The sequence below is a fragment of the Geobacter sp. genome (genome assembly GCF_030834625.1).
Taxonomy (GTDB): domain Bacteria; phylum Desulfobacterota; class Desulfuromonadia; order Geobacterales; family Geobacteraceae; genus Geobacter.
Map to the genome: position 1 here is coordinate 115,344 of NZ_JAUQXO010000072.1, position 52,828 is coordinate 168,171.

Consider the following 52,828-nt stretch of genomic DNA (forward strand, 5'->3'; position numbering starts at 1 on the left):
TGGCCAGGGTCCGCCTCCGGGTGAGCGGCACTGAACTGGTGCCGGCGGGGGGGCCGGTAATCTTCATGGGAAACCACCAGGGGAACTTCGACATCCTTGTCCTTTCTCGGGCCATCCCGCGCCGGTTTTCCTGGCTGGCCAAGGAGGAGCTCTTCCGCATTCCCCTCTTCGGAGCCGCCATGCGGCGGGCCGGCTACATACCCGTGGACCGGAGCGACGGCCGCAAGGCCCTGCGGAGTCTCAACGCCGCGGCGCAGCGGATCATGTCCGGGACCAGCGTCGTCATTTTCCCCGAGGGAACCAGGACCGCCGACGGCTCCCTCCTCCCCTTCAAGAAGGGGGGCTTCATCCTGGCGGAGCGTGCCGGAGTGCCGATCGTTCCCTTCACCATCAACGGCAGCATGGGGGTCAATCCGCGCAACACCGTGAGGCTTGTTCGCGGCGCGGAGATTTCCGTCCGGTTCGGCGCGCTGATTCCCACCTCCGGCGACGGGGCACTGAAAGGGCAGCCCCTCATGGATCAGGTGCGGGACGCCATCCAGGCGGGGCTGGAGGCCTAGGATGCCGATTCTTTCCATGGGGCTCATTGCCGCGGGACTTGCCGCCGTTGTCTGGGGACTGACTGCGGCCCACCGGCTGGCAAGGCCGTGGGACATCCTGGCCGCCCTTGCCGTTCTCGGAGGTCTGGTTTCAGCCCTGATGGGAACCTTGCTTGCCGTTGTGCCGGGATTTTTCCAGTGATCGAACGGACCAAGAACATTATTGCCAACGTGACGGTGATCGCCATAATTGCCCTTGTCCTCATCGGGGGAAACACCTGGTGGCGGCAGCGGACCCAGTTCCACCGGGGAGAGGCGGCCCTGGCGGCGCGGGATTCCATGGCGGCCATCGCCGGGTACGAGGCGGCCATCCACATGTACACCCCGGGGAGTTCTCTGGTGGATGCTTCGGCCCGACGCCTCTGGGAGATGGGGGGTGAGTTCGAGCGCCTCGGCGACCTGGATCGTGCCCTTATTGCCTACCGGGCGCTGCGGAGCTCCTTCTATGCGGCCCGGTGGCTCGTGCAGCCGGGCCAGGAGTGGATCGAGGGGTGCGATCGGAAGATTGCGGATATTCTCAGGCGGCAGGGATACGCCCCGCCCGCGCCGAGGTAAGGGACCATGGATACAGACCAGAACCAGCCACGCGGCCTGCGCGTCATTCCTCTCGGGGGACTGGGGGAGATCGGGCTCAACATGATGGTCTACGAACACGGCGATGACATCATCGTGGTCGACTGTGGCCTCATGTTCCCCGAGCCCCACATGCTCGGCATCGACATCGTCATCCCCGATATCTCCTACCTGCGGGAGAGGGCCGACCGGGTGCGGGGGATTTTTCTCACCCACGGCCACGAGGACCACATCGGCGCCCTTCCCTTCGTACTCCCGGAACTCCCGGTCCCCCTCTTCGGCACGGCCCTGACCCTCGGCTTCGTCCGGGAGAAGCTGAAGGAGTTCGATCTCGACGGCTCCGTGGAGCTGAACGTGGTGAAGCCTCGGGAGTCGGTGACGGTCGGCCCCTTCAAGGTGGAGTTCATCCGCGTCTCCCACTCCATCGTCGACGGCTGCGCCCTGGCGATCCGTACCCCCGAGGGGGTGGTGATCCACACGGGGGATTTCAAGATCGACCAGACTCCCGTGGACGGTGAGCTGACAGACTTGGCGACCTTTGCCCGCTATGGCTCCGAGGGGGTTCTGGCGCTTCTCTCCGACTCCACCAACGTGGAGCGGGAGGGGTACACCCTGTCGGAACGGCTGGTTGGGGAGGCCTTTGACGAGATCTTTCCCCGCTGTCCGGGGCGGATCATCGTGGCCGCCTTCTCCAGCAACGTCCACCGGGTGCAGCAGGCGGTGGACGCCGCGGCCCGTTGCGGCCGGAAGGTGCTCCTGAACGGCCGCTCCATGGTGGCCAACGTGGCCATCGCCCGGCAGCTGGGGTACCTGCAGATTCCCGACGGGGTCCTTACCGATCTTCGGGAGATGCCGCGCCTTCCCAAGGAGGAGGTCTGCATGATCACGACCGGCTCCCAGGGGGAGCCCATGAGCGCCCTGACCCGAATCGCCATGGACGACCACAAGCAGATCAAGCTTGAGGCGGGGGACACGGTGATCCTTTCCTCCCGCTTCATCCCCGGGAACGAAAAAACCATCTCGGACCTCATCAACCACCTCTACCGCCGGGGGGCCGAGGTCATCCACGAAAAGGTGTCGGAGGTCCACGTGTCGGGCCACGCCTCCCAGGAGGAGCTGAAGTTGATGCTCAACCTGGTGCGGCCGAAATTCTTCGTGCCGGTCCACGGTGAGTACCGGCACCTGGTGAAGCATGCGCGGCTGGCCCAGCGGGTGGGGGTCCCGGAGGAACACTGCATGGTCGTGGAAAACGGCACAGTGATCCGTTTTGCCGACGGCCGGGGCGAGGTGGCGGGCAGCGTCGAGAGCGGCCGGGTCTTCATCGACGGCAAGGGGGTCGGCGACGTGGGGGAGGTGGTCCTCAAGGACCGCAAGCATCTCTCCGAGGACGGGATGGTGGTGGTCATCATCGTCATCAACCAGCAGACGGGGGAGCTTCTCTACGGCCCCGACATCGTTTCCCGCGGCTTCGTCTTCGAGGACGAGAGCCAGGAGTACCTGGACGAGACCAGAAAGATCGTCCAGGACCTTCTGGCCGGGATGAACGCCGAAACCCTGGGGGACTGGGGCGAGGTGAAGCAGGAAGTGCGGCGCATTCTGAGGCGGTTCTTCAATAAAACGATCGAGCGGCGGCCGGTGATCCTGCCGCTGATTCTGGAAATGTAGGAATGGACGAACAGATCGACAAAAAAGAAAAGCTGAAAAAGGAAATCCAGGGAATGGCCCTGGGGGCGCTGGGGGTATTCATCCTCGTGGCGATGCTGTCGTTCAATGCCGGCGACCAGTCCTTCAACACCTACTCGTCGGAGGGGAAGCTCCATAACTTCGGTGGGAGGCTCGGCGCCGACCTGTCGGATCTCCTCCTCCAGATCTTCGGCCTTGCCTCCTACGCCATCCCCATCGGGCTCCTCTATCTCTCCTACAAGCTCCTCCGGTTCAAGGAGCTTCGCTGGAAATCCTACAAGGGGATAGCCTTCGCGACGCTCCTCATCTCCCTCTCGGCCCTCTTTGCCTTCAACCTGGAGAAGACCGTCTTTCTGGGACAGCCGGTCCTGACCGGCGGCGCCGTCGGCTACAAGACGGCATCCTTCCTCAAGACCTACTTCGGCATCACCGGTGCCATCCTTATCATCTTCCCGCTCCTGGCAGCCTCGGCCATGATTCTGTCGCGCTTCTCCTTCGTCCTGTTCGCCGACTGGTGGTTTGCAAACCTGAAGGAGCGTTGGGCACGGCAACGGGAGCGGCGGGAACTGAACCGCCAGCTCCTGGATGCGGGCGAGAAGCCCGAGAAGAAGAAGGCGCCGGAGATCAAGCCGGTCCACGTGGCGATTCCCCCGTCGCCGCCGGTCCAGAAGAGGGAGGATAAGAAGGAGAAGGCCAAGACCGCTCCGCTCCAGGAGGCCTTCGACTTCATCAAGAGCGAGGGTGATTACCGCACTCCCCCCTTGTCGCTCCTTGATACGCCGCCCGCCACGGAGAAGCGGCTCGACCGGGACATCCTCACCATGAACGCGCGGCTCCTGGAGAAGAAATTCAAGGATTTCGGCATCGACGGCGAGGTGGTGGAGATCTGCCCCGGCCCGGTCATCACCATGTACGAGTTCGCCCCGGGCCCCGGCATCAAGGTGAGCCGGATCGCCTCCCTTTCCGACGACCTCTCCATGGCGCTCCAGTCCATGTCGATCCGGATCGTGGCACCCATCCCCGGCAAGGGGGTGGTGGGGATCGAGATACCGAACCGGGAGCGGGAGACGGTCTACCTCAAGGAGATCTTCAACGGCGAGGAGTTCCACGGCAGCAAGATGAAACTCCCCCTGGCCCTGGGGAAGGACATCGCCGGCGCGCCGTCGGTAACCGACCTGGCCAGGATGCCCCATTTGCTCGTGGCCGGCGCCACCGGCTCGGGCAAGTCGGTCTCCATCAACACCATGATCCTGTCGCTTCTCTACACCGCTACCCCCAAGGACGTGCGGCTGATCATGGTGGACCCGAAGATGCTGGAGCTCTCCATCTACGAGGGGATTCCCCACCTCCTCCTTCCCGTGGTGACGAACCCCAAAAAGGCCTCCCTGGCCCTCAAGTGGGCCGTGGAGGAGATGGGACGCCGCTATCGCCTCATGGCCGACAAGGGGGTGCGGAACATCGGCTCCTACAACCAACTCCTCGAAAAGGAGGAGAAGGAGATCGAAGAGCTCAAGTCCCAGGGGACGGTGGTGCTGGACGAGGTGGTTGAGGAGTCTGCGGACGACGAGGAGGCGATCCAGCAGTTCCTGGCCAAGCAGGAGGATCTGGAGCACGGTCATCTGCCGTACATCGTCGTCATCGTGGACGAACTGGCCGACCTGATGATGGTGGCCGGCCGGGAGATCGAGGAGTCCATCGCGCGCCTTGCCCAGATGGCCCGGGCTGCCGGCATCCACCTGATCCTCGCCACCCAAAGGCCGTCGGTGGACGTCATCACCGGCCTCATCAAGGCCAACTTCCCGGCCCGGATATCCTTCCAGGTCTCCTCCAAGATCGACTCCCGGACCATCCTCGACACCAACGGCGCCGAGTCGCTCCTGGGGGCCGGCGACATGCTCTTCCTTCCGCCCGGCACCGCCAAGATGCAGCGGGTCCACGGGGCCTTCGTCTCCGACGCAGAGGTGCAGCGGGTGGTGGACTTCCTCAAGAAGCAGGGGAAACCGGTCTACGACAAGTCGATCCTGGAGATGAAGGAGGAGAGCAGTTCCGGTGGCGACGATGAGGAGATGGTCGACGAACGGTACGACGACGCAGTGGCCCTGGTGGCCGAGACGCGCCAGGCGTCCATCTCCATGGTTCAGCGCCGTCTGCGGATCGGCTACAACCGCGCCGCCAGAATCATCGAGCGGATGGAGCAGGAGGGGATCGTCGGGCCTTCCGACGGGACCAGCAAGCCGCGGGAAGTCTTCATCAACAAGCTATAGCCGCCATGGACCACTACCTTCTTCCCCTCTTCATCGTCAACATCGTCATTATCCTCGCTGATGCCGCCATCGGCTACCACGTGGCGCCGGCGCTCATGCGCCGTTTCACCCCCGATCCGGAGACTGCGGATCTGTCGGTGCGTGGGATGCGGACCATGCTCGGCGGGGTGGTGGCCCTCTACATGTTCTTCAACTGCCTTGGCTATTTTCGGCACAATGGCATCATGCTTATGGCGGTGACTGCCATCGTGGTGGTGGATATGGGCGCGCAGCTTGTGGTGAAGAGAAAGGTGGGGAAAGGGCGGGAGGAGTAGGGCGAAACAAGCTGGAAAAGAAGCGAAAATTGAACGCGGCGGGATTACCCGTCGCGTTTTTTTGTGCCGGAGGTGTAGGGGCTTACTCTTTCAGCTTCCAGAAGAGCTGCAGTAAGCCCTCGAGGATGGTGAGGGGGTGGGGCGGGCAGCCGGGGATGATCCGGTGCCCCTGGCGGCGCCTAACGAAGAGTGCCTTGACCATAGAGCGTCTCCCAGGGGGAAAACTACTCGGCCGTGGCCCCGGCGTAGCCAAGTTTCACCGAGATGGCTTCCGCGGCCTTCTGGGCCATGGGGACCAGCTCCGTGGCGATCCTTTCGTCGGTGAACCGCATGGTCGGCCCGGAGATGATGACCGCGCCGACCACCACAGCCCGGTAGTCGTGGATGGGGGCAGCCACCCCCCGGACGCCAATCTCCAGTTCCTCGTTGTCAATGGCGTAGCCGGCGGCTGCGATCTCCGCCAGATGTTCCCGGAGCCGGCTGCGGTCGATGATGGTGTTGGGGGTGTAGGGGGCGAGCTCCATGCGCCCCAGGTAGCGCTCAAGCTCCGGCTCGGTGAGGGAGGCGAGCATTACCTTTCCGGCTGCGGTGCAGTAGGCGGGGAGCCGGGAGCCGAGCCGGGAGATGACGCGGACCGTGGCGCGGCTCTCGACGCCATAAAGATAGACGCTCAGGTTTTCCTTGAGGATCGACACGTAAGCGGTCTCGTCACACTCCCTGACCAGCTCTTCCAGAACCGGTTTGGCGTAGGGGAGGAGCGCCATCTGGCGGATCATGGTCTGGCGGATCTCAAGGGTCTTGAGCCCGAGCCGGTAGTTGCCGGTTACCCGGTTCTGTTCCACGTAGCCCCGGGCCTCAAGGGTGGCCAGGAGCCGGAAGACATTGTTTTTGTGAAGTTTGAGCCGCTTGGCGAGTTCCGTTACGCCGAGTTCGGTTACCCCTTCTCCGTGGAACTGCTCAAGAAGGTCCAGGGCGTGGGAGACTGCGAGGATCATGTAGTCTGATTTGTCTTTTTTCTGCACGTTTAGCCTCTGTCGGGTGGAGTGAAAAAACAAACCCTTTCTTTATATCACAAATCGAAGTCGCAGGAGGAAAGATTAAAGCTCTTTTTGTCTATTTTAGTATCAGGAGAAACGAAAACGACGCCAGGATGCAGGCTCCCGCGGAATCTTGAGAGCCAACGGCCGGCATCTGCATGGCGATTACGGAGAGTCCCTAGTAGGTCCACGCCAGCAGCACCGCCAGCGTCACGAAAATATAGAGGATATAGAGGTGAAGCTGGCCGTGCTGGAGCTTGCGGGCCAGGGAGAACCGCCGGTCCGTGGCGGCAAGGAGCGGTGTCACGGCCAGGTCCAGCACCACTTCGGGGACGTGGCTCGAGAAGGTGCTTTTGTCGGGGAAGGTGTCCCGCACCTCCGGCGGGTGGACTCGGGGACGGAGCACGGCAGCGAAGAGCTTCACGAACATCTCCGCAAAGGAGGAAGCGGTGTACTGCATCCGGGTCGTGGGGCGGGCAAAGCCGCAGTCCCAGGTGCCGGCCGTTCCCCGCGGGGAGGCCAGGACCCGTTTCCAGAGCCAGGCGCTGAGTCCGAGGATGGCCAGGAGCAGAACGAATCCAGCCAGTGTGACCCAGCCGAGGGGGGCCGCCTCAGCGAGCCGAACCCCGGCGAAGGGAAGCTGCGGGCTCCAGGCGAAGAGGGCAGGCTCCAGGAGGCGCGGGAGCACCACGGGGGCAAGGCCGATGGCGGAACAGAGTACGGCCAGAAGCACCATGGGGCCCCGCATGGTCCAGCCCGGTTCGTGGCACCCGCCCGCCTCGGCCGACCGGGGGAGCCCCAGAAATACCGTACCGAAGACCTTCACGAAACAGAGGACCGCCATTCCCCCCACCATGGCCAGGGCCGGCGCCGCCAGCCCCAGCAGGGGAACTGCCGCGCCGCTCCCCTGCACAAGGCCGGAGAAGAAGCCCAGATAGACGAGGAGTTCGCTCACGAAGCCGTTCAAGGGGGGAAGCCCGCAGATGGCCACGGCTCCGGTGAGAAAGAGGGCCGCGGTCCAGGGCATCCGCCGGCCGAGCCCCCCGAGGCGGTCGATCTCCCGGGTCCCGGCACCGTGAATAACCGCGCCGGCCCCGAGGAAGAGGAGAGATTTGAAGAGGGCATGGTTCAGCACATGGAGGAGCGCCCCCCCAAGCCCGAGGACGACCAGCGCCGGCAGCCCCGTTGCCTTGCCGATGAGTGCCACCCCGAGGCCCATGACGATGATGCCGATGTTCTCGATGCTGTGGTAGGCAAGAAGCCGCTTCAGGTCGTGCTGGCCCACGGCGAAGGCGACCCCGAGGACCCCCGACACGATTCCAACCGCAAGAAGCACCATCCCCCACCAGACCGGGACCGCCCCGAAGAAGGAAAGGATGCGGACAAGACCGTAGATTCCCATCTTGATGAGGACTCCTGACATGAGGGCCGACACGTGGCTCGGCGCGCTGGCGTGGGCCCCCGGGAGCCAGATGTGGAGCGGCATGATTCCCGCCTTGAGGCCGAAGCCGATGAGGGCAGTCCCGAAAATCGCCGCCCCCAAAAGGCCCGGTCCGTCCAGCGACGCGGCGGCGGGGAAGGCGAAGGAACCGGAGGTCCCCAGCAGCGAGAAGCAGGCGAAGAGCGCAAGGGTGCCGGCATGGGTCGCCACGAGATAGATCAGCGAGGCGTCACGCACCTCCTGGTCAAAGTCCTCGGTGGCAAGGGCGAAGAAGGCGGAGAGGGCCATCAACTCCCAGCATATGAGAAAAAGTACGCCATTCCTTGCCAGGGGGACGAGGGTCAGAGAGGCGGCAAGGATGCCGAAGAAAAAGGTTAGCCGCGGTGCCGTGCGGGGGTGCTTGCCGGCTGGCCAGTAGCCCATACCGTACACAGCGCAGCAGGAGGTAACGATGAAGACAGGGAGGAGGAAGAAGGCGGAGAGAGGGTCGATGCCGGCCTCAAGGTGTCCGAAGGGGAGGGTGCTGGCGAGGGTGTAGATGACGGTCCGTTCGGCGAGGAGCGTCGCCAGGGCACCGGTGAGCCCCAGGAGTGAGCCGAGGACGACGGCGAGGGTGGCGCATTTTTGTCCCCAGTCCGTCCCTTTCGGCAGGAAAAGGCCCGGAATTCCCGAAGCGCCGATGAGGAGTGCGCCGACTATGACAAAACTGACAGGATTGTCGAGCCCTGCCGATGATGCATCCATAGGGTGGTCTCCGGGAGCGCGGCAGCGTAATGGCGCCCCAGGTCGCCCCGGTGGCGACAGACACGAATGGCACCTGTGCGGACTATAAGGTCTTGCGTGTGGCGCGTCAATAGTCAATTGGTGGCAAGACTTGGCTTCGTCCGCAAGTATTCCCCAGGTCAAGCGGTTCAATAAATCCTGTTGACAAAGGGGGGTAAATCGGTTTAGTTATTAATCCATACGACCTCGTTCAGTCCAACGGAAGATTTCCCCGACGTTTCTTTCATCCCTAAACACGAGCAGGCACCCCAGCCCAACGTCATAAACCAAACGCACTTCTCAACAACATAAACACGAGAGCTCATATAAACGTATCCAATGGGTGCGCCTTCCCCTTTCAGTCACTTCAGTCACCCAATTGATAATTCCGACAATCAGACCAACGTCGTCTTGCGACAGTACCGTTGCGCACGTTCACAGGAGAACCGATGAACCTTCAGGAGCTTAAAGGAAAGAAAATCAATGAGCTTGCGGCAATCGCCAAAGGCCTCAATATCGAGGGGGCCTCAAGCCTGCGCAAGCAGGACCTGATCTTCGCCATCCTCAACGCCCAGACCGAGAAGAATGGCATGATCTTCGGCGAGGGTGTCCTCGAATGCCTTCCTGACGGTTTCGGTTTCCTTCGGGCGCCCGACTACAATTATCTGCCGGGGCCCGACGACATCTACGTCTCCCCCTCCCAGATCCGCCGCTTCAACCTCCATACGGGCGACACCGTCTCCGGCCAGATCCGCCCCCCCAAGGAGGGGGAGCGCTACTTCGCGCTTCTCAAGGTGGAGACGGTCAACTTCGAACCCCCCGAGGTGGCCCGTGACAAGATCCTCTTCGACAACCTGACTCCCCTTTACCCCGACGAGAAACTGAAGCTGGAAACCGCGCCGGACAACATGCCGATGCGGGTTCTGGAGCTCATCTCCCCCATCGGCAAGGGGCAGCGGGGGCTCATCGTGGCGCCGCCGCGCACTGGCAAGACGATGCTCATCCAGAACATCGCCAACTCCATCGCCGAGAACCACCCCGAGGTCTACCTGATCGTCCTCCTCATCGACGAGCGCCCCGAAGAGGTCACCGACATGCAGCGTTCGGTTCGGGGCGAGGTGGTTTCCTCCACCTTCGACGAGCCCGCCACCCGCCACGTGCAGGTGGCCGAGATGGTCATCGAGAAGGCGAAGCGCCTCGTGGAGCACAAGCGGGACGTGGTGATCCTCCTTGACTCCATCACCCGCCTTGCCCGGGCCTACAACACGGTGCTCCCGCCGTCGGGCAAGATCCTTACCGGTGGTGTTGACGCTAACGCCCTCCAGAAGCCGAAGCGCTTTTTCGGCGCCGCCCGCAACATCGAGGAGGGTGGGTCCCTCACCATCATCGCATCGGCTCTGGTGGATACCGGGAGCAAGATGGATGAGGTCATCTTCGAGGAATTCAAGGGGACCGGCAACATGGAAGTTCACCTGGACCGCAAGCTTGTGGAGAAACGGACCTTTCCGGCCATTGACATTAACAAGTCGGGGACCCGCAAGGAGGAGCTTCTTGTGGAAAAGAGCGCCCTCAACCGGATCTGGATCCTCCGCAAGGTGCTCCACCCCATGAACGTGGTCGACAGTATGGAGTTTCTCAAGGACAAGCTTTCCGAGACCAAGAGCAACCAGGAGTTTCTTGATTCCATGAGCAAGTAGGCGTGGTGGCCTCCGCGGAAAGATGGTGGAAAAAAGTCTTGAAAAAAAAGAGACCGTTTGTTAACGTTTTAACTTTCCGACAAATCTACATGGCACCGGGGCAAAGGCCCCCAAGGAGGACGATATGAAAGAAGGGATTCATCCCAAGTACGACGAGGTTACGGTGAAGTGCGCCTGCGGCAACAGCTTCCAGACCCGTTCCACCAGAACCGAAATCTCCACCGAAATCTGCTCTGCCTGCCATCCGTTCTTCACCGGCAAGCAGAAGCTTGTGGACACTGCAGGCCGTGTCGAGCGTTTCAGGAAGAAGTACGGCATTCAGTAACAGGCCCCGGCCTTGCGGATTTGAGTGGAAGGGGATTTTGTCCATGGCGAAATCCCCTTATCTGTTTCTTGAAGCGTTGCCCCCATCGCCTCGTGAAGGACTTCATGAAGGTTACCCTGCTCCAGCACACCCCCGATCCGGAAATGGCCGTGGCCCTCGCCGCACGGCTCTGTTACTCCCCCATCGGCATCGATGAACTGAGGGAGAGAATTTCCCGCTCCGACGTCTCCGCGTTTCTCGACAAGATCATGTCGCTGGGACACCAGTCGGTGCTGGAGCACGCCTCCTTCACCTTCGGCATCGAGGGGATCTCCCGGGCCACGAGCCACCAGCTCGTCCGGCACCGTATCGCCTCCTACTCCCAGCAGTCCCAGCGCTATGTGACCCATAGGTCGCAGTTCTCCGCCGTGATTCCGCCGTCCATTGCGGAGAGGCCCGAGCTTGCGGCCCGCTTTAAGTCGCAGCTGAAGGCGCTCCACGAGACCTACGCGGCCCTCGTTGAAGCCGGCATACCGGCTGAGGACGCCCGTTACATCCTCCCCAACGCCGCAGAAACGAAAATCATCATGACCATGAACGCCCGGGAGCTTCTCCACTTTTTCGGCCTTCGCTGCTGCGAGCGGGCCCAGTGGGAGATCCGGGCCATGGCCGTGGAGATGCTGCGGCTGGTACAGAACGCTGCCCCCACCATCTTCCGGGATGCCGGTCCCGGCTGCGTTGCCGGCCCCTGCCCCGAAGGTACCATGACCTGCGGAAAAATCGTCGAGGTCAGGAAGAGATTCAAGGAGATGTACGTATGACGAAGCGGTTCCGGTCGATGCTGGTGCAGGTGTTTCTTTTTGCGGAGCGGATCAACGTGGGGGGCCAGGCGGTCCTCGAAGGGGTCATGATGCGCGCCCCCCGGGCCATGGCCATTGCGGTTCGGCGCCCCTCGGGGGAGATAGCCATCAAGCGGGAGGAGGTTCCCCCCCTCTCGGAGCGCTTTCCCATCGTCAAGCTGCCGATCCTCCGGGGTGCGGTCGCCCTCTTCACCTCTCTCATAATGGGGCTCAGGGCCCTCAACTTCTCCGCCAACGAGGCCCTGGCTGAAGAGGAGGAGAAGGAGGAACTCTCCTCCTGGGCCATGGGGGGGACCATGGCGGTTGCCCTCGGCTTCGGCATCCTCCTCTTCTTCGTGTTTCCCCTCTACCTCACCAAGCTCCTCGTGCCGGTCATCGGTCAGTCCAACATCGTCTTCAACCTGGTGGACGGTGTCATCCGCGTGGCGGTCTTTCTCCTCTATATCGTCTCCATCTCCCGCATGAGCGACATCCAGCGGGTCTTCCAGTACCACGGCGCCGAGCACAAGACCATCTTCGCCTTCGAGGCGGGGGAGGAACTGACGGCAGCTGCGGTGCAGAAGTACAGCCGCCTCCATCCCCGCTGTGGCACGAGCTTTCTCCTCATCGTCATGCTCGTGAGCATCGTCATCTTCTCGCTCATCCCCAAACTCTGGCCCTTCTGGATGAAGGCCGGGGCCCGGGTGGTGCTCCTGCCGGTCATTGCCGGAGTCTCCTACGAGTTCCTCAAGTGGAGCGCGAAAAACGGCCAGCACCCCCTGGTGCGGCTGATCATAACCCCGGGGCTGGCGCTCCAGCGGCTCACCACCCGCGAGCCCGACGACAGCCAGGTGGAGGTGGCGATTCGTTCCATGGAGGAAGCCCTGGAGGAGAATGGCGGGTACAAGGATGACCGGCTGGTGGTCTGATCCCTTTCCGGTTTTTGATTTTCGTATCTGAAGGATTACAGTGATGTTCGACAAGATAGAAGAGCTTGAGATCCGGTACCAGGAGCTGGAGTCGCTGTTGGCCGACCCGGCGGTAATCGCTAATCAGCCCGAGTTCCGCCGGCTCTCCCGGGAGCATAGCGACCTGACCGGCCTGATCGAGGCCTATCGCCGCTACCGGAAGGTCATGTCCGAAATCGAGGGGAACCGGGAGCTTCTGGCTGATCCGGAGATGAAGGAGATGGCCCAGGCGGAGTTGGAGGAACTGGAGCGGCAGAAGGAAGAACTGGAGGCGGAAATCAAGCTGCTCCTCCTGCCGAAGGACCCCAACGACGACCGCAACGTCATCCTGGAAATCCGCGCCGGAACCGGCGGCGACGAGTCGGCGCTCTTCGCCGGCGACCTCTTCCGGATGTATTCCCGCTTTGCCGAGCGCAACCGCTGGAAGGTAGAGGTCATGTCCGCCTCCGAGTCGGAACGGGGGGGCTTCAAGGAAATTGTTGCCCTTATCGAGGGGCAGGGGGTCTTTGCCAAGCTTAAATTCGAGTCGGGGACCCACCGGGTCCAGCGGGTGCCGGAGACCGAGGCCCAGGGGCGGATCCACACCAGCGCCTGCACCGTGGCGGTCCTTCCCGAGGCCGAGGACATCGAGGTGGACATCAACCCGGTGGATCTCAAGATCGACGTCTACCGGGCCTCGGGAGCCGGCGGCCAGCACGTGAACAAGACTGAGTCGGCGGTCCGGATCACCCACCTTCCCACCGGCATCGTGGTGGAGTGCCAGGACGAGCGGAGCCAGATCAAGAACCGGTCGAAGGCCATGAAGGTCCTCAAGTCCAGGATACTGGACGGCCTCCACCAGGAGCAGAACGCCCGCATTGCCGCCGACAGGAAACAGCAGGTGGGCAGCGGTGACCGGAGCGAGCGGATCCGTACCTACAACTTCCCCCAGGGGCGGATGACCGACCACCGGATCGGCCTCACCCTCTACCGGCTCGATGCCCTCATGGAGGGGGATATCGCCGAGGTGGTGGACTCGCTTCGTGCCCATTACCAGATGGAGGCCCTCAAGGCCCAGGCCGAAGCGGCCTGATCCGCACTGACCGCAGGGGCGTCACATGACGGAAAAGGCTGAAACCTGGACAATCCGCAGGGTTCTTGACTGGACCAAGGGATACCTGGCGGAGAAGGGAGTCGAGAACGCCCGCCTGGAGACGGAGTGGCTTCTTTCCGCTGCCCTGGGCCTCGACCGGGTGGGGCTCTACGTCAATTTCGACAAGCCTCTGAACCAGGAGGAACTGTCCCTCTGCCGGGGGCTCGTGGCGCGGCGGGCCAAGCGTGAGCCGCTCCAGTACATCCTCGGCACCCAGGAGTTCTGTGGCCTCGACTTCGCCGTGACCCCGGCAGTCCTCATCCCCCGACACGACACCGAGGTGCTCGTGGAGGAGGCGCTCCGCCGGGCACCGAACGCCACAACCGTCCTCGACATCGGCGTCGGGAGCGGCTGCATCGCCGTTGCCCTGGCAAAGCAGCTTCCCGATGCCCAGGTGTGGGGGGTGGAGCAGTTCCCGGAGGCCATTGCCCTGGCCCAGCAGAACGTGGAGCGGCACGGCGTGCGGGTGACCCTCTTCGAGGGGTCGCTCTTTGAGCCCTTCGCAGACCAGCGGTTCGACCTGATCGTCTCCAATCCCCCCTACATCCCCACCGCCGATCTGGAAACGCTCCAGCCGGAGGTGCGGGAGTACGAGCCCCGCGCCGCCCTTGACGGCGGTGCCGACGGCCTCGATTTCTACCGGATCATTGTTCCGGCCGCTCCGGAACACCTGAATCCCGGCGGCTCGCTCATGGTCGAACTGGGGATCGGTCAGGCTGAGACGGTGCTCGGGATGTTCGGACAGGCCGGTTTCGGCGACTGTTTTACGGCCAAGGATCCCAACGGCATCGACCGGGTGGTCGGTGGAAGGATTTTGTAGGGCGATCCTTGTGATCGCCACGCATGGAGCAAACACAGGGCGATCACAAGGATCGCCCCTACACCTACTTTCAGAGGCATTCCATTGGACAAGCTGATCATCAAAGGGGGAAAGAAACTGACCGGTGACGTATCGGTCAGCGGCTCCAAGAACGCGGCTCTCCCCATCTTCATCTCCACCATCCTCGCCACGGGGCTCAACGAGATCCGGAACGTCCCGTTCCTGCGCGACATCAACACCACCATCAAGGTTCTGGAATCCCTCGGCGCCGTCGTCGAGGGGAACGGCAACATCGTCCGGATCGACACGACCAACGTGAACAACGTGGAGGCCACCTACGACCTGGTGAAGACCATGCGGGCGTCGGTCCTCGTCCTGGGGCCCCTCCTGGCGCGGCATGGACGGGCCCGGGTCTCGCTCCCCGGCGGCTGCGCCATCGGCGCCCGTCCCATAAACCTCCACCTCAAGGGGCTCGCGGCCCTGGGGGCCGACATCCGGCTGGAGCACGGCTACGTGGAGGCCAAGGCGAAGAAGCTCAAAGGGGCGCGGATCAACTTCGACATCGCTACCGTGGGGGGGACCGAGCAACTCATGATGGCGGCGGCCCTGGCCAAGGGTGAGACGATCCTGGAGAACGCCGCCCGGGAGCCGGAGATCATCGACCTGGGTGACATCCTCAACAAGATGGGAGCGAAGATCGAAGGGGCCGGCACCGACACCATCCGCATCACCGGGGTGAAGGAGCTGGCGCCGGTGGTCCACGACGTCATGCCCGACCGGATCGAGGCCGGCACCTTCATGGTGGCCGCGGCCATCACCGGCGGTGACGTCAGGATCCACAACATGAAGCTGGAGCACCTGGACGCCCTCGTCTTCAAGCTCCAGGACGCCGGCGTGGAGATCATCAACCGCGACAACGTGGTTCGGGTGAAGGGACCCCGGCGCCCCAAAGCCATCAACATCAAGACCCGCCCCTATCCCGGTTTCCCCACCGACATGCAGGCCCAGTTCATGGCGCTCATGTGCGTGGCCGACGGGGCGAGCGTCATCAGCGAGAACATCTTCGAGAACCGCTTCATGCACGTCTCGGAGTTGCTGCGCTTCGGCGCCGACATCACCGTCGAGGGGAACACCGCCACGGTGAAGGGGGTGAAAAAGCTCTCCGGTGCGCCGGTCATGGCCACGGACCTCCGGGCTTCGGCATCGCTGATCCTCGCCGGGCTCGCCGCCGACAACACCACTGAGATCTCCCGCATCTACCACCTGGACCGGGGGTACGATTCCATTGAGAAGAAGCTGGCCGGCCTCGGCGCCGACATCCAGAGAGTAAAAGAGTCATGAGCGACTTCCTCACCATCGCTATCCCGAAAGGGCGGATACTCGAGGAGTCCGTCGCCCTCTTCGGCAAGATCGGGATCAACTGCGACGAGCTCCTCTCCAACACCCGGAAGCTCATCTTCGAGAACCCAGAGCAGCGGATGCGGTACATGATCGTCCGCGCCACCGACGTCCCCACCTATGTGGAGTACGGCTGCGCCGATCTCGGCATCGTCGGCAAAGACACCCTCATGGAGCAGGAGAAGGACCTCTACGAGCCCCTGGATCTCAAGTTCGGCTACTGCCGGATGATGGTGGCCGAGCCGGTGGGGCTTGCCCGGGACGACGACCCCTCCAGCTGGAGCAATATCAGGATCGCCACCAAGTACCCCAATGTGACCGAGAAGTACTTCGCCAAGAAGGGGGTGCAGGTGGAGATCATCAAGCTCTACGGCTCCATCGAACTGGCCCCCCTGGTGGGGCTTTCCGAGCGGATCGTGGACCTCGTCTCCACCGGCGAGACCCTGCGCCAGAACGGCCTCGTGGAGGTGGAGACCATCGCCGAGATCACCACGCGCCTCATCGTCAACCGGGCGAGCCTGAAGACCAGGCACCCCCGGATCACCGAGATCATCGAAGGGCTGGAGAAGCACGTATGAAATTCCTCGACATCAGGGACGCGAACTTCGATACGGAATTCGCCGCCATCCTCGCCCGGGGTGAAGAGACCGGCCGCGAGGTGGAGCAGGTGGTCCTCGACATCATCGCCGATGTGCGCGCACGGGGGGACGAGGCGCTCCTGGAGTATACCCGCCGCTTCGACCGGCTTGAGGCCGATTCCGGCGCCGCCCTCCAGGTGACCGAGGATGAGATCGAGTATGCCTTTGCCCGGGTGAAGGACGAGGAGATCGCGGCGCTCAAACTGGCGGTGGAGAGGGTGGCCCGCTTCCACGAGAAGCAGAAACAGGAGACCTGGCTCTCCACCGATGAGCCCGACATTCTCCTGGGCCAGATGGTGACGCCGCTGGAGCGGGTCGGGATCTACGTCCCCGGCGGCAAGGCAAGCTATCCGTCCAGCGTCATCATGAATGCGGTCCCGGCCCGGGTTGCGGGCGTCGGCGAGATCGTCATGGTGGCACCGACCCCCGGCGGCGAGATCAACCCCCACGTCCTCGTGGCGGCGCGGCTCTCCGGGGTCGACAGGATTTTTCGGATGGGGGGCGCCCAGGCGGTGGCGGCCCTGGCCTATGGGACGGCTACGGTGCCCAAGGTCGACAAGATCACCGGCCCGGGGAACATCTACGTGGCCACGGCCAAGAAGCTCGTCTTTGGACAGGTGGGGATCGACATGATCGCCGGCCCCAGCGAGATCCTCGTCATCAACGACGGGAGCGGCACCCCGGCCCACATCGCCGCGGACCTTCTCTCCCAGGCGGAGCACGACGAGCTCGCTTCCTCCATCCTCATTACCACCGACCGCGGCTTCGGCGAGCGGGTGGCGGCGGAGGTGGAGCGGCAGCTGGCGGAGCTTTCCCGGGAGACCATCGCCCGCACATCGTGGGAGACCTACGGCGCGGTCATCGTGGCCGGAAGCCTTGACGAGGCCATCGCCTTCTCGAATCGGATCGCCCCCGAGCACCTGGAACTGGCCGTGGCGAACCCCTTCGACATCCTGCCGCGGATCAAAAACGCCGGTGCCATCTTCCTCGGCCACTTCACCCCTGAGGCGGCCGGCGACTATCTGGCCGGTCCGAACCACACCCTTCCCACCGGGGGCACGGCCCGTTTCTTCTCCCCCCTGTCGGTGGACGATTTCGTGAAGAAGTCCTCCATCGTCTACTTCAGCGAGGGGGGGCTGAACCGCCTCGGCAACGACATTGTCCGGATCGCCGAGCTGGAGGGGCTGGAGGCCCACGGCAAGTCGGTGAGCATCCGTCTGAAATAACGAGCAACGACAGGAATTCCCATGCTTCCCTTTCGTCCCACCATCGCCGCCATGGCAGGCTACGTCCCCGGCTACCAGCCCCCCGACGTGGCGTCGTGGATCAAGCTGAACACCAACGAGAACCCCTATCCGCCGTCGCCGAAGGTGGTGCAGGCGATCCTGGCCGAACTGGGTGGCGACGGCGCGCTCCTGCGCACCTACCCGAGCGCGTCGAGCCAGGTCCTGCGCGAGACCGTGGGGGAGCTCTACGGCTTCGACCCGACGTGGGTCATCATGGCCAACGGCTCCGATGAGGTCCTCAATAACCTGATCCGGGCCTTTGCCGGTGAGGGGGAGGAGATCGGGTACGTCCACCCCTCCTACTCCTACTACGCGACCCTGGCCGAGATCCAGGGGGCCCGGGTGCGGACCTTCGGCCTCACGGACGATTTCCGGATCGCCGGTTTCCCCGACCGCTACGAGGGGAAACTCTTCTTCCTCACCACCCCCAACTCCCCCCTCGGCTTCGCCTTCCCGCTCGCCTACATCGAGGAGCTGACGGCCCGCTGCGCCGGGGTCCTCGTGGTGGACGAGGCCTATGCCGACTTTGCCGACGGCAACGCCCTGGAGCTGGTGAAAAAGCACGAAAATGTGGTGGTGACCCGGACCCTCTCCAAGAGCTACTCCCTGGCCGGGATGCGGCTCGGTTTCGCCGTTGCCCGCCCGGAGGTGATCGCGGCCCTGGACAAGATCCGCGACCACTACAACCTGGACCGCCTCGCCCAGGCGGCCTGCGTGGCCTCCCTGCGGGACCAGGCGTATTTCAGCGAATGTACCTGGAAGATCTGCGAGACCCGGGAGTGGTTTTCCGCCGAAATCCAGAAGCTCGGCTACGAAGTGATCCCCTCCCAGGGGAACTTCGTCTTCGCCGCCCCGCCGGACCGCAACGGCAAGCGGGTTTACGACGGGCTCTACGCCCGCAGGATCCTGGTCCGCCACTTCTCCGACCCGCTCCTGGCCCATGGGATGAGGATCTCCATCGGCACGCGGGAGGAGATGGAGAAGACCCTCGCCGCACTGAAAGAGATTGGCTAACTTCGATCCCCACGAGGAGGGTTCCATGTCCCGGAAAGCCACCATCGAACGCGTCACCAAAGAAACCCAGATCAAGCTCTCCCTGGAGATCGACGGCACGGGTGAGGCGAAGATCTGCACTTCGGTGCCGTTTCTCGACCACATGCTCGACCTCTTCGCCCGCCACGGCCTCTTCAACCTCCAGGTGGACGCCAGGGGGGACATCGACATCGACTTCCACCACACGGTGGAGGATATCGGCATTGTCCTCGGCCAGGCGTTCAAGGAGGCCCTCGGCGACAAGAAGGGGATCCGGCGCTACGGCCAGGCCACGGTCCCCATGGACGAGACCCTTGCCAGCGTGGCGGTGGACATCTCGGGGCGCCCCTACCTCGTCTACCACGTTGCCCTCCCCAAGGTGAAGATCGGCGAGTTCGACGTGGAACTGGTGCGGGAGTTCTTCCAGGCGGTGGTCAACAACCTGGGCGCCAACATCCACGTGAACGTCATGTACGGCGACAACGTCCACCACATGGTCGAGGCCTGCTTCAAGGCCTTCGCCCGGGCCATGGACCAGGCGACCCAGGTGGACCCCCGGATCGAAGGGGTCATGTCGACAAAGGGCAAGCTCTGATATGACAAAGATAGCAATCATCGACTACGGCATGGGGAACCTCCGCTCGGTCCAGAAGGGATTCGAGAAGGTCGGTTTCGAGGCGGTGGTAACCGCAGACCCGAAGGTGGTCCTGGAGGCGGAGAAAGTCGTTCTCCCCGGCGTGGGGGCCTTCCGTGACTGCATGCGCAACCTGGAGCAGGGGGGGTTCGTGGAGCCGATCCTGAAGGTGATCCAGGACGGGCGCCCCTTCCTCGGCATCTGCGTCGGGATGCAACTCCTCTTCACCGACAGCGTGGAGTTCGGCCTCTACCAGGGGCTGAACGTCATCCCGGGCCACGTCCTCCGCTTCCCCGAGGGGATGAGCGAAGGGGGCGAAGAGCTCAAGGTCCCCCACATGGGGTGGAACCAGCTTTCCATCAGGCGCCGTCCGCCTGCCTTCGCCGAGGTGGAGGACGGGGCCAACGTCTATTTCGTCCACTCGTACTATGAAATGCCCGACGACGAGAGCGTGATCGCCGCTACCTGCACCTACGGCGTCGAGTTCTGCGCCGCCGTCTGGAAGGACAATATCGTCGCTACCCAGTTCCACCCCGAGAAGTCCCAGGCGGTGGGGCTGTCCATACTCAAGAACTTCGGAGAGATGAAGTGATCGTCATACCAGCCATCGACCTCAAGGAAGGAAAGTGCGTCCGCCTCGAACAGGGGCTCATGGACAAGGATACCGTCTTCTGCGACACCCCGGCTGACCAGGCCCGGGAGTGGGAGCGCCAGGGGGCGGAACTCCTCCACATCGTGGACCTGGACGGCGCCTTTGCCGGCGAGCCGAAGAACCGCGCCTCCATCGAGGCCATCGTCAAGGCCATCGCCATCCCGACCCAGCTCGGCGGCGGCATCCGCGACATCCCAACCATCGAGGCGTACCTCTCTCTCGGCATCGGCCGGGTGATCCTCGGCACCGCGGCCCAGCGGAACCCGGAGCTGGTGGAGGAGGCCTGCCGTCTCTTCCCGGGGCGGATCGTGGTCGGCATCGACGCCAAGAACGGCATGGTGGCGGTCCAGGGGTGGGCCGAGGTGACCGGTGTCACGGCCGTGGATCTGGCAAAGCGGTTCGAGGGATACGGCGTCGCCGCCATCATCTACACCGACATCGCCCGGGACGGGATGATGCAGGGGCCCAACATCGAGGCGACCAGGGCCCTGGCCGAGGCGATCTCGATCCCGGTCATCGCCTCTGGCGGCGTTTCGTCCCTGAAGGACATCGAGAACCTCATGGCCATCGAAGCCAGCGGCATCGCCGGCGCCATCACCGGCAAGGCGGTCTACACCGGCGCCATCAACCTGGCCGAGGCCGTTGTGCTCACGAAGCGGGGAGGGTTCTGAGATGCTGACCAAGCGGATCATCCCCTGCCTCGACGTGAAGGGGGGGCGGGTCGTCAAGGGGGTCCAGTTCCTGGAGCTGCGGGACGCCGGCGACCCGGTGGAGATCGCGGAAGCCTACGACCGTCAGGGAGCCGACGAGCTCACCTTTCTCGACATCACCGCTTCCTCCGACGAGCGGAGCATCATCATCGACGTGGTGCGCCGCACCGCCGAGCGGGTCTTCATGCCCCTCACCGTTGGCGGCGGGGTCCGGACCGTGGACGATATCCGCAACCTCCTGAACGCCGGGGCCGACAAGGTCTCCATCAACACGGCGGCGGTCCACCGCCCCGAGTTCGTGCGGGAGGCGGCGGAGCGCTTCGGCTCCCAGTGTACGGTGGTGGCCATCGACGCCCGTCAGGTGGCCGGCGAGGACCGCTGGGAGGTGTACACCCACGGCGGCCGCAACCCCACCGGCATCGACGCTGTGGAGTGGGCCCGGCGGATGGAGGAATACGGCGCCGGCGAGATCCTTCTCACCAGTATGGACCGGGACGGCACCAAGGACGGCTACGACATTCCGCTGACCCGCGCCATCGTCGATGCGGTATCCATTCCGGTCATCGCCTCCGGCGGGGTGGGGAACCTGGAACACCTCCATGATGGCTTCGTGAAGGCGGGGGCTTCGGCCTGCCTCGCCGCCTCCATCTTTCACTACAAGGAGTACACCATCGGCGAGGCCAAGGAGTATCTCCGCGGGCGGGGGGTCCCGGTCCGGCTATGAGCGAACGCGACGATATATTGCAGGCCGTCTATCAGGTGATCCAGGAACGCAAGAACGCCTCCGCCGATTCCTCCTACACCGCATCGCTTCTCCAGAAGGGGATCGACAAGATCCTCAAGAAGCTCGGCGAGGAGGCGACCGAGGTGGTCATCGCCGGCAAGGGGGGGAAGCGGGAAGAGATCGTTTACGAGACCGCCGACCTCTTCTTCCATGCGCTGGTGCTCCTTGGCTACTATGATATCCCTCCCGAGGAGATCTATACCGAACTTCGGCGCCGCTTCGGCACCTCCGGGATTGCCGAGAAGGCGTCCAGGCCTACGGAATGAAAAATGCCTGAAAAATCGGAAAAAATGGTTGACACTGGTGCGACTGGTGTTATTATGCGTGTTCTGTAAAAAATATCCGGCCCACGTATAGTTCTTCTATAAGCCCTAGCGGCCATTTTACATAGAGGAAGGAGGGGAATATGAATGCCGGGTGTCAAGGTAAAAGAAGCTGAGCCTTTTGAGCTTGCACTGAAGAAGTTTAAAAAGCAGTGCGAGAAGGCGGGGATCCTCTCCGAGGTCCGCAAGCGTGAGCATTACGAGAAGCCGAGCATCAAGAAGAAGAAGAAGGCCATCGCCGCGCGCAAGCGTGCCATGAAAAAGCAGCGCAAGATGATGGATTAAGCAGGGAACTATGATGTTGCGTGATAGACTGAGCGAGGAAATGAAGGGGGCCATGAAAGCCCGTGATGAGATAAGGCTGTCCGCTATCCGTCTCATTCGTTCCTCGGTCAAGAATCGGGAAATCGAGTCGCGGCACGAACTCGCTGATGATGAGGTGATAGAAGTTGTCTCTACTCTTGTCAAGCAGCGCCGGGAGTCAATCCGAATGTTCGGCGAGGCCGGCAGGACTGACCTCGTTGAGAAGGAAGAGAAGGAGCTTGCGGTGCTCCTCACCTTTCTGCCGCAGCAGCTTAGTCGTGAAGAAGTAGAGGCACTGGTCGCCCAGGCAATCGCTGACAGTGGCGCCCAAGGTCCGAAGGATATGGGGAAGGTGATGAAAGCCATTATGCCCCACGTAACCGGCAGGGCCGACGGTTCCCTGGTCAGTTCCGTGGTTAAGGAAAAGCTTGTATAGCATTAAGCCTTTCTCCTGCCCGTACAATACAATTGATGAGTTATGGGGGCGATTCTCTGAATTGCCCCTTCTTCTTTTGCCCCTAGACAGGGTTACGAGTTCGGCATGAGCCTTCTCGATATACTGCTCTGGGCCGTTTTGCTGGGGTTTGCGGCAAAAGGGTTCATGAAGGGTTTTGTCCGCGAGGTTTGCTCGCTCCTTGGGCTGGTGATCGGGGGGTGGGCAGCCTTTACCTATTACCAGCCCGCAGGCGCGGTCCTGGGGAAACTGATCCACCTTCCCCCCATGGCGACGTCCGTGGCAGCGTTCCTCTGCATTCTCCTGGCGATAGGCCTCCTCTTCTTCCTCGTCGGCCACCTTCTCACCGTAATCCTGAAAATTGCCCTCCTTGGGGGCATCAACCGTGTCGGTGGAGTTATTTTCGGGCTCATGCAGGGAGCGCTTCTCCTCAGCATTGTTCTCTATCTGGCAGGCTTTCCTCCCGTTCCTGCAGGGGTGCGGAAGAAGATTGCCGCATCCGGAACCGCCCAGGTCCTCGGTGGCTGTGGCAAGGAGATTGTGACCGGTTGGCGGAAAAAAGCCGCAGAGAAACGACCAGTGGGGGAAAAACGGACTAAAGATGTCAATGATCCCCGACGATAAGATCAGGGAGGTCCGTGAGCGGGCGTCGATTCTGGAGGTGGTTTCCGACTACGTGAGCCTCCGCAAGTCAGGGGCCAACTACCAGGGACTCTGTCCTTTCCACGGCGAAAAGACCCCCTCGTTCAACGTGAATCCGGCCCGGGGAATCTTCCACTGCTTCGGCTGCGGCGTGGGGGGGAACGCCATCACGTTCGTCGCCAAGATGGAGGGGCTTTCGTTCCCCGAAGCGGTGAAGTTTCTCGCCAAGCGGGTGGGTGTAGAAATTGAGGACCGCCCTGTTTCCGTGGCGGAAAAACGGCGCCAGGACGAACGGGAAGAGCTTTACGGGATCGTGGAACTGGCTGTGGGGCTCTATCGCGATGCCCTTGAGCGGAGCGAGGAGGGGGGGACTGCGCGGCGCTATCTGGAAGGGCGCGGCGTGGACCGGGCCACGGCAGAGGCGTATCGCCTGGGCTTTGCGCCGGATCGCTGGGACTACCTCACCCGGCATCTCCAGCATCGCTCGGTGTCACTGGATGTGGCGGAGAAGCTGGGGCTGGTGAGGCGTCGGGAGGGGGGCGGTTACTATGATACATTCCGGAACCGGCTCCTGTTTACGATTACCGACATTCACGGCCGGGCCATCGGGTTCGGCGGCAGGGTTCTCGACGACTCGCTGCCGAAATACATCAATTCTCCCGAATCGCCCATCTACCACAAGAGCGATGTCCTCTTCGGCGTCTCCCTTGCCAAGGGAACCATGCGGGAAACGGGGAACGCCATCGTGGTGGAAGGTTATTTCGACCACCTGGCCCTCTACCAGGCGGGGGTCAGGAACGTTGTTGCCACCTGCGGCACGGCGTTGACCGAGGGACATATCAAGCTTCTGAGACGGTATGCGGGGCAAGTCTATACTCTTTTCGACGCCGACAGCGCCGGAAGAAAAGCCACGCTGCGGGCCATGGACCTCTGTCTCGATGCCGGATTTCCTGCCCACGTGGTAGAGTTGACCGCCGGGGAGGACCCGGACAGCTTCATCCGGAAGGAGGGGGCCGATGCTTTTCCCCCCCGCCTTGCCAAGTCTCGGCCGGTTCTGGATTATTTCTTCCGTCAGCTGGTGCGCGACGAGGATACCGGTACCGTCGAGGGGAAGGTGAAGGTCATCGACGAGCTTACCCCGCGACTGGCAAAGATTGCCAATACCATTGAGCGGGAGCTCTACGTGCGGGAAATAGCCCGGGTCCTCGGCATCGATGTCCGCTCGCTCGCCCGGAAGATCGGCGGTTCCGCGGCCCCTGTATCTTCACGGGATTTCGGGGCCTCCGCGCCGGCTCGCAGGCAGCGCGGCGCCAGCCCCGAAGAGATGCTCCTTTCGCTCATGGGACGTTATCCCGAGGTGGCAGAACGGGTCAGAACCCATGGTCCCGGGCTCATTTTCGGCCCGTTGCTGCTCCCCGTCGCGGAGGCGATCCTTGAGAGGGCAGCCGATGGCAGGACTATCGACTGGGGAGAGATCCTCGATCTGGTCGAGGGGCCGGAGGAGCGGGGACGGCTCGCGGCGTTTCTTGTCAACGACGAGCACCTGGCTGACGTTGATTCTCATAAGGCCTTCGATCAGTGCCGTACGGCTCTTGAACGGATATCCCTCGGACGTATGAAGGAGTTGGCCCGCGAGCTGTCGGCGACTGATCCCGATGTTCCCCGCTATCGGGAGCTTCTATCGGAGATTGATGCCTTGCGAAACCGGAAATCGAAGTTATCTTAATAGAACAGCATGCAATGAGGTGAATTTGATGGCCAAGAAAAGTTCGGACGAAGTTAAGCAGCAGCTGGTGGACATCGGCAAGGAAAAGGGATTCCTTACCTATGACGAGGTCAACGACATGCTGCCCCCCGACTTCTCAACGGAGCAGATTGACGATGTTATGAGCATGTTTGGCGAGATGGACATCGATCTCGTCGACTCGTCCCAGAAGGTCAAGATCCCCAAGATGAAGCTCGACCTCGAAGAGGAAGAAGAGATTGAAGGGGAGCAGGAGGAGATGGAGTACGAGCCGGGCGTCCTGGGGCGCACCAGCGATCCGGTCCGGATGTACCTGCGGGAGATGGGCTCCGTGTCTCTCCTTACCCGTGAGGGGGAAGTGGAAATCGCCAAACGGATCGAGGAGGGGGAGCGCGACATCGCCCGGGTTATCCTAACGACCCCCATCACAGTCAAAGAGATAATCGCTCTTGGCGATAAGCTTCGCAAGTTCCAGATCAGTGCCGCCGAGATCAGCAAGGAGGTCGAGGAGGAGGAACTGGAGGAGGACGAGGAGGACGTCCAGACAAACCGCGTCCTCTCCCTCATCGACGAGATCCACGATCTCGATGTCAGGATGGAGGCTATCGCCGAGGAGCTTGATGCCGAAAAGCTCGCCGCGAAGCGGCGGGACGAACTCCGCTCCGAGCAGCAGGAGATCAGGGATAAACTCGCCGAGCTTGTCAAATCCCTACGGCTCAAGGATCGTCACATCGCCAAGATCGCCCAGCGTCTCAAGGAGCTTTCGGGCAGAGTGGAAGCCATTCTGGCTGAAATCTCCGGGGTCGAGGCCGAGGCCGGGGGGAGCGCAGACCGCCTCAAGGAGGTCGTCGCTTCGGGTGATGAAAAGGCCAAGGGGCTCAAGGTAAACCTCGAGGAGGCCCAGAAGCTCGAAAAGAAAATCCGGTCCGCCGAGAAGAAGCTCAAGAAGGTGGAGCACGAATCGGGCTTCAAGGCCCAGGAGCTTGCCGACGCCCTCCATGCCATCGACCGCGGCGAGATCAAGTCGAAGCTGGCCAAGTCAGAGCTGGTGGAAGCTAACCTGCGGCTCGTGGTTTCCATCGCCAAGAAATACACCAACCGTGGCCTCCAGTTTCTGGACCTGATCCAGGAGGGGAACATTGGCCTCATGAAGGCGGTGGACAAGTTCGAGTACCAGCGGGGGTACAAGTTTTCCACCTATGCCACCTGGTGGATCCGTCAGGCCATTACCCGGGCCATTGCCGACCAGGCCCGGACCATCCGGATTCCGGTTCACATGATCGAGACCATTAACAAGCTTATCCGGACCAGCCGCCAACTGGTGCAGGAGATCGGCCGCGAGCCGTCGCCCGAGGAGATTGCCGAGCGGATGAACCTCCCCTTGGACAAGGTCCGCAAGGTTCTCAAGATCGCCAAGGAGCCCATTTCCCTCGAGACCCCCATCGGCGAAGAGGAAGATTCGCACCTGGGCGATTTCATCGAGGACAAAGGTGTGGTATCGCCCCTTGAGGCGGTCATCAAGGCCAATCTCTCGGAACAGACCTCACGGGTTCTTTCCACCCTCACCCCCCGGGAGGAGAAGGTGCTGCGGATGCGCTTCGGCATCGGCGAGAAGAGTGACCACACCCTGGAAGAGGTAGGCCAGGATTTCGAGGTCACCCGGGAGCGGATCCGGCAGATCGAGGCCAAGGCCCTGCGCAAGCTCCGACACCCGAGCCGGGCCAAGAAGCTCAAGAGCTTCGTGGAGTAGCATCCGCGAGCTGCAGTAATGAAAGCCGCGTCGGCATCCGGCGCGGCTTTCGCGTTGGTGGACTTCTTCTGAGAGGATGTATGGCAAAGGAGAACAAGGCGCCGGTCACGGCGGCGGTACGCGCATTGCGCGCCGCACAGGTTCCATTTTCCGACCACCTTTATGCCTATGAGGAGAAGGGTGGCACGGCGGTTTCGTCCCGGGAGCTGGGGGTTGACGAACACGCCGTGGTGAAGACTCTCATCATGGAAGACGAGGCGAAGAATCCGGTCGCCGTCCTGATGCACGGCGACCGGCAGGTTTCCACCAAGGAGCTGGCACGGGTGCTCGGCGTGAAGACCATTTCTCCCTGCACTCCCGACACGGCCCAGAAGCACACGGGGTATCTCGTTGGCGGAACCTCTCCCTTCGGTACCCGTCGGCGGATGCCGGTCTGCCTGGAGGAGACGATTCTCGACCTGCCGCGCATCTACATCAACGGCGGCAAGCGGGGGTACCTGGTTGGGATCGACCCCCGTGACGTGGTGAAGCTTCTCAACCCGACCCTCGTGCGGGTCGGCATCTGAGGAGGACGCTATGGAACTCCAGGAAAAGTTTCGCGTCGCCGCCAATGCGGTGAGCCGAGCCGAAGCCATCGTGGTCACCGCCGGAGCCGGCATGGGGGTCGACTCGGGGCTGCCCGACTTCCGCGGCGACGCGGGGTTCTGGAAGGCGTATCCCCCCTACCAGAAGCTCGGCATCACTTTCATCGGCGCCGCTAATCCCGACCACTTCGAGCGGGACCCGGCTTTTGGCTGGGGGTTCTACGGCCATCGGACCAATCTCTACCGGAACACGGTTCCCCATGCCGGGTTTGGCATCCTCCGGGGGTGGATCGAGCGGTTCGGCCTCGACTATTTCGTCGTCACCTCCAACGTGGATGGCCAGTTTCAGAAGGCCGGGTTCGTCGAGGATCGGATCCTGGAGGTTCACGGCTCCATTCACCACCTCCAGTGTGCCAAGCCTTGCACCATGGCCATCTGGGAGAACCGTGAGACCATCCCGGTGGACGAGGCGACCATGAGAGCGGGGCGCATCCCTCGATGCATCCGCTGCGGAGACGTGGCCCGTCCCAACATCCTCATGTTCGGCGACTATGGCTGGGTGAGCGACCGTTCGGCCCGACAACAGCGAGTCTTCGACGAGTTTCTCACCGAAAACCGGGGACGCCGGCTGGTGGTTGTGGAGATGGGGGCCGGGACCGCCATCCCGACCATCCGCTACCTCACCGAGGAAATTGGCTCCCGTCCCGGTGCACTGGCCGTGCGGATCAATCCGCGGGAGGCCCAGATCAGGGCTCCCCACCTCTCTCTACCCTGCGGCGCCCGGGAGGGGGTTGCGGCAATCGACGCGGTTCTTGCGGAGGATGCCCTTTCATGATCATCAGGAGAAAAGCGGCGGCTGGTTCCTTTTTCGGGGGACAGACCTTTTTTGCCACCACTGCCAAGGGGGTGGAGGAGGTGCTTGCCCGCGAGATGACTGGGCTGGGGCTCGAAGGAGTGACGGTTGAGAAGGGCGGGGTTCGCTTCACCGGCGATCTCGGTGCCTGTTACCGGGCGAACCTCTGGCTGAGGACCGCAAGCCGGATCCTCGTCCCCCTGGCCGAATTCCCGTGCGATTCCCCCCAGGGGCTCTACGACGGGGTCCGGGCGCTCCCCTGGGACCGCTACCTCACCCCCGACACGACCCTGGCCGTGGAATGCGTGCTCCGCGATTCGGCCCTCACCCACTCGGGCTTCGTGGCCCTGAAGACCAAGGATGCCATCGTCGATACGCTCCGGGACCGTTTCGGCCGCCGCCCCAACGTGAATCCGAAGGACCCCGACCTTCTTGTGAACGTCCACCTGGCTCGAAACCGCTGTACTGTAAGCCTCGACAGTTCTGGTTTCGGCCTGGATCGGCGGGGGTACCGGGTCGAGGCTGGCGAGGCCCCCCTGCGGGAGACATTGGCTGCAGCCCTGGTGCTTCTGACCGGCTGGGACGGAACGGTGCCCCTGGTCGACCCCCTCTGCGGCTCCGGGACGATCCTCATCGAGGCGGCCCTCATGGCCATGAACCGGGCACCGGGGCTTGTCCGCGAGCGGTTCGGCTTCCAGCGCTGGCCCGCCTTCGATGCCCCCCGCTGGCGGCGTCTCCTTGACGAGGCCCGACAGGCGGAGCGGACGACCCTTGCCGCGCCCCTGGTTGGTTATGACCGTCTGGAGGATGTCTTGGTTGTGGCCCGGAACAACAGCCGCCGGGCCGGCGTCGAGCGGTTCATCTCCTTCACTGCGGGTGATGTGCGCGACCTTGCACCGCCTCCCCCTCCGGGAGTCATTCTCACGAATCCCCCCTACGGCCGGCGCCTTGGGGACGAGGAACAGTTGAAGCCCTTTTACGGGCAAATCGGCGACGTCTTCAAGCAACGCTGCGCCGGCTACACCGCCTGGCTCTTTACCGGCGGTCTTGACCTGGCCAAGTCAGTGGGGCTCAAGGCCTCCCGCAGGATCGTCCTCTATAACGGCCCCCTGGAGTGCCGGCTATTGCGGTACGATCTGTACTGAGCGCGCGGGTGGTGAGATGCCGAAAAGCCTTGACAGTTCGCGGTCCTTTGCGTAGTATCAAATCTCATTTTTCGGGCCTATAGCTCAGTTGGCTAGAGCAACCGGCTCATAACCGGTCGGTCCCAGGTTCGAGTCCTGGTGGGCCCACCACCCGAAATTAGTCAGGATGATGCTGGGGATGCCCCGTAAGCACCGGTCCACAAGGACCATTCATACTGTTTCGAAAAAGAGTGCGGCCCGAAGGGTGGCACTCTTTTTCTTTTATCGCCAATGATCACGCCTAAAGTTTCGGATATAGTTGGAATTGTTAATAAAATTGCTCCACAGGCCCTTGCCGAGGAGTGGGACAACGTGGGGCTCATGGTGGGGGATCCGTTCTCGGAGGCTGCCCGGATCATGGTGGCCCTCGATGGAACCCCCGATACGGTCGAGGCGGCAATCGCCCACCGCTGTCAGCTCCTTCTCACCCACCACCCCTTTATCTTTCGCCCCCTCAAGCGCATCTCCTCCGCAAACCCCACCGAACGCCTTGTCCTGAAAGCCGCAAGCCACAATCTGGCGGTCATCTCCCTCCACACCAACTACGACATAGCCGCCGGAGGGATGAATGATCTCCTGGCGGAACGGCTCGGCGTCGGAGCGTGCCGGCCATTGCGGGTGACGGCGGCAGAGGAGTTGGTGAAGCTCGCCGTTTTCGTGCCGAAGGGGCACGAAGAGCAGGTGAGGGAGGCCCTCTTCCGCGTTAGCGGCGTCCTCGGTGCGTACAGCGACTGTTCCTTCCAGTGCGCCGGCACCGGCACCTTCAGGCCACTTGCCGGGGCACAGCCGTTCGTCGGCCAGGTGGGGACGCGGGAATACGTGGAGGAGTCGCGGATCGAGGTGCTTCTGCAGAAGCGCGACGTCTCGGCTGCCGTGTCCGCCCTGATCAAGGTCCATCCCTATGAAGAGCCCGCCTTCGACCTCTTCCCGGTGCTGAACAGGGGGATGGAGCGGGGGCTCGGGAGGGTCGGCGTTCTGGCGGAGGAGACGACGGTCAGTGCCTTTGCTGACGAGGTCAAGGGGCGCCTGGGTCTTGCCGGGGTGCGGTTCGTGGGTGATGGCGGTCGTCCGGTCAGAAAGGTTGCGCTCTGCGGGGGGAGTGGCATGTCGCTGCTGCACGACGCCCAGCGGCAGGGGGCAGACGTATTGGTGACGGGCGACGTGAAGTACCATGAGGCCCGCGATGCCGAGGCCCTCGGCGTGGCCCTCATCGATGGGGGGCACTTCGGTACCGAGGTGATCATGGTTGACAGTGTTGCGTCGCGTATGGAGTCGGAGCTCGCATTGCGTCGCTTCGAAGCAGAGGTAATTCCCTTCAGGGGGGGGCGGGATCCGTTCACGTGGCGGTGACGGCTCCGGTTCGGCCGTGAAGGTATCAAAAGAGGTTCAGGGGAGGTTGATGGGTGCGCAAGAATCTGTTCATGCTTGAGGAACTGCAGGAGCTCGACCTGAAGATTGACGGTCGTCAGGGGGAGCGGCAGGCGCTGCTCGATCAGATGGCGGAGCTCGACCGGCAGGTGGAAGAGGCGCGGATTGCGGTTGACGCGAAGCGGAGCGAGCTGGCCCTTCTCGAAGAGGAGAAGCAGGGGCTTGAGGCGAATCTGATTACCGAGGACGACAACATCGCTCGTTCCGAGGTTCGCCAGAAGGAGATCAAGACCCAGAAGGAGTACCAGGCGGTGGTGAAGGAGATCACGGCCGCACGCAAGCTCAAGGGGGAATTGGAGGAGCAGATCCTTCAGAAATCGGCCCAGAGCGAGGAGCTTGCCGCTGACATCGCAGCCCGGGAAACTGACCTGAACTCCCTGGAGGAGAACATGGCCACCCGCAAGGCAGAGGTCCAGGACGGGCTCGAGCGGATCGACCGGGAGCTCGCCGCCGATGCTGCCGCCAAAGAGACCACGACCAAGGCTATCCCAGCCTCGCTCATTAAGCGCTACCAAGCCCTGCGCGAGCGGCGTCAGGGGATTGCCATCGTGGAGGCGCGGGCCGGGAGCTGCTCCGGTTGCAACATGAATCTCCCGCCGCAGCTTTACAACAGTCTTTTCCGGGGCGACGACCTGGTGCTCTGTCCGCACTGCCAGCGGATGCTGCTCGTGCGCCAGGACGTTCAGTAGGATTGGCAGAACGCAAGGTTTGGCCGAAGCAGAACAGATGACCGCTCTCCGTTCGCGGGGGGAGGAAAGTCCGGGCTCCACAGGGCATGGTGCTGGATAACGTCCAGCGGGGGCGACCCCAGGGATAGTGCCACAGAGAGAAGTCCGCCCGCTCCGGCGGGTAAGGGTGAAAGGGTGAGGTAAGAGCTCACCGGATCCGGCGGTGACGTCGGATGCCAGGTAAACCCCACCAGGAGCAAGGCCGAATAGGGAAGCGTCAAGGACTGCCCGTCCGTGCTTCCGGGTTGGCTGCTTGAGGCCGTCGGTAACGGCGGTCCCAGAGGAATGGTCATCGTCCGTCGAGGGGTAACCCGAGGCGGGAACAGAACCCGGCTTATGGGCTGCTTCGGCCAATTTTTTTCATGAGAATACAATGAACGATTATGAACGCTGGGAGCGCGCCACCGCTGCCGTCGCTGCCGACTATGCCGCACTGCCGCCAACGCTTCTGGCCCAGGTGGACGAAGCAGCTCAGGCGATCAGGATGGCCAGGCGGGAGCTCCACCGTCTGGCCGAGGACCGGGAAAGCACGGTCATTTGCGCCTCCTGTGGTGGCGAATGCTGCATGCGGGGAAAGTATCACGTGACCGTGGCTGACATTCTGGTCTTTCTGGCGGAAGGGGAGTCTCTTTTCGTTCCGCGCTTCGACCGCGACGCCTGCCCCTACCTTGATAGCCACGGCTGCATAATGGAGCCGTCCCTCCGTCCCTTCACCTGCATCACCTTCAATTGTGAACGGGTCGAGGGGCTTTGGGAGTCGGAGCGGGTTGAGGAGTTCTATCGCCGCGAACGGGAGCTCCGAAAACTCTACGAGAATTTGGAAAGGCTCTTTGGCGAGCGAGCCGGGGCCGACCGAAGAATAGCGATCCTGGGATACGACCACGTTCTGGAAAGGTGAACCGATGGCGACAACAATCAATGATCTCGTGCTGGTCCATATCGACAACAAGCCCGGGTTCTACGCCCGGATCGAGGATGTCACGCCGGACGTGAAGGCCGGGTGGTGGCGGTTGAAGCTCCTCGTTCTGACGGTTCCCCTTGAGATCTACACCTGGATTCTCGAGGAGGCCCAGATCAACGGGACTCCCTTTACCATGGGGGGGACACCCATCCGGATGGAGAAGGTGCTCTCCCCGGTTCCTCGGGAAGAGGCGACTGCTCCTTCCCCTCTGCAAACCCCTTCCCCCTCTCCTGCAGAGGAGGCGAAGGAGCAGGACAAGGGAGGGAAGGTGGTTTCACTCCTCGATCGGAAAAAAGATAAGTGAAGTGGGGGGCGGGTGCCCCCCTTCTATTTTTGTTGTCCCTCCATCCTGCCACTCTTTTCCACCTTGACTCTCCCTCGCCCTTTATTTCCGTTCAAGATCCAAGAATTGCTCACTATTTTCGATGTCCTTATTGTTGCGTAGAGTGGGGACGGCCGGTCTCGCGTGACGCCGGTATCCGTTCGATAACATATTGAAAAATATACAGGAAAAATCACACTTTCCAGACAGGTTTTGCCTTGACAACCCATGGGGTGGCCGGTATGATTTGTGCCACGAAGTGGTAAATTGTGGAAAAATGTGGCAAGGAGTGAATGGGGATGTTCCGGGGGATCTACGAGACAACCATCGACGCCAAGGGGCGTACGAGCCTGCCGGCCAGGTTCCGGGATGTGCTCGTGGAGAGCTTTGGCGATGAGCGTTTTTTCGTTACCAACTCGGTCCCCGTTGATCTCGGAGGTGGGTGCTACAGCTCCGGGCTTCTTATTTTCCCCTATCAGGAGTGGTTTCTCTTCGAGGAGACCTTTCTGAATGGCAAGGGGCTCACCTCGGCCCAGCGAAACAGTATCATGCGTACGATCGTGGCGCCGGCGGTCGAGTGTTCCGCAGACAAGCTAGGACGGGTGCTCGTTCCTCCCCATCTGCGCAAGAATGCCGTCCTGGAGCGGGAGATCCTGTTCGTGGGGGCCATGAAGAAGGTGGAGATCTGGAGCCAGGCGGAGTGGGAGAAGGTTCGCGCCCATGACATGAAGGCGTTCCCCTCGGACTCCGAGGCTGTCGCGGAGTTGGGGCTCTAGTGGCTGAGTTCGGGCATCGGTCGGTGATGCCGGCCGAGGTGCTTGCGTTGCTTTCCCCCCGGGCCGGCGGAGTCTATGTGGATGGGACTCTCGGCGGTGCGGGCCATGGCCGGATGATCCTGGAGGCTTCCGCACCCGATGGCATTCTAATTGGCTTTGACCGGGATCCGGAGGCGCTGGCGGCGGCCCGCGAACGGCTTGCTCCCTACGGAAACCGGGTGAAGTTTGTCCGGTCTAACTATGCGACCATGGCCGAATCGCTGGCTGAGCTTGGGGTTGACGCAATCGACGGATTCCTCCTTGATCTTGGGGTTTCCTCCCACCAGCTCGATACGGCGGAGCGGGGGTTCAGCTTTCAGGTCGATGCTCCCCTTGATATGCGGATGGACCCGGAGTCCGGCGCGACGGCTGCGGATCTGGTGAATGAACTCTCCTCTGACGAACTCGCCCGGATCATTCGGGAGTACGGCGAAGAGCGGTGGGCGAAGCGGATCGCCTCATTCATCGTAAAGATGCGGGAAGAGCATGGCGCCATCGAGAGTACGCTTCAGCTCGTTGACTGCGTAAAAGGGGCGATACCCCGGGGCGCGTGGGAAGAGCGGATCCATCCGGCCACGCGGACGTTCCAGGCGCTCCGCATTGCAGTGAACGACGAGCTCGGGAGTCTGGAGCGGGGACTTGCCGCCGGCATTGAGCTCCTGGCCACGGGAGGGAGGGGGGTGGTTATCTCGTTCCACTCCCTTGAAGACCGGATCGTAAAGAACGTCTTTCGCCGTTACGCCCAGGGATGCACCTGTCCGAAGATGCTTCCCCGGTGCGTTTGCGGTGGAAAACCGCGAGCGCGGGTACTTACCGGCAAGCCGGTTATGGCAGGAGCGGATGAAATTGCGGAGAATTCGAGGGCCCGTAGCGCCAAGGTGCGGGCGGTTGAGAAGCTGTAAGTAAGGTGGAGGGGTTATGGCACAGGCAAGAACCGATTTCAGCAAGGTGGCGGCACCGAAAAAGCTTGAGGAAGTGTACGCCCAGCGGGGAGAGCTTTTCCCGTACATTCTGGCGGTCATGGTCCTGTTGACCGTCGTGTCGGTCTTCCATGTCTGGTCACGGGTGCGGGTGATCGATCTGAACCTGGAGATTGCCGAGGCCAGTCGGCTCCTCAAGGAGTCCCAGGAAGAACAGAACCGGCTCCGTCTTGAGGTTGCATCCCTGAAGACGCCGGCCCGCATCGAAGCCGTTGCCAAGGGAGAACTCGGCATGGCACTCCCCACCGACCAACAGGTGGTAGTGGTGAAATGAGGTACGACGCGGAGAAATGGATAACTCTCCGTATCCGCTTCATCGGGGGGTTCTTCGTTCTCCTCTTTGCATTGACGGCCAGTCGCGCCTTCTATCTCCAGGTGATCAAGCGCGACTATCTTCTCAAACTTGCCGATCGGCAGCACCAGAAGATTGTCCCCTTGACACCGGCCCGTGGGTCCATTTACGACGCGAACGGTGCCGCCTTGGCGGTGTCGGTGGAGATGGACTCATGCTACGCCGAGCCCAAGTCAATTGCCGATCTGAACAGCGCAGCGGCGCGGTTGGCGCCGGTCCTCGGGATGCCGAAGGGGACCATATTCAAGAAGCTTCAGGGGAACAGGAATTTCGTCTGGCTCCAGCGACGGCTCACCCCTGACGTGGTGAAGCGGATTCATGACCTGGATATCGAGGGGATCGGCTTCGTCAAGGAAACGAAGCGCTATTATCCCAATTCGGAGGTGGCTGCCCATGTTATCGGATTCACCGGGCTCGACCCTGAAGGGCTCGAAGGGGTCGAACGCCGGTACGATTCCACCATTCTGGGTGGAGACGGCTACCTGGTGACGGAGCGAGACGCCTTGGGGCGCAACGTGGCCCTCAAGGGGACGGTAATCCAGAACGGCGCCATGGGGCACAACGTTACCCTTACCCTCGACAAGAACCTCCAGTATATCGCCGAGAAGGAACTGGCCAAGGCAGTGGAAGGGAGTGGAGCCAGGGCCGGGACCGCTATCGTTATGGATCCCCAGACCGGCAGGGTTCTTGCCATGGCCAATTACCCGACCTTCAACCTGAACGCCCATGCATCCTATGCCCCGCCGGTTTGGCGCAACCGTGCCGTTGCCGACAGCTACGAGCCCGGCTCCACATTCAAGACGCTGCTGATTGCCGCGGCGCTCGAAGAGAAGGTGATCCGCCCTGGCGACAGCATCAACTGTGAAGGGGGAAGTTATGCCATCGGTGGCCGGACTATTCACGATACCCACAAGTACGGCCGGCTCAGCATTCCCGAGATACTCAAGTATTCGAGCAACATCGGGGTCGCAAAGATCGGGAGCAGGCTCGGTCCGTCCCGTCTCTACACGTATCTGAGCAATTTCGGGATTGGCGAGAAGAGTGGCATTGACCTGCCGGGGGAGACGTCCGGAATGCTGCGCCAGTGGAGTCAGTGGTACGGCATTGATCTCGCCACCATATCGTTCGGTCAGGGGGTGACGGCGTCTTCAATTCAGCTTGCCGCCGCCTTCTCGGCCATTGCCAATGGCGGCGTGCTCATGAAGCCTTATCTGGTGGAGAGGGTCACCGACAACGAAGGAAATGTTGTGAAGTCCTTTGAGCCCCAGGCCCGGCGGCGGGTCGTGTCCCCCGAGACGGCAAAGGCCGTGGCCCGCATGATGGAGGGAGTTGCCGCCGAGGGTGGTACCGGAATCAATGCCTCAGTGGAGGGATATAGGGTCGCGGGGAAGACCGGCACTGCCCAGAAGGTTGACCCGGTTACGAAGGGGTACTCAGCCACTAAGCGGACCGCATCTTTTATCGGCTTTGTTCCGGCCGACAGGCCCCGACTCACCATTCTCGTGATGATTGACGAGCCAAAGACGAGCTCCTACGGCGGCGTGGTAGCCGCCCCGGCATTCAGCGCCATTGCGCTGCAGGGGCTCTGCTACCTGAAAGTTCCGCCTGACACGGTCGTTCGAAGCAAGCCGAAGACTGTTGGGGTTCAGGCAGGTCTGGTAGTAGAGGAGGATAGTCCGGCAGCGGAGGGGGTCATCGTTGAGGAGGGCGAGGGGAATACGATGCCGAACTTTCGGGGGATGAGTATGCGACAGACGTTAAAGGTGATGGAAGAGCAGGGACTCAACGTGCGACTCCACGGAAGCGGACGGGCCGTTGAGCAGAGCCCCCTTCCCGGGCACCGGATCAGGCCCAACGACCAGGTGTGGGTGAAGTTCGCGCCGTCGGCGTGAACGAAGAGGGGCAGGAGATGAGAACGGAAGCGGCCACCATTATTCTCAACGGCGAGGAATCATGAGACTGGAAGATCTGGCACGGGTCGTTAGTCCCTCCGGAACGGGGGGAGCTCTGGCGCGGGAGATCGAGGGACTTAGCTGTGATTCACGGCAGGTGCGGCCCGGTGGTCTCTTTTTCGCGTTAAGGGGAGTGGCAACCGACGGCCATGATTTCATCGCCGACGCTCGTGACCGAGGTGCGGTTGCCGTGGTGGTCGAAGATCCGTCGCGGGTCCCCGAGGGAATGGCCTGGTTGAAGGTCGACGACGCGCGTCTCGCCATGTCCCGCGCGGCCGCTGCCTTCTACGGCAACCCCACCGACGGCATTCCCGTGATCGGCATTACCGGCACCAACGGCAAGACCACCACAACCTACCTCGTAGAGGCGATCATGGCCCAAGCCGGCATTTCTGCGGCGGTTCTCGGGACCATCAGCTACCGCTTCGGCGATCAGAATATCCCTGCTCCCCACACAACCCCCGAGTCGGTGGACCTGCAGCGGATCCTCCGCGAGCTGGTTGACCAAGGGGCGCAGGGCGTGGTGATGGAGGTCTCCTCCCATGCCCTGGAGCAGCGTCGGGTTGACGGGTGCCGCTTCGACGTCGGCATTTTCACCAACCTCACCCGTGACCACCTGGACTATCACCTGAACATGGAGTCGTACTTCGGGAGCAAGGCGCGGCTCTTTACGGAACTCCTTGCGGCGGACGACACCAAGCCCCGGCGGACTGCGGCCATCAATGTGGACGACCCGTACGGTGTCCGCCTTGCGGGCAGTTCAGCCGCACCCGTACTGAGCTACGGACTGTCTTCCTCTTCCCTGGTCCGGGCCGAGGAGGTTGTCTTTTCGGTCAATGGCATTGCCGGCTCCCTCGTTACACCCCTTGGGACGACATCGTTCCGCTCGCGGCTCCTGGGGCGGTTTAACCTCTACAACATCCTTGCAGCCGTGGCGGCCGGAGTGGCCCTGGGCCTCCCCCTGGAAGCGATCCGTGACGGGATTGAGGGTGACGTTCGGGTGCCGGGGCGACTGGAGCGGGTGGAGAATGACCGAGGGGTGACGGTGCTGGTCGATTACGCCCACACCGGCGATGCCCTGGAGAATGTTCTCAGGACTGTTGCAGAGATCGCCACGGGGCGTATCATCACCGTCTTTGGCTGCGGCGGCGACCGGGACCGGGGAAAGCGGCCGGTCATGGGAGAGATCGCCGGCCGTTTCAGCGATCTCGCGATCGTCACCTCTGACAACCCGCGCACTGAAGATGCCGGGGCGATCATCGTCGAAATTCTCGGCGGCATCCGTCCACTTGGGCTCAGGGAGTATGGGCCGGTCGAACTCTCGACCGGCTTCGAGGCCAAGGGATTCACTGCCGTGGAATCGAGACGCGAAGCAATCAGGCTGGCCGCCCGTGTGGCAAAATCGGGCGATATCGTGCTCCTGGCCGGCAAGGGGCATGAGGACTACCAGATAATTGGTTCAGTGAAACATCATTTCGACGACCGGGAAGAGGCAGCCAATGCCTTCCGGCAAGAGTTACCCGAGGGTCGGGGATAAACGTGCTATTTGCTCTCACAGACATACTCGAAGCAACCGGCGGCACCCTCACCGGAGGGGGGAGCGCGGCAGGGGTGAGCGGTGTGTCCACCGATTCCCGGACGGTCCTGCCGGATGAACTCTTCGTGCCGTTGAGGGGCGAGCGGTTCGACGGACACGATTATCTCGCTGCAGCCTGTGGCCGCGGCGTGGGGATTGTGCTTACCGAGCGCCGGTGGCTAGAGGGACATGAACTCCCCGCCGGTGTCACCGGCATCGCCGTTGATGATTCACTCCAGGCCCTTGGCGACCTGGCTGCCTTCCATCGGCGGCGATTCAGCATCCCTGTGGTTGCCGTAACCGGAAGCAACGGCAAGACTACCACCAAGGAGATGCTTGCCGCCATTCTGGAACAGACCGGCGAGGGGCTCAAGACCGAGGGAAACCTCAATAACCTGATCGGCCTCCCCCGGATGCTATTCCGCCTCAATGCGTCGCACCGCTGGGCAGTTCTTGAAATGGGGATGAGTGCCTTTGGCGAAATAGACCGTCTGGCCGAGATCGCCCGGCCGGACGTGGGTATAATCACCAACGCCTTCCCGGCACACCTGGAGACCCTTGGAAGCGTCGAGGGGGTGGCGAAAGCCAAGGGGGAGCTTTTCCTGCGGTTGCCTGCGGAAGGGTGCGCCGTATTCAATGCCGATGACCCGCTCATCGCCCGGTGTCCAACCCCCGAGGGGGTCAAGCGGTTTTCCTTCGGTCTCTGGAATGCCGATGTCACGGCCGAAGCGGTTGAGAACCTCGGTCGCCTCGGGCAGCAGTTCCAACTCTGCTTGCCGACCGGCGCCGTTTCGGTCCGCCTGCGGGCTTTCGGCCGGCACAACATCTCCAACGCCCTTGCAGCCGCTGCAGCGGCCCATGTCCTCGGCGTGACGCCCGAAGCGATAGCCAAGGGGCTCGGTGCATTTGCCCCCTACACCAGGCGGTTCAATCTGGAGGAGGTGGGGGAGATCATCCTCATTGACGACAGCTACAACGCCAACCCTGCCTCCATGGCGGCGGCCCTTACTACTCTTCGTGAGATCCGCGAGGGGCGGCGGGCCGTGGCGATTCTTGGCGACATGCTCGAACTGGGTGACGGTGCCGAAGAGGCCCACCGTCAGCTGGGACTTCTGGCAGCCACCTGTATCGACCGTCTCTACGTGATGGGAGCGATGGCCGGTATCGTTGCCGCCGGAGCCCTCGAAGGGGGGCTTCCTGAAGAGGCGGTTACGGTTGCGACGAGCCACGATGCAATCGTGGCGGACCTGCGGAGGGCTGCCGCCGCAGGCGACTTCATTCTCGTGAAAGGTTCCCGGGGATTGGCCATGGATCGGGTCGCGGAAAAGATACGTGAAGTCTTTGCCGCGTCCTTCGGGAAGGGGGCCAAGACCTAATGCTCTACCATCTCCTCTATCCACTGGCGAGCGATTTCAGGATCTTCAACGTCTTCAAGTATCTGACGTTCAGGACCATCTATGCCGTCATCACGGCCCTGGTCGTTTCGTTCATACTCGGCCCCTGGGTCATCCGGAAGCTGGAGGCCCTCCAGGCACGGCAGGTGATCCGCACCGACGGACCCGAATCCCATCTGAAAAAGTCGGGGACCCCCACCATGGGGGGAATCCTCATCCTGGCATCCATCGTGATCCCGACGCTCCTGTGGGCGGACCTTACCAACCGGTACGTCTGGACCACCCTCTTTGTCATCGTGGGTTACGGGCTCATCGGTTTCACCGACGACTACAAGAAGGTCGTGGAGAAAAACCCCAAGGGACTCTCCCCCCGGCAGAAGATGGCTTGCCAGTTCCTGATCGCCGGCATGGCGGTCTGTTTCCTGGTCTTTGTGGTGAATATATCCACTGAACTCTCCTTCCCCTTCTTCAAGCGGCTCCACCCCGACCTCTCGTGGTTCTATATCCCCTTTGCCATGGTAGTCATCGTCGGGGCAAGCAATGCCGTGAACCTGACCGACGGTCTCGACGGCCTGGCCATCGGTCCCGTGGCCATCAACGCCGGAACCTATCTGCTGTTTACTTACATAGCCGGCAATGCTAAACTGTCCAGCTATTTGCAGACCCCCTACGTGCCCGGCGCCGGCGAGCTGGCGGTCCTTTGCGGGGCCATGGTGGGAGCGGGAATAGGGTTCCTCTGGTACAACGCCTACCCTGCCGAGGTCTTCATGGGTGACGTGGGCTCCCTCTCCCTGGGGGGCGGGCTCGGCACCCTGGCGGTCATCACCAAGCAGGAGATCCTCCTCGTCATCGTCGGGGGGGTTTTCGTCATCGAGGCCCTGTCGGTCATCTTTCAGGTTGGGTCCTACAAGTACCGGGGCAAGCGGATCTTCCGCATGGCCCCCATCCACCACCACTTTGAGCTCAAGGGGGTGGCGGAGCCGAAGATCATCGTCCGGTTCTGGATCATCACCATCATCCTGGCGCTGGTGGCGATCTCGACCCTCAAACTGAGATAGCATGGAAATCACGGGAAAGAACATACTCGTCGTCGGTCTCGCCCGCACTGGTGTAGCAGTAGCCCGCTTCCTGGTGCGAAACGGGGCGCGGGTTACCGTGACCGATCTCCGCGATGAAACCGCCCTAGCTGGGCCTCTCGGGGAGCTGGCAGGGCTTCCCGTGCAGTACGTACTGGGGCGCCACGACGAGGCCGACTTCGCCGCCGCCGATATGGTGGTGGTGAGCCCCGGTGTGCCCCAGGAGAGTCCCTATCTCCAGGCGTCCCGCAAGGCCGGACGCGAGGTTATCACCGAGATCGAGCTGGCGTCCCGGTTTGTCGCCGCGCCCATGGTGGCCATCACCGGCACCAACGGCAAGACCACCACCACGACCCTGACCGGCGAGATTTTCTCCGCCTGCGGTTACCGGACCTTCGTGGGGGGGAACATCGGCAATCCCCTCGTCGAGCTGGTCGAGGGGGGGGAGCCGGTGGAGCGGGTGGTGGTGGAGATCAGCTCCTTCCAGCTGGAATGGATCAGCTCCTTCCGCCCCCGGGTTGCGGTGCTCCTCAATATCACCGAGGACCACCTGGACCGCTACGCCACGTTCCAGGAGTACATCGACGCCAAGGTGCGGATATTCGAGAACCAGGATGCGTCGGACTTCGCCGTGCTGAACTTGGATGATCCCATCGTGGCCGCCATTGCCGGGCGGATTGCCGCCACGGTCTTCCCCATGAGCCAGCGGCAGGAGCTTGCCGAGGGTATCTTCCACCGGGACGGCGTCATCACCTTCCGCCACCGGGGGCGCGAGGAGCGTTTCCCCACCGCCCGGTTCCGGATCACCGGGGTTCACAACATCGAAAATACCATGGCCTCCCTGGCATCGACGCTCCTCTTGGGGTGTGACGCGAAACGGGCCCTTGCGGCCGTCGAAGCATTTGCCGGTCTTCCCCACCGGATGGAACTGGTGCGGGAGCTGGCCGGCGTCCGTTACTATGAGGACAGCAAGGCCACCAACGTGGGGAGCGTGGAGAAGGCCCTGGCCAGCTTCGACACCATCACCCTTATCGCTGGGGGGAAGGACAAGGGGGGCTCCTACGGACCCCTTGCCCCGCTGGTGAAGGAGCGGGTGCGGCACATGGTGCTCATCGGCGAGGCCCGGGAACGGATGGCCCGGGAGCTGGGGAGCCTCACCGACACCCGCATGGCCGCGACCCTTGAGGAGGCGGTTGAGCTTGCCGCGAGCCTCACGGAGCCGGGGGGGGTGGTCCTTTTCTCGCCGGCCTGTTCCAGCTTCGACATGTTCCGCGACTACGAGGAGCGGGCCCAGCGCTTCCGCGCGGCAGTAAACGCCCTCGGCACGGGAGAGAACCCGTGAAACTGAACTGCAACCTGAACCTGAAAGAGATCGAGCGCTACGACCTGGTCATCCTCCTGATGGCGGTGGCCCTCACCTGCTTTGGGGTGGTGATGGTCTACTCGGCCTCGTCGGTCATGGCCACCAAGAAGTTCCACGACGGGTTCTACTTCCTGAAGCGCCAAGGTATCTACGCGGTTTTGGGCTTCGGGGTCATGGTGCTCGCCATGCGGATCGACTACCGCCAGTGGCGCGAATACGCGGTCCCGATTCTGCTCGGCTGCCTGGTGCTGCTCCTTCTCGTGTTCATTCCGGGTATCGGCGGCACCGCCAAGGGGGCCTCCCGCTGGATCAGGTTCCCCGGCTTCAATTTTCAGCCGTCGGAGCTGGCCAAGATCGCGCTGATCATGTACATGGCCTACTCCCTCGACAAGAAGCAGGAGAAAGTGAAGTTCTTCTCCACCGGCTTCGCCCCCTACATGGTGCTCCTTGCGGTGCTCCTGGCGATTCTCCTCAAGCAGCACGACCTGGGGGCGGCCCTCACCATGGGGGGGGTGGCCATCCTGATGCTCTTTGCCGCCGGCACCCGCCCCCGCTATATTCTCGGGATGGTGGTGCTGGCATTGCCGTTCCTCTACTTTCTCGTCATGAACGTGGACTACCGGCGCCGCCGCATCCTGGCCTACCTGAACCCCTGGGAGGACCCCACGAACACGGGCTTCCAGATCATCCAGTCGTGGCTTGCCTTCGGCAATGGCGGCGTCATCGGCCAGGGGCTCGGCGAAGGGAAGCAGAAGATGTTTTATCTCCCTGAGGCCCATACCGATTTCATCCTGTCGGTGGTGGGGGAGGAACTGGGACTCATCGGTGTGCTCGTTATCGCGGCCATGTTCCTGATGCTCGTGCTCCGGGGGGTGCGGGTCGCCCTCATGTCCCAGGATCCCTTCGGTCGCTTCCTTGCCTTCGGGATTGTCACGCTGCTCGGTATCCAGGCCTTCGTCAACATGGGGGTTGTTACGGGGCTTCTGCCGACCAAGGGGCTGGCGCTTCCGTTCATCAGTTACGGAGGCAGCTCCCTTATTGTAACCCTCTTTGCGGTGGGGATTCTCCTCAACGTGTCAACCAGGATGAAGGGGACGCCATGAGGCTTCTGATCGCAGGTGGCGGAACTGGCGGGCATCTTTTCCCCGGTATTGCGGTGGCGGAGGAGTTCCTCGCCCGCAAGAAAGGGAACGAGGTGCTCTTCGTGGGGACCTGGAAGGGGATCGAGGCGCGGGTGCTGCCCAAACTGGGCTACCGGCTCGAGTGCATCACCGCCGCCGGTATCCGCGGAAAGGGGAGTGTGGCCCGGGCCAAGGGGCTCGCCAAGTTCCTTTACGGCTACGCCCAGTCCCGCAAGATCCTGAAAGAGTTCAAGCCCGACCTGGTTCTCGGGGTGGGGGGCTACGCCTCGGCCCCGGCGCTTCTGGCCGCCCGGGGGATGCAGATCCGCCGGTTCATCCACGAGCAGAATGCAATCCCCGGCTTCACTAACAAGATGCTCGCCACGGTTGCCGAACGGGTCTTCATCTCCCTGGAGGAGTCGCGGAAGTTTTTTCCCGAAGAGCGGACGCTGCTGACCGGGAACCCCCTCCGTCGCCAGATTCTGGAGCAGGTCGCCCTGGCTCCGCAGGTGGAACGGAGTGACGAAGCCTTCCGTCTTCTCGTCTTCGGAGGTAGTGCCGGCGCCCACCGGATCAACATCACCATGGGCGAGGCGCTCCCGTACCTGACAGACGTGAAGGGGAGGCTCAGGATCACCCACCAGACCGGAGAGAACGACCTGGAGGACGTGACTGCCGCCTACGAAGAGCAGGGATTCGCAGCCGAGGCGGTTGCATTCATCGATTCCATGGCCGATGCCTACCGCTGGGCCGACCTGGTCGTCTGCCGGGCCGGAGCCACCACCATCGCGGAGATAACCGCCTGCGGCAAGCCGTGCGTCTTTATCCCGTACCCCCACGCCGTGGATGACCACCAGCGACGCAACGCCGAGGCTCTCCTCAAACACGGGGCCGGGTTCCTGGTCATTGAGCAGGAACTCTCCGGCGAGGTGCTGGCGAAGACCATCCGGGAACTCATGGACGACCCGGCGCGGCTCAGAGCCGTCGGTGAAGCGGCCCAAGGGCTCGCGCGGCTGGATGCGGCGCAGGTGATTGTCGACGAGATGATGGCAACAACGAAACCGTAGGGGCGGGGAAACCCCACCCCTACACGAAAAAGAAGGAACCATGTACGGAAAAATCGAAAAAATCCATTTTGTCGGCATTGGTGGCATCGGCATGAGCGGCATCGCCGAGGTGCTCCTGAATCTTGGGTACACGGTGTCCGGCTCCGACCTGAAGCAGTCCGACACCACCGACCGGCTCGCATCCCTTGGGGGGGAGATCCATTTCGGCCACGCCCGGGAGAACATCTCCGCCGTCGACGTGGTGGTGACCTCCACGGCGGTCCATGAAGACAACCCCGAGGTTGCCGAGGCGCGGCGGCGGATGATTCCGGTGATCCCCCGGGCCGAGATGCTGGCCGAACTGATGCGGATGAAGTACGGCATCGCCATCGCTGGCACCCACGGCAAGACCACCACCACCTCCATGGTGGCCACGGTCCTCACCCACGGCGGCATCGATCCGACCATCGTCATCGGCGGCAAGCTCAACACCCTTGGCACCAACGCCAAGCTCGGCCAAGGGAAGTTCCTGGTGGCCGAGGCCGACGAGTCCGACGGCTCCTTCCTGAAGCTTTCCCCCACCATCGCCGTGGTGACAAACATCGACGCCGACCACCTGGACTTTTACACCGGCGGGATCGAGCAAATCAAGGATACCTTCGTCGACTTCATCAACAAAATTCCCTTCTATGGCTTGGCGGTCCTCTGTCTCGAAGACCGCAACATCGCTGAGGTGCTTCCCCGGGTGAAGAAACGGTTTGTCACCTATGGTCTTTCATCCCAGGCTGACATCCGGGCCACCCACATCCGTCTCGAAGGGGGAACCACCTCCTTTGTCGCCCACTACAAGGGGTACCGGATGGGTGAGGTTTCGTTCGCGATGCCCGGTGCCCACAACGTGCTGAACGCCCTCGCGTGCATCGCCGTGGCCATGGAGCTTGACGTCCCCTTCGCCCAGATTCAGGAAGGGTTTGCCACGTTCGGCGGCGTGGGGCGGCGCTTCCAGGTCAAGGGAGAGGTGAACGACATCACCGTGGTGGACGACTACGGTCACCATCCGGCCGAGATCAGGGCAACCCTGGCCGCCGGCAAGAGCGGCTGGCCCGAGCGTCGGCTCGTGGTGGCCTTCCAGCCCCACCGGTTCAGCCGGACGAAGGAGCTCTTTGCCGAATTCGTCACCTGCTTCTACGACGCAGACGTGCTGGTGCTCACCGACATCTACTCGGCCGGGGAGGCTCCCATCGAGGGGGTCACCGCGGAGCGGCTGGCAGAAGAAATCCGCAAGCACGGCCAGCGCGACGTGACGTACGTCGCCGACCGGGAGGCCCTGCCCGATCACCTGCTGCAGGTCGTGCGGCCCGGCGATATCGTCCTTACCCTTGGCGCCGGCAACATCTGGCAGGCCGGGGAGGCCCTGCTCCGGAAGCTGGGAGCATCCGAGGGATAGTTCTTTGAATGATGAATTCTTTGCCGCTCTCCGCGCGCGGGTGAGGGGGAAAATTCTTCGGGGCGAGCCCATGGCGCGCCACACGTCGCTGAAGGTGGGAGGGCCGGCCGACTTTTTCGTCACCCCGGCCGACCGGGATGATCTCGCGGCACTCCTGGTGCTCCTGGCCGAGACCGGAACCCCGTTCCTGGTGGTCGGCGGGGGGTACAACCTCCTGGTGCGGGACGGTGGCATCCGGGGAGCAATCATTTCCCTCGCGTGCTTCGAGGAGATGGAACAACTCGGTGGGGGAAAGGTTCGGGTAGGGGCCGGGGTGACCAACCGGCGGCTCGTGCAATTTATGCGAGACGGCGGGCTTGGCGGCCTCGAGTTCCTCTGCGGCATCCCCGGCACGGTCGGCGGAGCCCTGGCCATGAACGCCGGCGCCCACGGCGAAGCGGTTCTCGACCATGTGGAGGAGCTCGTCACCATCCGGGACGGGAAGGTGCTGCAATCCGGCCGCGACGGTCTCGATTACGGCTACCGGTTCCTGAGGCTTGCGCCCGGCGAGATCATTGTCGGGGCCACCTTTCGCCTCGAACCGGCCGATCCCGACCAGATCGGCGCACGGATCGCCGGTTACCTGGAACACCGGGCCACGAGTCAAAAAATCGGCTTTCCCAACGCCGGGTCCTTCTTCAAGAACCCCGAGGGGGCAGCGGCCTGGCGCCTCATCGACGGCGCAGGGCTTCGGGGAGAGCGGGTTGGGGGCGCCCAGGTGTCGGAGTCCCACGCCAACTTCCTGGTAAATCGGGGAGATGCGACGGCTGCCGATTTTCTGGCCCTGGCAGCCCGGATCAAAGACGAGGTAAGACAAATAACCGGCATAGCTCTTGAAGAAGAGGTGCGGATTGTCGGTGAAGAGTGATTAAAGAAGCGCTTCCAAGGAGCGTCGGGGCGGGAAGACGATGACCAGCGACGAACTGAAAACCAAGAAGATCGGTGTACTCATGGGTGGACTCTCGGCCGAGCGTGAGATTTCCCTCTCCAGCGGGGCCGCGGTGCACAAGGCGCTCCTGGCCCGGGGATATGACGCCATTGCCATCGACGTGGACCGCGATCTGCCGCAGATGCTCGTTCGGGAGTGGATCGACGTGGCCTTCATCTGCCTCCATGGCCGCTATGGTGAGGACGGGGCGGTCCAAGGTGTTCTGGAACTCATGGGAATCCCCTATACGGGTTCGGGGGTGCTGGCAAGCGCCCTGGCCATGAACAAGATTTTCGCCAAGCAGGCCTTTGCCGCCTCCGGCCTCACGATAACCCCCCATCGGGTGCTCGTGAGAGGTGAATCGTTTGACCCTGCCGCGGCCGGTTTCGGTTTTCCCGTGGTGGCTAAGCCTTCCCAGGAGGGGTCGTCGGTGGGAGTGAGCATCGTGAAAAAGGCGGAGGAGCTCCCCGCCGCTCTGGAAACAGCCTTCCGCTACGACCGGGAGATATTGGTGGAGCAGTTCGTCAAGGGGCGGGAGATCCAGGTGGGGATCCTCGACGACCGGGCCATGGGGGCCATCGAGATCGTGTCGAAGAATGAGTTCTACGACTTCGAGGCCAAGTATACCGACGGCATGGCAGAGCACATCTGCCCGCCGGTGCTTCCCGCCGACCTCTACCGGAAACTGCTGGCCGAAGGGGAGAAGGCTCACCGGGCTCTCGGATGTGCCGGGTACAGCCGGGTCGATTTCCTGGTGACCGAGGGGGGGGCGTGCTATCTCCTTGAAGTGAACACCCTGCCGGGGATGACGGCCCTGAGCCTTCTGCCGGAGATCGCCCAGAAGGAGTCGGGGATTGGTTTTGAGGAATTGGTGGAGCGGATTCTTCTGTCGGCGTCGCTCAAGATAGGGACTGGGGACTAGGGCTGGCAAGATGTGCGGGGCCATCGGAATACAATGCGCGATTTGCACGTAAAAACAAGGATCCAGCCGGCACAAAAGAGCCGCAACCGGGTGAAGCGGGAGCGGAAGCCGATCAACTGGCGCCCCATCGTCACCTGGGGAACCCGGATCGTGCTCGGCGTGCTGATCGTGGCGGTCGTGGGGATCGCGGGGTACGAAGGATACCGGTTCACAACCCAGATCAAGATTAACCTGCTCCAGGTGGAGGCCATCGAGGTATCCAAGCTCAGGCATCTTACCCGCGACGAGGTGGTGGACCTGACCGGGGTAAGGCCCGGTGACTCCATGTTGGGACTGCGGCTGCGCCACATCGGCGAGCAGCTTGCCAAGAACCCCTGGATCGAGACGGTGCAGGTGCGCCGCTACTTCCCCCACACCCTCAGCATCGAGGTGGTGGAGCGGGAGCCGGTGGCAGTCATGAATCTGGGGTTCCTCTACTACATGGATGCCAAGGGAGAGGTCTTCAAGCCCCTCACCCAGGGGGACAGCCTCAATTTTCCGGTCATAACCGGCATCACCGAGGAGGAGCTTGCCCGGGATCCCAAGGGGACGAAGGAGATTCTTACCGGTGCCGTGGCCCTGATGGACCTCTTGAAAAAAGGGCGCGTTTTCACCCTGGCCGACGTCTCCGAGATTCACATCGACAAAGGATTCGGCCTTACCCTCTTCACTGCCGCCGGCGGGGTGCCGGTGCGGCTCGGTACGGAAGGGTACGAGGACAAGCTGGCCCGTTTCGCCACGGTTTACGGGGAGCTCAAGGAGCAAATGGTTGCCGTTGAGTACATCGACTGCGACTACCAGGACAAGATCATCGTCAAAAAAGGATAAAGCGGGGGAGGGGGATACACTATGTCGGCACGAAGGGATAACCTGATCGTGGGGCTCGATATCGGCACAACGAAGATCTGTGCCATCGTCGGCAACGTCACGGAGGACGGCATCGACATCGTCGGGATCGGCAGCAGCCCGTCGCGGGGGATGCGAAAAGGGGTGGTCATCAACATCGAGAGCACCGTCGAGTCCATCAAGAAAGCGGTCTCCGAGGCGGAACTCATGGCCGGCTGCGAGATCCGGTCGGTCTATGCGGGTATCGCCGGGGGCCACATCAAGGGGTTCAACTCCCAAGGGGTCATCGCCATCAAGAACCGCGAGGTGACCTCCGAGGACGTGAAGCGGGTCATCGACGCAGCCAAGGCCATCGCCATCCCCATGGACCGGGAGGTGATCCACATCCTTCCCCAGGAGTTCATCATCGATGACCAGGACGGCATTCGCGAGCCCCTCGGCATGAGCGGAGTAAGGCTCGAGGCCAAGGTCCACATCGTCACCGGCGCCGTGGCCAGTGCCCAGAACATTGTCAAGGCATGCAACCGGGCCGGGCTCGACGTGGCCGACATCGTCCTGGAGCAGCTGGCCTCCTCCGAGGCGGTCCTGTCGGCCGACGAGAAGGAGCTGGGGGTGGCGCTCGTCGATATCGGCGGCGGCACCACCGACATCGCCATCTTCGTGGACGGCGCCATCAAGCATACGTCGGTCCTGTCGCTGGGGGGGAACCACCTGACCAACGACATCGCCGTGGGACTCCGGACCCCCATGGCCGAGGCTGAGAAGATCAAGCAGAAGTACGGCTGCTGCATGGCTTCGCTGGTGGGGAAGGACGAGACCATCGAGGTGCCGAGCGTGGGGGGACGCAAGCCGCGGATCCTTTCCCGGCAGCTCCTGGCCGAGATCCTGGAGCCGCGGGTGGAGGAGATCTTCACCCTGGTGAACCGGGAGATCCTGAAATCGGGCTTCGAGGACCTGGTCGCTTCCGGCGTGGTCATCACCGGTGGCACCACCATCCTCGAGGGGATGCCGGAACTGGCCGAGCAAGTCTTCAATCTGCCGGTACGGCGTGGGCTTCCCCACAACATCGGTGGGTTGGTGGATGTTGTCAATTCGCCGGTCTACGCCACCGGAGTGGGGCTCGTGGTCTACGGGAGCAAGAACGTCGGCATCCGCGAGTTCCCCACGGCCCAGACCGACGAGAACCTCTTCCGGCGGGTGAGCAGGCGGATGAAGGAGTGGTTCGGGGAGTTCTTCTAGATGCTTTGTGCAAATCACATTCACGAATTGTTCTAACTGTATGTTTTGTTCTGCATTGCGATGACAACCAAACACAACATGAAAGGGAAAAGGGGGTAGGGGTATGTTCGAATTCGACGAAAGCATCGATCAGTGTGCCAGTATCAAGGTCATCGGTGTCGGCGGCAGCGGGGGGAACGCAGTCAACACCATGATCGCCAATCAGGTGGGGGGAGTAGACTTCGCCGTGGCCAACACCGACGTGCAGGCCCTGCGCAACTCCAAGGCACCGACCAAGATCCAGATCGGCCGCCAGCTCACGAAGGGACTCGGGGCCGGGGCCGACCCGTCCAAAGGGCGCGAAGCGGCCCTGGAGGACCGGGAGCAGCTGGCCGAGACCCTCAAGGGCGCAGACATGGTCTTCATCGCCGCCGGCATGGGGGGCGGCACCGGCACCGGCGCGGCGCCGATCATCGCCGAAGTGGCGAAGGAAGTGGGAGCCCTCACCGTCGGCGTCGTAACCAAGCCGTTTTCCCGCGAGGGAAAGCAGCGCCTTGCCAAGGCCGATGACGGGATCAGGGAGCTCAAGAAGCACGTGGATTCTCTCATCGTCATCCCCAATGACCGGCTCATCGGGTTGGCCGGCAAGTCCATGTCGATCCTCGACGCCTTCAAGCCCTCCGACGACGTGCTCCGTCAGGCGGTTCAGGGGATTTCCGACCTCATCACCACCAGCGGCTTCATCAACGTCGACTTCGCCGACGTGAAGGCGATCATGAGCGAGCGGGGCATGGCCATGATGGGGATTGGCATCGCCGCCGGGGAGAACCGGGCGGTGGAGGCGGCCCTGCGGGCCATTTCCAGTCCTCTCTTGGAGGATGTGGACATCTCCGGCGCCAAGGGGGTGCTCGTTAACATCTCCGGCTCCTCCTCCATGACCATGGACGAGTTCGAGGCGGTTAACCGGACCATCCACGAGAAGGTCCACGAAGAGGCCAACATCATCATCGGCGTCACCATCGACGAGAACCTGGAAGACCAGATCAAGGTGACCGCCATCGCCACCGGTTTCGGCGACCGTTTCGACGTGGAGAAGCAGCGCCAGGAGCTGAAGACCGTCACTCCTCTCGGCGGCCGCCAGGAAGTGAACCGGGAGATCCCCACGTTCATCCGCGAGAAGCAGCAGCGGGAGCCCTCCTACAACCGGCAGAAGGGGTTCTTCTCCGATGAAGACGACCAGTACGACATTCCGACGTTCCTGAGAAAATCGGTCGATTAGCAGGAAATGGGGTGCGCCGTGGGGGCCGTCTGGACCCACGGCACATTCTGCCCCTTACGTTTCAGTCATTGCTTTCAATTTCCCGGCTCCCCGCTTACCCCCTCCTGGGGGGCCGGGCCTTTTTTCCCCTTTCTGAATCGTTTCCCGCCGTGGTAACCTCTATCAATGTCGTGGAAAATCATCGAAAAGTCCCGGCGTCTTCTGGCGCAGGAAGAGGGAAGCACCCCTAAGCGCCGCGGCGGCAAGCTGACGGTCTGCCTCGTCTACCCGAACCGGTATGCCATCGCCATGAGCAACCTCGGCTTCCAGGCGGTCCATGCGCTGCTGAACGCCGAGCCTGACGTCCTCTGCGAGCGGGCCTTCCTCCCCGACCCTGACGACCTGCGTGAATACCGCCGCAGCGGCACCCGGCTTCTCTCCCTGGAGTCCCAGGAACCTCTTTCCTCCTTCGACATCATTGCCTTCTCGGTCTCCTTCGAGAGCGACTACCTGAACATCCCCGCCATCTTCGAGCTGGCCGGCATCCCGGCCCTGGCCGCGGAGCGTACTGCGTCCCATCCCCTCGTCATGGGGGGCGGGGCGGCACTCTTCCTGAACCCCGAGCCGGTGGCCGATTTCCTGGATCTGGTCTGCGTGGGGGAGGGGGAGCCAATACTCCCGGCGCTCCTGGACTGCATCCGCACCGAGGGGATCGGCGACCGCCAGGAGTTTCTCGCCAGCGCATCACGGCTTCCCGGCATCTACGTGCCGTCCTTCTACGAAACGGAGTACGATGGTGCCCGCGTGGTGTCGAGGCAGACAAAGGGCGGAGCGCCGGAGCAGGTGGGGCGGCTCTGGATGGCAGAGCCCGATGGGCGGGCCACGGTGTCCGAGATTTTGACGCCTGGCACCGAGTTTTCCGACATGTATCTGGTGGAGGTTTCCCGGGGGTGCGGGCGGGGGTGCCGCTTCTGCGCCGCCGGATTCATCTACCATCCCTACCGGCAACGGTCCCTCGATGCAGTGAAGGCCGCCGTTGCCGAAGGTCTCACCCACCGGCGAAAGATCGGGCTCGTGGGGGCCGCAGTCTCGGACTTTCGGGAGATCGGCGACCTCTGCCGGCACATTCTGGCGGAAGGAGGGACGGTGTCGGTCTCGTCGCTTCGGATCGACCGTCTCGACGACGGGATGATCGAGGTGCTCAAGGCAAGCGGACATAAGACCGTAGCCCTGGCCCCGGAGGGGGGAAGCCAGCGGATACGTGACCTTATCAACAAGAACCTGACCGAGGAGCAGATCCTTGCTGCCTGCGACCTCCTCATCGGCCACGATATCCTGAACCTGAAGCTGTACTTCATCATCGGGCTTCCCACGGAGACCACGGACGACCTGGAGGAAATGGCCCTCCTCGTGGGTAAGATCCGCGAACGGGTCATCGCCGCGGCCAGGAAGAACAAGCGGCTCGGCGAGATCATCCTCTCCGTGAACCCCTTTGTCCCCAAGCCCTTCACCCCGTTCCAGTGGTGCGGCATGGAGGAGGTCCCCTCCTTGGAGAAAAAGCTCAAATACCTCCAGCAGGCGGTGGGGAAGCTCTCCAACGTGCGGCTCATTGC

General features: G+C 62.6%; 52 protein-coding genes, 1 tRNA gene and 1 other RNA gene (1 of these 54 running past the window's edge). 52 read left to right on the forward strand and 2 right to left on the reverse strand.

All coding sequences use genetic code 11. The features are described 5' to 3' along the window. The 6 genes in view from RCH91_RS17370 to RCH91_RS17395 are tightly spaced (at most 6 nt apart) and all read left to right on the forward strand, a layout consistent with a single transcriptional unit that may run on beyond the window. On the forward strand, positions 1-560 hold the 3' portion of the coding sequence (locus RCH91_RS17370; RefSeq protein ID WP_306536272.1) for a 1-acyl-sn-glycerol-3-phosphate acyltransferase. 145 nt of this gene lie to the left of the window's left edge; the window shows 560 of its 705 coding nt (coding positions 146-705); the start codon falls outside the window, past its left edge; it ends in the stop codon at positions 558-560. Position 561: 1 nt separating this feature from the next. Beyond that, positions 562-741: a hypothetical protein gene (locus RCH91_RS17375; RefSeq protein WP_306536273.1), complete on the forward strand. Its 180-nt coding sequence runs from the start codon at positions 562-564 to the stop codon at positions 739-741. Beyond that, complete coding sequence (locus tag RCH91_RS17380; RefSeq protein WP_306536274.1) at positions 738-1,154, forward strand: tol-pal system YbgF family protein; 417 nt, start codon at positions 738-740, stop codon at positions 1,152-1,154. The genes RCH91_RS17375 and RCH91_RS17380 overlap by 4 nt, the downstream gene beginning before the upstream one ends. A 6-nt stretch (positions 1,155-1,160) precedes the next feature. After that, positions 1,161-2,837, forward strand: a complete 1,677-nt coding sequence (locus RCH91_RS17385; protein ID WP_306536275.1) for a ribonuclease J — start codon at positions 1,161-1,163, stop codon at positions 2,835-2,837. 2 nt (positions 2,838-2,839) lie between these two features. Next, positions 2,840-5,119 carry a DNA translocase FtsK gene (locus tag RCH91_RS17390; protein ID WP_306536276.1) on the forward strand — a complete coding sequence of 760 codons (2,280 nt, stop codon included), beginning with the start codon at positions 2,840-2,842 and terminating at the stop codon, positions 5,117-5,119. A gap of 5 nt (positions 5,120-5,124) precedes the next feature. Beyond that, entirely contained in the window at positions 5,125-5,433 is a 309-nt protein-coding gene (locus RCH91_RS17395; protein WP_306536277.1) for an MATE family efflux transporter, read from the forward strand. A gap of 224 nt (positions 5,434-5,657) precedes the next feature. Here the strand turns inward: RCH91_RS17395 and RCH91_RS17400 are convergent, their stop codons facing one another. Beyond that, positions 5,658-6,455: an IclR family transcriptional regulator gene (locus RCH91_RS17400; protein ID WP_306536278.1), complete on the reverse strand. Its 798-nt coding sequence runs from the start codon at positions 6,453-6,455 to the stop codon at positions 5,658-5,660. Between the two features lie 193 nt (positions 6,456-6,648). Then, entirely contained in the window at positions 6,649-8,655 is a 2,007-nt protein-coding gene (locus tag RCH91_RS17405; RefSeq protein ID WP_306536279.1) for a proton-conducting transporter membrane subunit, read from the reverse strand. Positions 8,656-9,122: 467 nt separating this feature from the next. Here RCH91_RS17405 and rho point away from each other — a divergent pair, with 467 nt between their 5' ends. The 46 genes from rho to RCH91_RS17635 all read left to right on the forward strand — a co-directional run. Continuing rightward, entirely contained in the window at positions 9,123-10,370 is a 1,248-nt protein-coding gene (gene rho, locus RCH91_RS17410) for a transcription termination factor Rho (protein WP_306536280.1), read from the forward strand. Positions 10,371-10,494: 124 nt separating this feature from the next. Continuing rightward, entirely contained in the window at positions 10,495-10,695 is a 201-nt protein-coding gene (rpmE, locus tag RCH91_RS17415) for a 50S ribosomal protein L31 (RefSeq protein WP_306536281.1), read from the forward strand. A gap of 104 nt (positions 10,696-10,799) precedes the next feature. After that, the gene (gene thyX / locus RCH91_RS17420; RefSeq protein WP_306536282.1) at positions 10,800-11,495 is read left to right on the forward strand and encodes an FAD-dependent thymidylate synthase; all 696 of its coding nucleotides are present in this window, start codon (positions 10,800-10,802) and stop codon (positions 11,493-11,495) included. After that, complete coding sequence (locus RCH91_RS17425; RefSeq protein ID WP_306536283.1) at positions 11,492-12,442, forward strand: DUF1385 domain-containing protein; 951 nt, start codon at positions 11,492-11,494, stop codon at positions 12,440-12,442. Before thyX ends, RCH91_RS17425 begins: the two co-directional genes overlap by 4 nt. A 43-nt stretch (positions 12,443-12,485) precedes the next feature. Continuing rightward, on the forward strand, positions 12,486-13,553 hold the full coding sequence (gene prfA / locus RCH91_RS17430; protein WP_306536284.1) for a peptide chain release factor 1: 1,068 nt from the start codon (positions 12,486-12,488) through the stop codon (positions 13,551-13,553). A 25-nt stretch (positions 13,554-13,578) separates the two neighbouring features. Continuing rightward, the gene (gene prmC, locus RCH91_RS17435; RefSeq protein ID WP_306536285.1) at positions 13,579-14,433 is read left to right on the forward strand and encodes a peptide chain release factor N(5)-glutamine methyltransferase; all 855 of its coding nucleotides are present in this window, start codon (positions 13,579-13,581) and stop codon (positions 14,431-14,433) included. 84 nt (positions 14,434-14,517) lie between these two features. Beyond that, positions 14,518-15,774, forward strand: coding sequence for a UDP-N-acetylglucosamine 1-carboxyvinyltransferase (gene murA / locus RCH91_RS17440; RefSeq protein ID WP_306536286.1), 1,257 nt, complete (start codon positions 14,518-14,520; stop codon positions 15,772-15,774). After that, positions 15,771-16,409 (forward strand): ATP phosphoribosyltransferase, encoded by a 639-nt coding sequence (gene hisG, locus RCH91_RS17445; RefSeq protein ID WP_306536287.1) that lies wholly within the window; start codon positions 15,771-15,773, stop codon positions 16,407-16,409. Before murA ends, hisG begins: the two co-directional genes overlap by 4 nt. Beyond that, positions 16,406-17,695, forward strand: a complete 1,290-nt coding sequence (hisD, locus tag RCH91_RS17450) for a histidinol dehydrogenase (protein ID WP_306536288.1) — start codon at positions 16,406-16,408, stop codon at positions 17,693-17,695. The genes hisG and hisD overlap by 4 nt, the downstream gene beginning before the upstream one ends. Positions 17,696-17,716: 21 nt before the next feature. Next, positions 17,717-18,769: a histidinol-phosphate transaminase gene (gene hisC, locus RCH91_RS17455; protein WP_306536289.1), complete on the forward strand. Its 1,053-nt coding sequence runs from the start codon at positions 17,717-17,719 to the stop codon at positions 18,767-18,769. A 25-nt stretch (positions 18,770-18,794) separates the two neighbouring features. Next, positions 18,795-19,382 (forward strand): imidazoleglycerol-phosphate dehydratase HisB, encoded by a 588-nt coding sequence (gene hisB, locus RCH91_RS17460; RefSeq protein WP_306536290.1) that lies wholly within the window; start codon positions 18,795-18,797, stop codon positions 19,380-19,382. Between the two features lies 1 nt (position 19,383). Continuing rightward, positions 19,384-20,013 (forward strand): imidazole glycerol phosphate synthase subunit HisH, encoded by a 630-nt coding sequence (gene hisH / locus RCH91_RS17465; RefSeq protein ID WP_306536291.1) that lies wholly within the window; start codon positions 19,384-19,386, stop codon positions 20,011-20,013. Next, positions 20,010-20,744 (forward strand): 1-(5-phosphoribosyl)-5-[(5-phosphoribosylamino)methylideneamino]imidazole-4-carboxamide isomerase, encoded by a 735-nt coding sequence (hisA, locus tag RCH91_RS17470; RefSeq protein ID WP_306536292.1) that lies wholly within the window; start codon positions 20,010-20,012, stop codon positions 20,742-20,744. The genes hisH and hisA overlap by 4 nt, the downstream gene beginning before the upstream one ends. A gap of 1 nt (position 20,745) precedes the next feature. Next, positions 20,746-21,507: an imidazole glycerol phosphate synthase subunit HisF gene (gene hisF / locus RCH91_RS17475; protein ID WP_306536293.1), complete on the forward strand. Its 762-nt coding sequence runs from the start codon at positions 20,746-20,748 to the stop codon at positions 21,505-21,507. Continuing rightward, a complete protein-coding gene (locus RCH91_RS17480; RefSeq protein ID WP_306536294.1) occupies positions 21,504-21,833 on the forward strand; it encodes a phosphoribosyl-ATP diphosphatase in 330 nt (109 codons plus the stop codon). Before hisF ends, RCH91_RS17480 begins: the two co-directional genes overlap by 4 nt. Before the next feature lie 144 nt (positions 21,834-21,977). Next, positions 21,978-22,175, forward strand: coding sequence for a 30S ribosomal protein S21 (gene rpsU / locus RCH91_RS17485; RefSeq protein WP_004512363.1), 198 nt, complete (start codon positions 21,978-21,980; stop codon positions 22,173-22,175). Positions 22,176-22,188: 13 nt separating this feature from the next. After that, positions 22,189-22,629: a GatB/YqeY domain-containing protein gene (locus tag RCH91_RS17490; protein WP_306536322.1), complete on the forward strand. Its 441-nt coding sequence runs from the start codon at positions 22,189-22,191 to the stop codon at positions 22,627-22,629. Positions 22,630-22,734: 105 nt separating this feature from the next. After that, positions 22,735-23,271 (forward strand): CvpA family protein, encoded by a 537-nt coding sequence (locus RCH91_RS17495; protein ID WP_306536295.1) that lies wholly within the window; start codon positions 22,735-22,737, stop codon positions 23,269-23,271. Then, positions 23,249-25,015 (forward strand): DNA primase, encoded by a 1,767-nt coding sequence (gene dnaG, locus RCH91_RS17500; protein WP_306536296.1) that lies wholly within the window; start codon positions 23,249-23,251, stop codon positions 25,013-25,015. The genes RCH91_RS17495 and dnaG overlap by 23 nt, the downstream gene beginning before the upstream one ends. Positions 25,016-25,043: 28 nt before the next feature. Beyond that, positions 25,044-26,783 (forward strand): RNA polymerase sigma factor RpoD, encoded by a 1,740-nt coding sequence (rpoD, locus tag RCH91_RS17505; RefSeq protein ID WP_306536297.1) that lies wholly within the window; start codon positions 25,044-25,046, stop codon positions 26,781-26,783. A gap of 80 nt (positions 26,784-26,863) precedes the next feature. Beyond that, positions 26,864-27,349: a Cys-tRNA(Pro) deacylase gene (ybaK, locus tag RCH91_RS17510; RefSeq protein WP_306536298.1), complete on the forward strand. Its 486-nt coding sequence runs from the start codon at positions 26,864-26,866 to the stop codon at positions 27,347-27,349. 10 nt (positions 27,350-27,359) lie between these two features. Next, entirely contained in the window at positions 27,360-28,202 is an 843-nt protein-coding gene (locus RCH91_RS17515) for a Sir2 family NAD-dependent protein deacetylase (protein WP_306536299.1), read from the forward strand. Next, positions 28,199-29,365 (forward strand): class I SAM-dependent RNA methyltransferase, encoded by a 1,167-nt coding sequence (locus RCH91_RS17520; RefSeq protein ID WP_306536300.1) that lies wholly within the window; start codon positions 28,199-28,201, stop codon positions 29,363-29,365. The genes RCH91_RS17515 and RCH91_RS17520 overlap by 4 nt, the downstream gene beginning before the upstream one ends. A gap of 73 nt (positions 29,366-29,438) precedes the next feature. After that, positions 29,439-29,515: transfer RNA gene (locus RCH91_RS17525), tRNA-Ile, on the forward strand. A gap of 120 nt (positions 29,516-29,635) precedes the next feature. Beyond that, positions 29,636-30,754, forward strand: coding sequence for a Nif3-like dinuclear metal center hexameric protein (locus RCH91_RS17530; RefSeq protein WP_306536301.1), 1,119 nt, complete (start codon positions 29,636-29,638; stop codon positions 30,752-30,754). A 53-nt stretch (positions 30,755-30,807) separates the two neighbouring features. Continuing rightward, positions 30,808-31,521: a zinc ribbon domain-containing protein gene (locus RCH91_RS17535; protein ID WP_306536302.1), complete on the forward strand. Its 714-nt coding sequence runs from the start codon at positions 30,808-30,810 to the stop codon at positions 31,519-31,521. Positions 31,522-31,545: 24 nt separating this feature from the next. Next, positions 31,546-31,913: RNase P RNA component class A (gene rnpB / locus RCH91_RS17540), an RNA gene on the forward strand. A 20-nt stretch (positions 31,914-31,933) separates the two neighbouring features. Continuing rightward, positions 31,934-32,458 (forward strand): hypothetical protein, encoded by a 525-nt coding sequence (locus tag RCH91_RS17545; RefSeq protein WP_306536303.1) that lies wholly within the window; start codon positions 31,934-31,936, stop codon positions 32,456-32,458. Positions 32,459-32,462: 4 nt separating this feature from the next. Further along, positions 32,463-32,825, forward strand: coding sequence for a hypothetical protein (locus RCH91_RS17550; protein WP_306536304.1), 363 nt, complete (start codon positions 32,463-32,465; stop codon positions 32,823-32,825). A 317-nt stretch (positions 32,826-33,142) separates the two neighbouring features. Then, positions 33,143-33,619 carry a division/cell wall cluster transcriptional repressor MraZ gene (gene mraZ, locus RCH91_RS17555; protein WP_306536305.1) on the forward strand — a complete coding sequence of 159 codons (477 nt, stop codon included), beginning with the start codon at positions 33,143-33,145 and terminating at the stop codon, positions 33,617-33,619. Continuing rightward, positions 33,619-34,560 carry a 16S rRNA (cytosine(1402)-N(4))-methyltransferase RsmH gene (rsmH, locus tag RCH91_RS17560; RefSeq protein WP_306536306.1) on the forward strand — a complete coding sequence of 314 codons (942 nt, stop codon included), beginning with the start codon at positions 33,619-33,621 and terminating at the stop codon, positions 34,558-34,560. Before mraZ ends, rsmH begins: the two co-directional genes overlap by 1 nt. A gap of 16 nt (positions 34,561-34,576) precedes the next feature. Continuing rightward, complete coding sequence (ftsL, locus tag RCH91_RS17565; protein WP_306536307.1) at positions 34,577-34,912, forward strand: cell division protein FtsL; 336 nt, start codon at positions 34,577-34,579, stop codon at positions 34,910-34,912. Beyond that, positions 34,909-36,882 (forward strand): penicillin-binding protein, encoded by a 1,974-nt coding sequence (locus RCH91_RS17570; protein ID WP_306536308.1) that lies wholly within the window; start codon positions 34,909-34,911, stop codon positions 36,880-36,882. Before ftsL ends, RCH91_RS17570 begins: the two co-directional genes overlap by 4 nt. 61 nt (positions 36,883-36,943) lie before the next feature. Further along, on the forward strand, positions 36,944-38,479 hold the full coding sequence (locus tag RCH91_RS17575) for a UDP-N-acetylmuramoyl-L-alanyl-D-glutamate--2,6-diaminopimelate ligase (protein ID WP_306536309.1): 1,536 nt from the start codon (positions 36,944-36,946) through the stop codon (positions 38,477-38,479). A 2-nt stretch (positions 38,480-38,481) separates the two neighbouring features. After that, positions 38,482-39,894, forward strand: coding sequence for a UDP-N-acetylmuramoyl-tripeptide--D-alanyl-D-alanine ligase (gene murF, locus RCH91_RS17580; protein WP_306536310.1), 1,413 nt, complete (start codon positions 38,482-38,484; stop codon positions 39,892-39,894). Continuing rightward, positions 39,894-40,970, forward strand: coding sequence for a phospho-N-acetylmuramoyl-pentapeptide-transferase (gene mraY, locus RCH91_RS17585; protein WP_306536311.1), 1,077 nt, complete (start codon positions 39,894-39,896; stop codon positions 40,968-40,970). Before murF ends, mraY begins: the two co-directional genes overlap by 1 nt. A gap of 1 nt (position 40,971) precedes the next feature. Further along, positions 40,972-42,330: a UDP-N-acetylmuramoyl-L-alanine--D-glutamate ligase gene (murD, locus tag RCH91_RS17590; RefSeq protein WP_306536312.1), complete on the forward strand. Its 1,359-nt coding sequence runs from the start codon at positions 40,972-40,974 to the stop codon at positions 42,328-42,330. Further along, positions 42,327-43,454, forward strand: a complete 1,128-nt coding sequence (gene ftsW, locus RCH91_RS17595) for a putative lipid II flippase FtsW (protein ID WP_306536313.1) — start codon at positions 42,327-42,329, stop codon at positions 43,452-43,454. Before murD ends, ftsW begins: the two co-directional genes overlap by 4 nt. Further along, positions 43,451-44,539, forward strand: a complete 1,089-nt coding sequence (gene murG, locus RCH91_RS17600) for an undecaprenyldiphospho-muramoylpentapeptide beta-N-acetylglucosaminyltransferase (RefSeq protein WP_306536314.1) — start codon at positions 43,451-43,453, stop codon at positions 44,537-44,539. Before ftsW ends, murG begins: the two co-directional genes overlap by 4 nt. 40 nt (positions 44,540-44,579) lie before the next feature. Beyond that, positions 44,580-45,965 (forward strand): UDP-N-acetylmuramate--L-alanine ligase, encoded by a 1,386-nt coding sequence (gene murC / locus RCH91_RS17605; RefSeq protein ID WP_306536315.1) that lies wholly within the window; start codon positions 44,580-44,582, stop codon positions 45,963-45,965. Between the two features lie 4 nt (positions 45,966-45,969). Then, on the forward strand, positions 45,970-46,872 hold the full coding sequence (murB, locus tag RCH91_RS17610; RefSeq protein ID WP_306536316.1) for a UDP-N-acetylmuramate dehydrogenase: 903 nt from the start codon (positions 45,970-45,972) through the stop codon (positions 46,870-46,872). Between the two features lie 40 nt (positions 46,873-46,912). Further along, positions 46,913-47,854, forward strand: coding sequence for a D-alanine--D-alanine ligase (locus RCH91_RS17615; RefSeq protein WP_306536317.1), 942 nt, complete (start codon positions 46,913-46,915; stop codon positions 47,852-47,854). A gap of 33 nt (positions 47,855-47,887) precedes the next feature. Continuing rightward, positions 47,888-48,721, forward strand: coding sequence for a cell division protein FtsQ/DivIB (locus tag RCH91_RS17620; RefSeq protein WP_306536318.1), 834 nt, complete (start codon positions 47,888-47,890; stop codon positions 48,719-48,721). A 21-nt stretch (positions 48,722-48,742) separates the two neighbouring features. After that, on the forward strand, positions 48,743-49,978 hold the full coding sequence (gene ftsA, locus RCH91_RS17625; protein ID WP_306536319.1) for a cell division protein FtsA: 1,236 nt from the start codon (positions 48,743-48,745) through the stop codon (positions 49,976-49,978). A gap of 103 nt (positions 49,979-50,081) precedes the next feature. Then, positions 50,082-51,236, forward strand: a complete 1,155-nt coding sequence (gene ftsZ / locus RCH91_RS17630; protein WP_306536320.1) for a cell division protein FtsZ — start codon at positions 50,082-50,084, stop codon at positions 51,234-51,236. A 165-nt stretch (positions 51,237-51,401) separates the two neighbouring features. Beyond that, on the forward strand, positions 51,402-52,828 hold a 1,427-nt coding region (locus RCH91_RS17635), incomplete at its 3' end, for a radical SAM protein (protein WP_306536321.1).

Bases quoted from the DNA above. Each gene is read 5' to 3' on its own strand.
- RCH91_RS17375 (WP_306536273.1), top strand. From the start codon at position 562: ATGCCGATTCTTTCCATGGGGCTCATTGCCGCGGGACTTGCCGCCGTT.
- RCH91_RS17385 (WP_306536275.1), top strand. From the start codon at position 1,161: ATGGATACAGACCAGAACCAGCCACGCGGCCTGCGCGTCATTCCTCTC.
- RCH91_RS17390 (WP_306536276.1), top strand. From the start codon at position 2,840: ATGGACGAACAGATCGACAAAAAAGAAAAGCTGAAAAAGGAAATCCAG.
- RCH91_RS17395 (WP_306536277.1), top strand. From the start codon at position 5,125: ATGGACCACTACCTTCTTCCCCTCTTCATCGTCAACATCGTCATTATC.
- RCH91_RS17405 (WP_306536279.1), bottom strand. From the start codon at position 8,655: ATGGATGCATCATCGGCAGGGCTCGACAATCCTGTCAGTTTTGTCATA.
- rho (WP_306536280.1), top strand. From the start codon at position 9,123: ATGAACCTTCAGGAGCTTAAAGGAAAGAAAATCAATGAGCTTGCGGCA.
- rpmE (WP_306536281.1), top strand. From the start codon at position 10,495: ATGAAAGAAGGGATTCATCCCAAGTACGACGAGGTTACGGTGAAGTGC.
- thyX (WP_306536282.1), top strand. From the start codon at position 10,800: ATGAAGGTTACCCTGCTCCAGCACACCCCCGATCCGGAAATGGCCGTG.
- RCH91_RS17425 (WP_306536283.1), top strand. From the start codon at position 11,492: ATGACGAAGCGGTTCCGGTCGATGCTGGTGCAGGTGTTTCTTTTTGCG.
- prfA (WP_306536284.1), top strand. From the start codon at position 12,486: ATGTTCGACAAGATAGAAGAGCTTGAGATCCGGTACCAGGAGCTGGAG.
- prmC (WP_306536285.1), top strand. From the start codon at position 13,579: ATGACGGAAAAGGCTGAAACCTGGACAATCCGCAGGGTTCTTGACTGG.
- hisG (WP_306536287.1), top strand. From the start codon at position 15,771: ATGAGCGACTTCCTCACCATCGCTATCCCGAAAGGGCGGATACTCGAG.
- hisD (WP_306536288.1), top strand. From the start codon at position 16,406: ATGAAATTCCTCGACATCAGGGACGCGAACTTCGATACGGAATTCGCC.
- hisC (WP_306536289.1), top strand. From the start codon at position 17,717: ATGCTTCCCTTTCGTCCCACCATCGCCGCCATGGCAGGCTACGTCCCC.
- hisB (WP_306536290.1), top strand. From the start codon at position 18,795: ATGTCCCGGAAAGCCACCATCGAACGCGTCACCAAAGAAACCCAGATC.
- hisH (WP_306536291.1), top strand. From the start codon at position 19,384: ATGACAAAGATAGCAATCATCGACTACGGCATGGGGAACCTCCGCTCG.
- hisF (WP_306536293.1), top strand. From the start codon at position 20,746: ATGCTGACCAAGCGGATCATCCCCTGCCTCGACGTGAAGGGGGGGCGG.
- RCH91_RS17480 (WP_306536294.1), top strand. From the start codon at position 21,504: ATGAGCGAACGCGACGATATATTGCAGGCCGTCTATCAGGTGATCCAG.
- rpsU (WP_004512363.1), top strand. From the start codon at position 21,978: ATGCCGGGTGTCAAGGTAAAAGAAGCTGAGCCTTTTGAGCTTGCACTG.
- RCH91_RS17490 (WP_306536322.1), top strand. From the start codon at position 22,189: ATGTTGCGTGATAGACTGAGCGAGGAAATGAAGGGGGCCATGAAAGCC.
- RCH91_RS17495 (WP_306536295.1), top strand. From the start codon at position 22,735: ATGAGCCTTCTCGATATACTGCTCTGGGCCGTTTTGCTGGGGTTTGCG.
- dnaG (WP_306536296.1), top strand. From the start codon at position 23,249: ATGTCAATGATCCCCGACGATAAGATCAGGGAGGTCCGTGAGCGGGCG.
- rpoD (WP_306536297.1), top strand. From the start codon at position 25,044: ATGGCCAAGAAAAGTTCGGACGAAGTTAAGCAGCAGCTGGTGGACATC.
- ybaK (WP_306536298.1), top strand. From the start codon at position 26,864: ATGGCAAAGGAGAACAAGGCGCCGGTCACGGCGGCGGTACGCGCATTG.
- RCH91_RS17515 (WP_306536299.1), top strand. From the start codon at position 27,360: ATGGAACTCCAGGAAAAGTTTCGCGTCGCCGCCAATGCGGTGAGCCGA.
- RCH91_RS17520 (WP_306536300.1), top strand. From the start codon at position 28,199: ATGATCATCAGGAGAAAAGCGGCGGCTGGTTCCTTTTTCGGGGGACAG.
- RCH91_RS17530 (WP_306536301.1), top strand. From the start codon at position 29,636: ATGATCACGCCTAAAGTTTCGGATATAGTTGGAATTGTTAATAAAATT.
- RCH91_RS17545 (WP_306536303.1), top strand. From the start codon at position 31,934: ATGAACGATTATGAACGCTGGGAGCGCGCCACCGCTGCCGTCGCTGCC.
- RCH91_RS17550 (WP_306536304.1), top strand. From the start codon at position 32,463: ATGGCGACAACAATCAATGATCTCGTGCTGGTCCATATCGACAACAAG.
- mraZ (WP_306536305.1), top strand. From the start codon at position 33,143: ATGTTCCGGGGGATCTACGAGACAACCATCGACGCCAAGGGGCGTACG.
- ftsL (WP_306536307.1), top strand. From the start codon at position 34,577: ATGGCACAGGCAAGAACCGATTTCAGCAAGGTGGCGGCACCGAAAAAG.
- RCH91_RS17570 (WP_306536308.1), top strand. From the start codon at position 34,909: ATGAGGTACGACGCGGAGAAATGGATAACTCTCCGTATCCGCTTCATC.
- RCH91_RS17575 (WP_306536309.1), top strand. From the start codon at position 36,944: ATGAGACTGGAAGATCTGGCACGGGTCGTTAGTCCCTCCGGAACGGGG.
- mraY (WP_306536311.1), top strand. From the start codon at position 39,894: ATGCTCTACCATCTCCTCTATCCACTGGCGAGCGATTTCAGGATCTTC.
- murD (WP_306536312.1), top strand. From the start codon at position 40,972: ATGGAAATCACGGGAAAGAACATACTCGTCGTCGGTCTCGCCCGCACT.
- murG (WP_306536314.1), top strand. From the start codon at position 43,451: ATGAGGCTTCTGATCGCAGGTGGCGGAACTGGCGGGCATCTTTTCCCC.
- murC (WP_306536315.1), top strand. From the start codon at position 44,580: ATGTACGGAAAAATCGAAAAAATCCATTTTGTCGGCATTGGTGGCATC.
- RCH91_RS17615 (WP_306536317.1), top strand. From the start codon at position 46,913: ATGACCAGCGACGAACTGAAAACCAAGAAGATCGGTGTACTCATGGGT.
- RCH91_RS17620 (WP_306536318.1), top strand. From the start codon at position 47,888: ATGCGCGATTTGCACGTAAAAACAAGGATCCAGCCGGCACAAAAGAGC.
- ftsA (WP_306536319.1), top strand. From the start codon at position 48,743: ATGTCGGCACGAAGGGATAACCTGATCGTGGGGCTCGATATCGGCACA.
- ftsZ (WP_306536320.1), top strand. From the start codon at position 50,082: ATGTTCGAATTCGACGAAAGCATCGATCAGTGTGCCAGTATCAAGGTC.